The 57,671-nt window shown below is 29.2% G+C and carries 54 protein-coding genes and 3 tRNA genes (1 of these 57 running past the window's edge); 7 read left to right on the forward strand and 50 right to left on the reverse strand.

The window, feature by feature from the left end; genetic code table 11:
* The 6 genes from HMPREF9709_RS04770 to nagE all read right to left on the reverse strand — a co-directional run.
* A protein-coding gene (locus tag HMPREF9709_RS04770; RefSeq protein ID WP_005398382.1) for a DUF5673 domain-containing protein crosses the window boundary here: on the reverse strand, positions 1-334 show its 5' portion. Its footprint begins 167 nt before the window's first position; the window shows 334 of its 501 coding nt (coding positions 1-334); it begins with the start codon at positions 332-334; the stop codon falls past the left edge of the window.
* Between the two features lies 1 nt (position 335).
* Positions 336-2,201, reverse strand: a complete 1,866-nt coding sequence (gene ftsH, locus HMPREF9709_RS04775; protein ID WP_005398384.1) for an ATP-dependent zinc metalloprotease FtsH — start codon at positions 2,199-2,201, stop codon at positions 336-338.
* Complete coding sequence (tilS, locus tag HMPREF9709_RS04780) at positions 2,191-3,519, reverse strand: tRNA lysidine(34) synthetase TilS (protein WP_005398386.1); 1,329 nt, start codon at positions 3,517-3,519, stop codon at positions 2,191-2,193. Before tilS ends, ftsH begins: the two co-directional genes overlap by 11 nt.
* A 12-nt stretch (positions 3,520-3,531) precedes the next feature.
* On the reverse strand, positions 3,532-3,858 hold the full coding sequence (locus HMPREF9709_RS04785) for an FtsB family cell division protein (RefSeq protein WP_005398387.1): 327 nt from the start codon (positions 3,856-3,858) through the stop codon (positions 3,532-3,534).
* Position 3,859: 1 nt separating this feature from the next.
* Positions 3,860-4,105 (reverse strand): RNA-binding S4 domain-containing protein, encoded by a 246-nt coding sequence (locus HMPREF9709_RS04790; RefSeq protein WP_005398388.1) that lies wholly within the window; start codon positions 4,103-4,105, stop codon positions 3,860-3,862.
* Between the two features lie 188 nt (positions 4,106-4,293).
* Complete coding sequence (gene nagE, locus HMPREF9709_RS04795; protein WP_005398389.1) at positions 4,294-5,769, reverse strand: N-acetylglucosamine-specific PTS transporter subunit IIBC; 1,476 nt, start codon at positions 5,767-5,769, stop codon at positions 4,294-4,296.
* Positions 5,770-5,929: 160 nt separating this feature from the next.
* Here nagE and HMPREF9709_RS04800 point away from each other — a divergent pair, with 160 nt between their 5' ends.
* Positions 5,930-6,841: a DUF7916 family protein gene (locus tag HMPREF9709_RS04800; RefSeq protein WP_005398390.1), complete on the forward strand. Its 912-nt coding sequence runs from the start codon at positions 5,930-5,932 to the stop codon at positions 6,839-6,841.
* Positions 6,842-6,850: 9 nt separating this feature from the next.
* The gene (locus tag HMPREF9709_RS04805) at positions 6,851-7,318 is read left to right on the forward strand and encodes a PTS sugar transporter subunit IIA (protein ID WP_005398395.1); all 468 of its coding nucleotides are present in this window, start codon (positions 6,851-6,853) and stop codon (positions 7,316-7,318) included.
* A gap of 275 nt (positions 7,319-7,593) precedes the next feature.
* Here HMPREF9709_RS04805 and HMPREF9709_RS04810 read toward each other — a convergent pair whose 3' ends face one another.
* From HMPREF9709_RS04810 to HMPREF9709_RS04820, 3 genes are all read right to left on the reverse strand, one after another.
* Positions 7,594-8,151, reverse strand: a complete 558-nt coding sequence (locus HMPREF9709_RS04810; RefSeq protein WP_005398396.1) for a GNAT family N-acetyltransferase — start codon at positions 8,149-8,151, stop codon at positions 7,594-7,596.
* A gap of 96 nt (positions 8,152-8,247) precedes the next feature.
* Positions 8,248-9,120 (reverse strand): KPN_02809 family neutral zinc metallopeptidase, encoded by an 873-nt coding sequence (ypfJ, locus tag HMPREF9709_RS04815; protein WP_005398397.1) that lies wholly within the window; start codon positions 9,118-9,120, stop codon positions 8,248-8,250.
* Between the two features lie 84 nt (positions 9,121-9,204).
* Positions 9,205-10,557 carry a CCA tRNA nucleotidyltransferase gene (locus tag HMPREF9709_RS04820; protein ID WP_005398398.1) on the reverse strand — a complete coding sequence of 451 codons (1,353 nt, stop codon included), beginning with the start codon at positions 10,555-10,557 and terminating at the stop codon, positions 9,205-9,207.
* 144 nt (positions 10,558-10,701) lie between these two features.
* Between HMPREF9709_RS04820 and HMPREF9709_RS04825 the strand changes: the two genes are divergently transcribed.
* Positions 10,702-11,142, forward strand: a complete 441-nt coding sequence (locus tag HMPREF9709_RS04825; protein WP_005398399.1) for a PTS mannitol transporter subunit IIA — start codon at positions 10,702-10,704, stop codon at positions 11,140-11,142.
* Between the two features lie 79 nt (positions 11,143-11,221).
* On the opposite strand, the gene nagA is transcribed toward HMPREF9709_RS04825, so the two are convergent.
* The 4 genes from nagA to HMPREF9709_RS04845 form a co-directional block, all read right to left on the reverse strand.
* A complete protein-coding gene (gene nagA, locus HMPREF9709_RS04830; RefSeq protein WP_005398400.1) occupies positions 11,222-12,358 on the reverse strand; it encodes an N-acetylglucosamine-6-phosphate deacetylase in 1,137 nt (378 codons plus the stop codon).
* A 128-nt stretch (positions 12,359-12,486) separates the two neighbouring features.
* Positions 12,487-14,238, reverse strand: a complete 1,752-nt coding sequence (locus HMPREF9709_RS04835; protein WP_005398401.1) for a DUF2207 family protein — start codon at positions 14,236-14,238, stop codon at positions 12,487-12,489.
* The gene (locus HMPREF9709_RS04840; protein ID WP_005398402.1) at positions 14,232-14,819 is read right to left on the reverse strand and encodes a LemA family protein; all 588 of its coding nucleotides are present in this window, start codon (positions 14,817-14,819) and stop codon (positions 14,232-14,234) included. Before HMPREF9709_RS04840 ends, HMPREF9709_RS04835 begins: the two co-directional genes overlap by 7 nt.
* Positions 14,820-14,920: 101 nt before the next feature.
* Positions 14,921-16,321 (reverse strand): aldehyde dehydrogenase family protein, encoded by a 1,401-nt coding sequence (locus HMPREF9709_RS04845; RefSeq protein WP_005398403.1) that lies wholly within the window; start codon positions 16,319-16,321, stop codon positions 14,921-14,923.
* Between the two features lie 86 nt (positions 16,322-16,407).
* Between HMPREF9709_RS04845 and HMPREF9709_RS09595 the strand changes: the two genes are divergently transcribed.
* Positions 16,408-17,625 carry a polysaccharide deacetylase family protein gene (locus tag HMPREF9709_RS09595; RefSeq protein ID WP_005398404.1) on the forward strand — a complete coding sequence of 406 codons (1,218 nt, stop codon included), beginning with the start codon at positions 16,408-16,410 and terminating at the stop codon, positions 17,623-17,625.
* A gap of 72 nt (positions 17,626-17,697) precedes the next feature.
* Here HMPREF9709_RS09595 and HMPREF9709_RS04855 read toward each other — a convergent pair whose 3' ends face one another.
* The 4 genes from HMPREF9709_RS04855 to HMPREF9709_RS04870 form a co-directional block, all read right to left on the reverse strand.
* Complete coding sequence (locus HMPREF9709_RS04855) at positions 17,698-17,955, reverse strand: HPr family phosphocarrier protein (RefSeq protein WP_005398405.1); 258 nt, start codon at positions 17,953-17,955, stop codon at positions 17,698-17,700.
* Between the two features lie 135 nt (positions 17,956-18,090).
* A complete protein-coding gene (locus HMPREF9709_RS04860) occupies positions 18,091-19,344 on the reverse strand; it encodes a mechanosensitive ion channel (RefSeq protein WP_005398406.1) in 1,254 nt (417 codons plus the stop codon).
* Positions 19,345-19,384: 40 nt separating this feature from the next.
* Positions 19,385-19,654: a GNAT family N-acetyltransferase gene (locus HMPREF9709_RS04865; protein ID WP_005398407.1), complete on the reverse strand. Its 270-nt coding sequence runs from the start codon at positions 19,652-19,654 to the stop codon at positions 19,385-19,387.
* 15 nt (positions 19,655-19,669) lie between these two features.
* Positions 19,670-19,912: a pro-sigmaK processing inhibitor BofA family protein gene (locus tag HMPREF9709_RS04870; RefSeq protein WP_005398410.1), complete on the reverse strand. Its 243-nt coding sequence runs from the start codon at positions 19,910-19,912 to the stop codon at positions 19,670-19,672.
* Between the two features lie 120 nt (positions 19,913-20,032).
* Between HMPREF9709_RS04870 and HMPREF9709_RS04875 the strand changes: the two genes are divergently transcribed.
* Complete coding sequence (locus HMPREF9709_RS04875) at positions 20,033-21,724, forward strand: hypothetical protein (RefSeq protein WP_005398412.1); 1,692 nt, start codon at positions 20,033-20,035, stop codon at positions 21,722-21,724.
* A gap of 746 nt (positions 21,725-22,470) precedes the next feature.
* On the opposite strand, the gene atpC is transcribed toward HMPREF9709_RS04875, so the two are convergent.
* From atpC to HMPREF9709_RS04915, 8 genes are all read right to left on the reverse strand, one after another.
* The gene (atpC, locus tag HMPREF9709_RS04880) at positions 22,471-22,881 is read right to left on the reverse strand and encodes an ATP synthase F1 subunit epsilon (protein WP_005398414.1); all 411 of its coding nucleotides are present in this window, start codon (positions 22,879-22,881) and stop codon (positions 22,471-22,473) included.
* Positions 22,868-24,286, reverse strand: coding sequence for a F0F1 ATP synthase subunit beta (atpD, locus tag HMPREF9709_RS04885; protein WP_005398416.1), 1,419 nt, complete (start codon positions 24,284-24,286; stop codon positions 22,868-22,870). The genes atpC and atpD overlap by 14 nt, the downstream gene beginning before the upstream one ends.
* Complete coding sequence (gene atpG / locus HMPREF9709_RS04890) at positions 24,270-25,187, reverse strand: ATP synthase F1 subunit gamma (protein WP_005398417.1); 918 nt, start codon at positions 25,185-25,187, stop codon at positions 24,270-24,272. Before atpG ends, atpD begins: the two co-directional genes overlap by 17 nt.
* 6 nt (positions 25,188-25,193) lie before the next feature.
* Positions 25,194-26,924 (reverse strand): F0F1 ATP synthase subunit alpha, encoded by a 1,731-nt coding sequence (gene atpA, locus HMPREF9709_RS04895; protein ID WP_005398418.1) that lies wholly within the window; start codon positions 26,922-26,924, stop codon positions 25,194-25,196.
* Positions 26,917-27,393, reverse strand: a complete 477-nt coding sequence (locus HMPREF9709_RS04900) for a F0F1 ATP synthase subunit B (protein ID WP_005398419.1) — start codon at positions 27,391-27,393, stop codon at positions 26,917-26,919. The genes atpA and HMPREF9709_RS04900 overlap by 8 nt, the downstream gene beginning before the upstream one ends.
* Positions 27,394-27,411: 18 nt before the next feature.
* A complete protein-coding gene (atpE, locus tag HMPREF9709_RS09600; protein WP_005398420.1) occupies positions 27,412-27,777 on the reverse strand; it encodes an ATP synthase F0 subunit C in 366 nt (121 codons plus the stop codon).
* Positions 27,778-27,796: 19 nt separating this feature from the next.
* A complete protein-coding gene (locus HMPREF9709_RS04910; protein ID WP_005398423.1) occupies positions 27,797-28,594 on the reverse strand; it encodes a F0F1 ATP synthase subunit A in 798 nt (265 codons plus the stop codon).
* 363 nt (positions 28,595-28,957) lie between these two features.
* A complete protein-coding gene (locus tag HMPREF9709_RS04915) occupies positions 28,958-30,439 on the reverse strand; it encodes a DUF1846 domain-containing protein (RefSeq protein ID WP_005398425.1) in 1,482 nt (493 codons plus the stop codon).
* A 118-nt stretch (positions 30,440-30,557) separates the two neighbouring features.
* Between HMPREF9709_RS04915 and HMPREF9709_RS04920 the strand changes: the two genes are divergently transcribed.
* Positions 30,558-31,040 carry a methylglyoxal synthase gene (locus HMPREF9709_RS04920; protein ID WP_005398426.1) on the forward strand — a complete coding sequence of 161 codons (483 nt, stop codon included), beginning with the start codon at positions 30,558-30,560 and terminating at the stop codon, positions 31,038-31,040.
* Positions 31,041-31,322: 282 nt separating this feature from the next.
* On the opposite strand, the gene HMPREF9709_RS04925 is transcribed toward HMPREF9709_RS04920, so the two are convergent.
* From HMPREF9709_RS04925 to HMPREF9709_RS05005, 17 genes are all read right to left on the reverse strand, one after another.
* Positions 31,323-32,192 carry a MetQ/NlpA family ABC transporter substrate-binding protein gene (locus HMPREF9709_RS04925; protein WP_005398427.1) on the reverse strand — a complete coding sequence of 290 codons (870 nt, stop codon included), beginning with the start codon at positions 32,190-32,192 and terminating at the stop codon, positions 31,323-31,325.
* Entirely contained in the window at positions 32,193-32,864 is a 672-nt protein-coding gene (locus tag HMPREF9709_RS04930) for a methionine ABC transporter permease (protein ID WP_005398428.1), read from the reverse strand. It abuts the gene before it with no gap.
* A complete protein-coding gene (locus HMPREF9709_RS04935; protein WP_040463846.1) occupies positions 32,857-33,582 on the reverse strand; it encodes an ATP-binding cassette domain-containing protein in 726 nt (241 codons plus the stop codon). Before HMPREF9709_RS04935 ends, HMPREF9709_RS04930 begins: the two co-directional genes overlap by 8 nt.
* 3 nt (positions 33,583-33,585) lie before the next feature.
* On the reverse strand, positions 33,586-34,311 hold the full coding sequence (locus HMPREF9709_RS04940) for a TrmH family RNA methyltransferase (RefSeq protein WP_005398430.1): 726 nt from the start codon (positions 34,309-34,311) through the stop codon (positions 33,586-33,588).
* 115 nt (positions 34,312-34,426) lie between these two features.
* Positions 34,427-35,077 carry a potassium channel family protein gene (locus tag HMPREF9709_RS04945; RefSeq protein ID WP_005398431.1) on the reverse strand — a complete coding sequence of 217 codons (651 nt, stop codon included), beginning with the start codon at positions 35,075-35,077 and terminating at the stop codon, positions 34,427-34,429.
* An 8-nt stretch (positions 35,078-35,085) separates the two neighbouring features.
* Positions 35,086-36,441: a TrkH family potassium uptake protein gene (locus HMPREF9709_RS04950; RefSeq protein WP_005398432.1), complete on the reverse strand. Its 1,356-nt coding sequence runs from the start codon at positions 36,439-36,441 to the stop codon at positions 35,086-35,088.
* A 125-nt stretch (positions 36,442-36,566) separates the two neighbouring features.
* The gene (gene rplT / locus HMPREF9709_RS04955) at positions 36,567-36,917 is read right to left on the reverse strand and encodes a 50S ribosomal protein L20 (RefSeq protein ID WP_005398433.1); all 351 of its coding nucleotides are present in this window, start codon (positions 36,915-36,917) and stop codon (positions 36,567-36,569) included.
* A 13-nt stretch (positions 36,918-36,930) separates the two neighbouring features.
* The gene (rpmI, locus tag HMPREF9709_RS04960; protein WP_005398435.1) at positions 36,931-37,122 is read right to left on the reverse strand and encodes a 50S ribosomal protein L35; all 192 of its coding nucleotides are present in this window, start codon (positions 37,120-37,122) and stop codon (positions 36,931-36,933) included.
* Positions 37,123-37,143: 21 nt separating this feature from the next.
* Positions 37,144-37,698 (reverse strand): translation initiation factor IF-3, encoded by a 555-nt coding sequence (gene infC / locus HMPREF9709_RS04965; protein WP_083831373.1) that lies wholly within the window; start codon positions 37,696-37,698, stop codon positions 37,144-37,146.
* A gap of 141 nt (positions 37,699-37,839) precedes the next feature.
* Complete coding sequence (gene thrS / locus HMPREF9709_RS04970) at positions 37,840-39,747, reverse strand: threonine--tRNA ligase (protein WP_005398438.1); 1,908 nt, start codon at positions 39,745-39,747, stop codon at positions 37,840-37,842.
* Position 39,748: 1 nt separating this feature from the next.
* Positions 39,749-41,062 (reverse strand): histidine--tRNA ligase, encoded by a 1,314-nt coding sequence (hisS, locus tag HMPREF9709_RS04975; protein WP_005398440.1) that lies wholly within the window; start codon positions 41,060-41,062, stop codon positions 39,749-39,751.
* Between the two features lie 179 nt (positions 41,063-41,241).
* Positions 41,242-41,904: a hypothetical protein gene (locus HMPREF9709_RS04980; protein WP_005398441.1), complete on the reverse strand. Its 663-nt coding sequence runs from the start codon at positions 41,902-41,904 to the stop codon at positions 41,242-41,244.
* An 849-nt stretch (positions 41,905-42,753) separates the two neighbouring features.
* Positions 42,754-42,828, reverse strand: a tRNA-Gly gene (locus HMPREF9709_RS04985).
* Between the two features lie 54 nt (positions 42,829-42,882).
* Positions 42,883-42,958: transfer RNA gene (locus HMPREF9709_RS04990), tRNA-Lys, on the reverse strand.
* 167 nt (positions 42,959-43,125) lie between these two features.
* A complete protein-coding gene (locus HMPREF9709_RS04995; protein WP_005398443.1) occupies positions 43,126-44,280 on the reverse strand; it encodes a family 20 glycosylhydrolase in 1,155 nt (384 codons plus the stop codon).
* 9 nt (positions 44,281-44,289) lie between these two features.
* The gene (locus tag HMPREF9709_RS05000) at positions 44,290-46,329 is read right to left on the reverse strand and encodes an ABC transporter ATP-binding protein (protein ID WP_005398445.1); all 2,040 of its coding nucleotides are present in this window, start codon (positions 46,327-46,329) and stop codon (positions 44,290-44,292) included.
* Positions 46,313-48,076 (reverse strand): ABC transporter ATP-binding protein, encoded by a 1,764-nt coding sequence (locus HMPREF9709_RS05005; protein WP_005398447.1) that lies wholly within the window; start codon positions 48,074-48,076, stop codon positions 46,313-46,315. The genes HMPREF9709_RS05000 and HMPREF9709_RS05005 overlap by 17 nt, the downstream gene beginning before the upstream one ends.
* Positions 48,077-48,195: 119 nt before the next feature.
* Between HMPREF9709_RS05005 and HMPREF9709_RS05010 the strand changes: the two genes are divergently transcribed.
* Positions 48,196-48,269 (forward strand) — tRNA-Cys (locus tag HMPREF9709_RS05010).
* A gap of 321 nt (positions 48,270-48,590) precedes the next feature.
* On the opposite strand, the gene rlmB is transcribed toward HMPREF9709_RS05010, so the two are convergent.
* From rlmB to HMPREF9709_RS05050, 8 genes are all read right to left on the reverse strand, one after another.
* Positions 48,591-49,325, reverse strand: coding sequence for a 23S rRNA (guanosine(2251)-2'-O)-methyltransferase RlmB (gene rlmB, locus HMPREF9709_RS05015; protein ID WP_005398449.1), 735 nt, complete (start codon positions 49,323-49,325; stop codon positions 48,591-48,593).
* Positions 49,326-49,335: 10 nt separating this feature from the next.
* Positions 49,336-50,727, reverse strand: coding sequence for a cysteine--tRNA ligase (cysS, locus tag HMPREF9709_RS05020; protein WP_005398450.1), 1,392 nt, complete (start codon positions 50,725-50,727; stop codon positions 49,336-49,338).
* A 1-nt stretch (position 50,728) separates the two neighbouring features.
* Positions 50,729-52,207, reverse strand: coding sequence for a glutamate--tRNA ligase (gene gltX / locus HMPREF9709_RS05025; protein ID WP_005398451.1), 1,479 nt, complete (start codon positions 52,205-52,207; stop codon positions 50,729-50,731).
* A gap of 18 nt (positions 52,208-52,225) precedes the next feature.
* On the reverse strand, positions 52,226-53,428 hold the full coding sequence (locus HMPREF9709_RS05030; RefSeq protein WP_005398457.1) for a CdaR family protein: 1,203 nt from the start codon (positions 53,426-53,428) through the stop codon (positions 52,226-52,228).
* Complete coding sequence (gene cdaA, locus HMPREF9709_RS05035) at positions 53,397-54,257, reverse strand: diadenylate cyclase CdaA (protein ID WP_005398458.1); 861 nt, start codon at positions 54,255-54,257, stop codon at positions 53,397-53,399. Before cdaA ends, HMPREF9709_RS05030 begins: the two co-directional genes overlap by 32 nt.
* Positions 54,258-54,341: 84 nt before the next feature.
* Positions 54,342-55,376 carry a C39 family peptidase gene (locus HMPREF9709_RS09605; RefSeq protein ID WP_005398459.1) on the reverse strand — a complete coding sequence of 345 codons (1,035 nt, stop codon included), beginning with the start codon at positions 55,374-55,376 and terminating at the stop codon, positions 54,342-54,344.
* Positions 55,369-55,953: a DUF3783 domain-containing protein gene (locus HMPREF9709_RS05045; RefSeq protein WP_005398460.1), complete on the reverse strand. Its 585-nt coding sequence runs from the start codon at positions 55,951-55,953 to the stop codon at positions 55,369-55,371. Before HMPREF9709_RS05045 ends, HMPREF9709_RS09605 begins: the two co-directional genes overlap by 8 nt.
* A 57-nt stretch (positions 55,954-56,010) precedes the next feature.
* Positions 56,011-57,600 (reverse strand): ABC-F family ATP-binding cassette domain-containing protein, encoded by a 1,590-nt coding sequence (locus tag HMPREF9709_RS05050; RefSeq protein ID WP_005398461.1) that lies wholly within the window; start codon positions 57,598-57,600, stop codon positions 56,011-56,013.
* Positions 57,601-57,671 lie beyond the last annotated feature (71 nt).

Below are 57,671 nucleotides of genomic sequence, written 5' to 3' on the forward strand. Positions count from 1 at the left end.
ATTTTGAGTCAATAATCAATCCATTTTCAGCAAATGAATTTTTTACAGTGTATTCCAACAATAAAAAGACAATTAATGCAATCATTAGAGCTCCAGAAGCTATGTCACCGTAAATTACATTATAGATACCAAAGGCTAAAACTAAACCACCTAGTATCCATAATATCTTAGGCACAGCTCTTTTGAACTCAAATATTTTTCCTTTTAACTCTTTTTTCGCCATATGAGTTTTATATAATTTATAGATAAAGTAAACTATTAATCCACCATATAAAAAATATATTATTGTGTTCATACCAGTATTTGGTCTATTTGCTTGATTTGCCGCTAACATATTATTCCTCTTCTATAATTTTTTCATCAAAATCATGAATATTAAAATTTTCATCATACTTTCTTGCGATTGCAATATATTCATCCTTACGGATTGTCTCAGTTTCTAACAGTTTTTGAGCCAGTTCTTCCAAGAAATCTCTATTATTGATTATCAATTCTTTAGCTTTTTCGTATGAATTTTTTATAATATTAGTAACTTCTTCGTCAATCTTTATTGCAGTTTCTTCTGAATAATGGTCTCCACTAGAATAATTGGAGCCACCTAAAAATACATTTCCACTTGCATCATCATAAAGTACTGGACCTAAAATATCACTCATACCATAAACTTTAACCATTGCTCTTGCAATTTGTGTTGCTCTTTCAATATCATTTGAAGCACCTGTTGAAATATCGTCTAATACTATTTCTTCCGCTGCTCTACCACCTAAAAGTGCAACTATTCTATTTTTCATTTCGTTTTTCGTTCTAAATGATTTATCTTCATCTGGTAAATAAGCTGTAAAACCACCAGCAGAACCTCTTGGAACAATAGTAATCATATGCACTGGATCCAATTCTTTTAAGAATTGTGCTGTAACTGCATGTCCAGCTTCATGATATGCTGTTAATTTTCTTTCTTTTTCAATTACCACTCTAGATTTCTTTTCTGGACCAGCCATTACTCTAATCGCCGCTTCATCCATTAACTCTGGAGTAATTTCTTCTTTATTTTTTCTTGCAGCTAATAATGCCGCCTCATTTGTTAAGTTTTCTAATTCAGCAGGAGAAAATCCAGCTGTAGATTTTGCAACATCTTCTAAGTTAATCTTTGGAGAAAGTTTTTTATTTCTAGTATGCAGTTGTAGCATTTCATATCTTTCTCTTACATCTGGCATAGAAATTTGAATAGTTCTATCAAATCTACCCGGTCTTAAAAGAGCTGGGTCTAAGATATCTGGTCTATTTGTTGCAGCTATCATGATGATACCTTCGTTCTTTTCAAAACCATCCATTTCTACTAACAATTGGTTTAGAGTTTGTTCTCTTTCATCGTGACCACCACCTAAACCAGAACCTCTTTTTCTACCTACCGCATCAATCTCATCAATAAAAATGATACATGGCGCATTTTTCTTTGCTTCTAAAAACATATCTCTTACTCTAGAAGCACCAACACCGACAAACATTTCAACAAAATCAGAACCACTTATACTATAAAATGGCACTTTTGCTTCACCAGCAACCGCTTTTGAAATATATGTCTTACCTGTACCTGGTTGTCCAACTAAAAGCACACCTTTAGGAATTCTCGCTCCTTGCTTAACGTATTTAGCAGGATTTTTTAAGAAATCAACTAATTCGCTCATTTCTTCTTTTTCTTCTCTTAAACCTGCAACATCAGCAAAAGTAATCTTATTATTTGAGTCAAGATTCATCTTAGCTTTTGATTTACCAAATTTCATCGCTTGGCTATTTCCGCTAATATTTTTAGCTATTGTAAAATACCATATAAAAGCAAAACCTGCCAACATCAGAATCGATGGTAATAGTTCTAAAAATATACTTGGCGATTTTGCAGGCAATCCTCTATATACGATCTTACCTGATTCCACTTTATCTTTCAGATAATTGTCATATAAATTCTTTTGGAATTCTACAGGAAGTTCTGAGCTAAATGTTGTATTGTCTTTTAACACACCTTCTATTCTTGAACCTTGTGTAGTAATCGACTTAACATTGTTTTCTTTTATTTGCTCAACAACTTTATCAACTGACATAGAATTCGAATTCATAAAAATGTCGCCAAATTTAGTAAAAAGAAGAACCATCAGTATTATTGGTATAATCAATGATATAATATTCGTCTTTCTATTATTGTTCATTCTCACTCCTTAATTTAGGTATAAATTTTAAACTCGCTTTACCATTATACCCTATATTCTTTTTATATATATTTTCTATTAATAATATCTCATTATTGTATTCAACTATTGGAAGTATATCCCTATCTATTTTATCAATTTTCTTATCTATTAGATAATCTTTCAATTTAATCTCTCTATTATTTAAGCTAATGCGATCTCCATTTTTCCTTCGTCTGATTACAATCTCATCACCAAAATCTAAGGAAATATTTTTTTTATCATTGTCATCAATACATAAAATATATTGACCAAAATCATACTTACCTTTTAAAACTTTCATTTTCTTATCTTCAAAATAATCATCTTCATTATATTTTCTTATTATGAAATTATTAAATGAATTATAAAAAATTACACCATTTAATATTAAATCTACCCCTCTAGCAGATTTTAATATTTTTAGTATTTCGTTATATTGCATCTTAGTAAAATTATAATTAGAATGTATCCTATCTATTTCAATTCTTATCATTTCAATTATTGTAAATTCATCAAAAGACGAAAGTTTGTTTTTATCAAATATAGTCTTATAACCATCTTTATAAATTACAATATCATCAATTTTATCTTGCAGATTATTTTTTACAAAATCCATCTGCTTTGATGAAATATCTGAAAGTGAAAGTATAGATTCATAAAAATTAGGATTGTATTTTTTCTTTATTAAAGGTATAAGCTCATTTCTAATCGAATTTCTTGTATAGTCATTGGTAAAATTTGTTAAATCTTGTACATAGGAAATGTTGTTATTTTCAGCAAAACTTATAATTTCAGCTTTACTGATATTTAACATTGGCCTTACAATGTTATTTTCAACACTACTCATCCCTTTTAATCCTTCAATACCAGTACCTCGGATTATCCTCATCAATATTGTTTCAACTTGATCATCTAAATTATGGGCTAGAGCTATAAACCAATCTTTTTTATCTGGTTTAGATTCAATAATTTTATTAAAAAATTTATGTCTTAATATCCTACCAGCCTCTTCTGAAGAAATATTATTTAATTTAGCATATTCTTCCATCGAATTTTTCTCAACATGAAATATTATATCATTTTTAGCCGCAATTTTCCTAACAAATTTTTCATCTTCATCTGATTGACCATTTCTCGTTAAATGATTAAAATGCGCAATTTCTATATTGAAATGATAATGCTTTTGAAATGATTTTAATATCTCAAACATAACCATGGAATCAACACCACCACTTAATGCAATCAATACATTTTTATATTCAATTTTTTTTAAAACTTCTCTATCTATATCTAACATTGCATTTTTAAATTATTCATTTTGAGTTTCTTTATTTGTCTCATCATCAACATAGATTTTTTCACCTTTTTTTATCATTCCCAAATCTTCTCTAGCTTTCTTTTCTATGTATTCTAATGAATTTACTTCTTCAATTTCTTTTGTCAATCTATCAATTTCTTGTTGTAATTCTTTAGATTTATTTTTTAGTATAGAAGTATTTGATTTTAGATCTTTAATCATGTTTTTTTGATGAATATATTGAGTTAACATGATTATAAGTATTACCGTTGACACTACAAAAAAAATAAAAGGAATAAATCTCTTTTTATTTATTTTTGATTTTTTTATTTTTCTCATTTCAATCCTCGATTACTCTAAACATCTCTTCAGCATTAGATTTATTAGTGTTTTCTATTATCTTTAATACCTCAAATTTTACAGTATTATCACCAAACTCAATTTCTAAAATATCTCCAATCTTTACATCTGTACCCGGTTTTGCAACTTTTGAATTAACTTTTATCCTACCAGTTTCTGCTGCTGTCTTTGCAACAGATCTTCTTTTAATTATCCTAGAATTTTTTAGAAATTTATCTATTCTCATACATCCCCCTATCTCTAGTTTTACAAACCGTTTATCTATAAATTATAACATACTTATTAAAAAATTGTCTTTTAGAATTATAATCTAATTGTTTTACTTCTTAAACCTTCCAAAAAATTAGAGACTGTTGCAAAATGACATCTCAATCATTATACAACAGCCTCCTAAAAGGTTATTTTATATTAAATTTACACTAATTTTTTAAATTCGTCGTAAACTCTTTCAACTTGTGGTCCAACAATTACATGAACTTGGTTTTTACCAGGTTTCATAACTCCTGGAACACCTAAATTCTTAATTGCTGCTTCGTTTACTTTAGAATCATCTTTAACTGTTAATCTTAATCTTGTAGCACAGTTAGTATGAGTATCAATGTTTGATGCTCCACCTAAACCAGCTAAGATTTTTTCAGCTAAATCTCTATCTGATACATCAAAGCTTGTTTCAGTTGTTTCACCTGCAATAACAGCTTCTCTACCAGGTGTTTGTAAGTTAAATTTCTTAATTGCAAATTTGAAAATTACAAAGTATAATGCTGCGAATACTAAACCTTGAACAAGTAGCATTGGGATTTTATCTGCCATTGGGTTTTTAATTGATAATATCAAGTCAATTAAACCAGCAGAGAAACCAAATCCTGCATACATACCAAATTGTGCAGCTAAGAATACTGATACAGCTGTTAATACAGCGTGTACTAAGTATAATGCTGGAGCAACTAACATAAATGCAAATTCAATTGGTTCTGTTAAACCAGTTACAAATGATGCTAATGCACCTGCTAATAATAATGATTTAGCAAATTTCTTTCTTTCAGGTCTAGCTTCAGTAAACATAGCAATAGCAGCTGCTGGTAAACCAAACATCATGATTGGGAAGAAACCTGCTTGATACATACCTGGGTGATATGTGGCTGTAATTAGAGCTGCAGATTTTGCACCACCTAAAAAGTTAGGAATGTCATTTATTCCTACTAAATCAAACCAAAATACTTGGTTTAATGCATGGTGTAATCCTGTTGGGATTAATAATCTATTAAAGAATGCATAGATACCTGCACCTACTGGTCCCATTCCTAATAATGTTTGTCCAAATTTAACTAATGCAACGAAAACAATTGGCCATACAAAGAATAATATACCTGCAGCAATTAATGAAATAACTGATGCTAAAATTGGAACTAATCTTCTACCTGAGAAGAATGCTAAGAAATCTGGTAATTTGACTGTGTGGAATTTATTATATACTTCTCCACCAATAATACCTGAAATAATACCAACGAATACATTTCCTGGTCCCATTGTTTTGAATGCTTGTACTTCAAATGGATTTGCTTTAGCCCATGCTTCAGGATCTAATCCTTTAAGTTGAGCAACAGCTCCAGCACTTAAAACAGTAGTAATTGTTAAGAATGATACTACACCTGCTAATCCTGCTGCACCGTGATTATCCTTTGCTAAACCAAAGGCAACCCCAATTGCAAATAGGTATCCCATGTTATCTAAGATTGCACCACCAGCTTTAATCAAGAAAGCTGCTAATGGACTATTTCCACCCCAAGCTTCAGGGTCAATAGCATAACCTATACCTAAAAGTAAACCAGCAAGTGGCAATACTGCAACTACTTGCATAAATGATCTACCTAATTTTTGTAAATATTTCATTTTTCCTCCTTTATAACCTTTCTGTTTATATTATAACATCTTTATAGTATAATACAATATAAATAAGCGTGTTATTATCACAATGTTATCATTTTCATTATTGTATAATTTCCATATAATTTGTTATAATGAATTTAACAAATAATTGAAAGGAATTTTTATGGTTAAAAGATTACTAGATGCACAAGCCTCAGATCTAAGTGGACTGAGCGCAAAAGAAAAACTAGAAAGCATTAAACTCTCTGAAGGTAGAGTTCTAGTTACTGAAAATATTGGAGCATTTCCACCTATTCTTGGTGATGTGTCAAACGCTGAACTAGCTACAGCGATGGGTTCAGATATATTACTATTTAATTTATTTGATGTTGACAAAAATATTATAAATGGAATAGTTTCTGATCAACCATTAAAAAAAGTGAAGGAACTTACAAATAGATTAATTGGAGTAAATTTAGAACCAGCATTGGAAATTGAAGAAGATGATGATAATTTTTGGAAATTAACTAAAGGAAGATTAGCGACTTTAGAAAATGTTCAGAAATTAATTGATCAAGAAGTCGATATACTAGTTTTGACAGCTAACCCTGGGACAGGTATAACCAATACGGATTTATTCAATGCTATCAAAAAAATAAAAGAAAAATTTGGAAATAAAATCATTATTGCATCTGGTAAGATGCATAGTGCGGGTTCTTTAACTGAAAATGGTGAAAATTTATTATCAGAAGAAGTTGTTATAGATTTCATTAAAGCGGGTACAGATATTGTAATGATACCTGCGCCGGGCACAGTTCCAGGATTTGATTTGGAAAATGTAAAAAAATATGTTAATCTTATTCATGAATATGATAAGATATGTTTAACTGCTATAGGTACTTCACAAGAAGGAGCAGATAAAGATACAATCAGAACAATTGCATTAAATTCAAAAATGTCAGGTACTGATATGCATCATATTGGTGATAGTGGTCTATCTCCTGGCCTTGCAAGTCCAGAAAACATCATGACATATTCATTTGCAATTAAAGGGAAAAGACACACATTTAGAAGAATTGCAAGAAGAAATTATTAGGAGGAAATAATGGGATTATTTGGTAAAAAAATCAATTTGGTAGCACCAATGACAGGTGAAATAATTGATATAACTGAAGTGGAAGATATTACTTTCGCACAAAAATTTTTAGGTGACGGAGTTGCAATTAGACCAACTGAAGGATTAGTTGTAGCACCTGCTGATGGTGAAGTAATGCAAGTCTTCCATACAAAACACGCTATAGGATTAAACATCAAAGGCGTTGAACTTCTTATTCACATTGGTATGAACACTGTAGAATTAAAAGGTGAAGGATTTGAAGTTTTCGTAGAACAAGGACAAAAAGTTAAAGCTGGAGATAAATTGGTAAAAGTAGACTTAGATTTACTTAAAGAAAAAGGCTACCCAATTGAAACACCTGTAGTTGTGACAAATATGGATGATATCAAATCATTATCAAAACAATCTGGCAATGTAACTGCTGGTTCTGATGAAATCATGGAAATAAAAAAATAAAACTCTTATCAATATCTGCTGGAGCTAAATCTCCAGCAGATATTTTTTAATAATTGGTGAAAATTGGTACTTAAATTGAAATTTTAATATTTAGTTCCAAAAATTTTAAGTAGAAATGGTACTAAAATTGAAATTTTAAAATTTGGTACCAAAAATTTTAAGTAGAAATGGTACTAAAATTGAAATTTTAAAATTTGGTACCAAAATCTAATATAAAGCTAAAACACAACAATCCATTACTCAAAGACTCAAATTTACATTATTGCCATAATAATCTATTTTATCCAGTCTTCTTTTCTCAATATATTAATTACGCCATCATGAGTTATTCCAGATAAAGTAGTTATTTCTTGATCACTATAGTAAGTAAATCCACATTTTTCTTGTACTCTCTTTGATTGAGAATTAAATTTAAAATAACCACAAAATAAAATATCTAATTTTTCATCTTCAAACATATATCTTATTATCTCTTTTACAGCTTCGGGCATAATTCCTAATCCCCAATAGTCTTTAGAAAGTACATAGCCAATTTCTTTACATTTAAGGTTTTCAAATTCAGGCCATTTTTTTTCATTGTAATTATGTAAACCAATTGATCCAATAACTTTACCATTGTATTCAATTGCAAGTACATTTTTATTTTTTATGAAATGTTCTAAAATATTTCTAGATTCTTGAATATTTTTGTGTGGCAGCCATCCAGCCATTTGTCCAACACCATCTACTTTACTATATTCATAAAAATCTTCTAAATCTGTTAATTCCCATGGTCTTAATTTTAATCGTTCTGTATTAAATAATTTATTGCTAATATCTATGTTAATATTCATTATTGTCTCCGTTACTTTTTTTAGAATTATATAATAAGTCTAAAAAATTGTAAATAAAAAGCACTCTAGCTTACATACTAAAGTGCTCTAAAAATATTAATTTACTAAATCAAATGTATTACCGTGTTCTAGGTCACCGAATTGTACACCTCTTCTAAACCATTCACTTCTTTGTTTACTTGTACCATGTTGGAATGTATCCGGATTTGCTCTGCCACCTTGCATCTCTTGTAGTCTATCATCTCCTACTCCTGTTGCAGCTCTCAATCCTTCTTCGATATCCCCTTCTTCTAAATATCCTTTTTCTCTAACATAGTTAGCAAATACTCCAGCATAATAGTCAGCTTGTAATTCTAATCTTACCATTTGCTTATTAAATTCACGATCTGATACTCTTCCTCTTAAATTATGTACCTCTTGTAAAGTACCAATTAAATTTTGTACATGATGTCCGACTTCATGTGCCAAAACATATGCAAACGGAAAGTCTCCTGCTGCATCTAATGTTGTGGCGAGTTGATTTGCAAACGACACATCTATATATACCGTTTCATCGCCACCACAATAAAAAGGTCCCATATTATTTGAAGCAAATCCACAAGCTGTATTTACAGTGTCTTGATAAATTCTTAATTTTGGCTCTCTATATTCTTTTCCGTGTTCTTTAAAAACTTTATGCCAAACATCCTCTGTATCAGCTAAAACAACAGCTAAAAATTTTTCAATTTCAGCTTCTTGTTCATTTCTTGGTGTATACTCTTGTGTGTTTTCACTTTGTCTACCGGTATCTGTACCTGTCATACCTATAAATTCTAAAGGATTTTGCCCCATTAATAGAGATACTACAAGCAAGATAAGTATACCTGTACCACCTAAACCACCAATACCGGCAAGTGAAGGTCTACCACCTCTACCCGCACCGCTTGATTTACTTACATTATCACTTTCTCTTCTTCCCTGCCATTTCATATTATACCTTCCTAAAATGTAATTGTTTTTATTTATTACACTAAATACCCTATACCCATTTGCAAGCATTATTAAGCTATTATTTTATTTCTCATTTATTTGTTTTTTATGTATTGCTAAAATTTGTTTTAATGCATCTTCTTTATTGACACCAGACAATCTAAAACTAAGTGCGTAATCCATATATTTTGAAAATTGCTCATTTTGCTCAATACCAGCAGAAATTAAATCATAACCATTGACATAATCCCGAGTCATATATTCTTTATATATTTCATATCTTTCCTTTAAATATTTTTGTGGATATTCTGTTTCTTGAGATGTTATCCTACCATTATGGTCTGCTAATGCCAGATAAATTAAATCATTTGGATCGACTGAATCGTAGAAAAGTTTATTTGTTGCTTTTATTCTTGAATTTTGAAAAGCATACATATTTGGTTTCATGTGATGTTCGACCATATTTTTTACATAATAGATTAACTTTTTATTGTTTGTTAGTCGTTTAAGAAATTGTTCACTAATGGCAATACCTTCAATTTCATGCTTTAGTGATTTTATTTTTCCATTTTCTACAAATGTTGTAACTGCTTTACCTAAATCATGACAAAGTGCTGCAAACATGAAATACACCTCATAATTGACCAACTCTCTATATGTAGCTGCTTCGTCTAATACCATCATAGTATGTGTATAGACATTGCCCTCTTTATGATAAATAGGACTTTGTTCAATATTTTGTAAAGCCTTTAGTTCATTAAACCAAGATTGTAACTGCCCCATTTTATCTAAATAGTTAAAATATATGGACGGATTTTTTGACTTTAATAAAGCTTTTGAAGTCTCCTCAAAAACACGTTCTTTTGATAGATAACTTGTATTGATATTTTTGCAAAGTTTAATAGTTTCATCAGTAATTTTATAATTAAACCTCGATGCAAATTGACAAGCTCTAAAAACTCTAAGCGGATCTTCAATAAAACTTTCTTTATTGACAAATCTAATCAAGCCATTTTTTATATCATTTATACCATTAAAATTGTCAATAAGTTCTCCTGTTAATATATCTTGCATAATTGCATTGATAGTAAAATCCCTTCTTTTTGAGGCTTTTTTTACACCTAAGTATGGATCTACATTTACATCAAATCCTTTATGTCCTTCCCCTATCTTTCTTTCTTTTCTCGGTAAGGCAATATCTAAATTTTTGTGCTCAATATTATATATACCAAAACTTTTTCCAATGATATTAACATTACCAAAACTCTTCAAAATATTTTCTAAATCATTTTGTGAAATCCCGTGAACTTCAATATCTATGTCATAGTTTTCGACACCTCTTATTTTATCACGAACATAACCCCCGACAAAATATGCCGTTCCACCAATACTATTCACTTTTTTTGCTATATCTTTTGATAATCTTAAATTCTCCATAAATCCAACCTGCAATATTTACCCTATACTTATATATTGACACATTTATAAAGCTTTTACAAAATTTTAGATTATATTTTTATCTTAGTTAATAATTTGATATAATTAATGTTGGATACTAATTACATAACAATAGGAGGAATTATGTCAAAGATTTCAGTAGAAAAAGAAAATATATTTTTAAATTTAAGCAAAGTAACTAAAGAAGAAGCTATAAGAATGGCAGGAAATAAATTATTAGAAGCCGGTTATGTTGCAGATGGATATGTAGAATCTATGCTATATAGAGAAAATATAATGTCAACATACATGGGCAGCGGAGTAGCCTTACCTCATGGAGATAGAGAATCAGAACAATTAATAATCGAATCTGGTATTGTGTTTTTACAATTTAAAGAAGGTATTGACTTTGGTGATGGAAATATAGCTGAAATAGTGATTGCATCATCAGGAAAAGGTAATAATCACCTAAAGATTCTTGCATCATTAGCCACTCTATTAAAAAGAGATGAAATACTAAATACATTTACATCATCAAATAGTGTTGATGAAATATACGAAATATTAAGAAATAATATTAAATAAAGTATTAATTTTAAAATAAAAAAGTGTTAGAAAGTGATTATATAAATTAACTCACTTCTAACACTTTTATTATTTTCTATTATTTAGTAAATAACTTTTCACCATTTACATATGTGTTATATAGATTTACATCTTTATCAATTACGATAAAGTCTGCATCTCTTCCTACCGCTAGGATACCACATTCGTCTTCAAGACCAACTGATTTTGCTGGCACTTTAGTAGCCATATCTACTGCTTGTTTTAAATCTGCGATATTCCAATTTTTAACATTTTTTACACCATCAATTAAGTCTAAAATAGAACCAGCTAATGAACCACTTTCTAATCTAGCTGTACCATCTTTAACGATAACTTTAAATTCACCTAGATGTGATTCGCCTTCACCCATGCCACCGGCTCTCATACAGTCAGTAATTAATAAGACTTTATCGTGACCTTTTGTTTTTACTGCAATTTTAGCAGCAGTTGGATGGACATGGTGTCCGTCACAGATTAATTCAGCAAAGGCATCAGAAGCTAAAGCCGCACCGACCATTCCTGGTTCTCTATGGTGTAATCCTCTCATACCATTGTATAAGTGAATAAATATATTTGCTCCAGCATCCACAGCATTTAATGCTTCTTCTGAAGTTGCATTTGAATGTGCTAATGCTACATAAATTCCCATTTCTTTTGCTGCTTTAATAAATTCTTCAACACCATTTCTTTCAGGTGCAATAGCTATTTTCTTAATTATACCACCTGACAAATCTTGCCAAATCTTTAATTGTTCAATACTAGGATCAGACATATATGCAGGGTTTTGAGCTCCCTTAAATTCTTCTGTAAAATATGGTCCTTCCATAAATATACCTTTAATTTTAGCACCTTTTGCGTCTTTATATTCTTTTCCAATTAATTCAACAGCCTTATTCAATTGTTCAACAGAAGAAGTCAATGTAGTTGGTAAAAATGAAGTAACCCCCATTTCAAGCATACCAACAGACATAGTATTCAATTCACCTTCAATGGCATCTGTCACATCAGCATTTTTATATCCGTGAACATGAGTATCAACTAGTCCTGGAGCTATTATTTTATCTCCAAAATCTTCATATTCACCATCATATTCTGTTAAGAAATCTGTAATTTTTTTGTCTTCAACAACCATAAAAGCATTTTCTAAAATTTCATTTTCTAAAAAAATCTTACTTGCCTTAAAAACTTTTTTCATAATTTCTCCTTTGCTTTATTATCTTTTTGTCAATATAAGTATACTCCTAATTTAATTTAAAAACAAAAAATAGTAGAGATTTTTGAATTATCACTACTATTTTTACTATATTTATATCAAAATATTGATTATCGAGTTCCGCCGCCGGATCCTCCACCAAAGGAGCCGCCGCCACCTCCACCAAAGGATATACCACCTCCACCGGAAGATGAATAAGATGAACTAGAGTTTGCGTAATTGTAAGTATTTTGTACAGATCTTGCAAACAAATGTGTATACATTATTGTATTTGGTGTATATGGAAGATTTTCAACATATCCAGGATCTATAACCTTAAACTGATCATACACTTCTTCAGCTATACCCATATATGCTGCCCACTCCATGTATTCTTTCCAAAGTCCGGATTCAGACATACCTCTTTCATTTAATAATGAAAAGTCTTTTAGGTATTTCTTAAATCCAACAATATTTCTTTGAAGTTGTTTAGCATTATCATTTAAATCATATGTGATTTGCTTAAATATTCTACCTTTTTGTCCTTTAATTAAATAATTATTTTCTAAAAGATGTTTTCTAGATTTAGTAGAAATGTCTTTTACCCATTCATTAAAATCATCAATATTACGTGAAATATAGCTATTGAATTCTTTTTGAGATAATACACCATCTCCTTCTGATGCTTCAATCACCATATCCCATAAATCATTTTCTATAGATGAATCAAATGTCACATCTTCTTTTAATATTCGTAATGCTAATTGATCTTTCTTAAATATTAACCCAACTTGTTCTAAATCATTTTTTAATAAACCTTTATTTATCCATTTTATAATCAAAGCAGAAATGATATCAGATACTTCTGACTCTGTTATATAATCAACTTTTATAAAGTCATTATAAGGTACTTCTCTGTAGTATTCTACATCGTTAATGTTTGGCATTTTTATTTTTGACTTACTTCTTTTTGTATTAGCTATACCAAAAATAGTAAAAATTATCCCAACTATAACAGGTACAAATATTGGGAAAAAATCAGCTATAGTATCCCAAAATCCTCTATTATATTCTTTATTATAATCATTTGCAAAACCACTATCATTTGCAGCATCTTCTTTATAGATATATGAGACTTGTTTTGCTTTTTCGATCAAATCTTCAGAGCTGATACCAAATTTAGCATTAGTATTAAATACTTTTCCTTCGAAAATATTTAAAAATACTAAATAATCAGAAGTTTTAAAATTATCACCTGTAACCGCAATAAGTTCATTTGGTTTAATCTCAGTTTTTCCTCTATATCCAAATCCCCAAATTCTTGTTTGAGGATAGACAAATTCATAACCTTTATTATTCGTAATGGTAACTGTCGCTTTGTTTAATGGTTGAAGATTTTCATTGATAAATTTCCAATAAATTGCTTGATAATCATCACTCAGATTTCTAACAAAGTTTGAAACTTTATATTGCAAAGTAAATTCTCTTCTACCATATTCACCTATACCAAAACATAATTCAGTCGTATTATTTGTATAGTTTATACCATATTTGCCAGTTTTTTCTTCTAAACTAGCATTTACATTCCATGTACCTACATTTTCTAATTCTTTTCCATTTTCATCAAAAACTTTGTAATCATAAATTTCTGAATCTCCTAAATTACCAATGGAAACATAATGTTCTGTGCCTGTCTCAGCGTAAAAAATTCTATGATCTTTAATAATAACAGAACCATCATCTTGTATCTCTGCTTTTATATCAATTGTATCAATCGTATTTTCTGCATTTACATTTTTTGATAGAAAAATTGTAAATACAAATAAAAACGCTAAGAATGTAACTAAAACTTTTGTAAATCTATCTTTTAATTTAACTACCATTGTGGCATTTCAGCTTTTGAAGCTGTATTTTGGAAGTAGGATTCTTGTGTAAATCCAAACATACCAGCAACAATTGATGATGGAAATTGTTGAATTGTTCTATTTAGCTTTGTAACGCTGTCGTTATAAACCATTCTAGACATCCTTACATTATTTTCATATTGATTTATACTATCCATAGTCTTTGTATATAAATCACTTGCTTTTAATTCTGGGTAATTTTCAACAACAACATTTAATCTATTCATTGCTTGAGTAAACATTTCATCATCTTTTTCTACTTCTTTTGCAGATGAATTTTTTGTAATGCCACCTCTTGCCCTTGTAATTTCAGTCAATACTTGAGCTTCATGTTCTGAATATTTTTTTGTCGCATCTATCAAGCTCTTTAAAGCATCCCATCTTGATTCTACTTGAACTGCGATATTACTCATCGCATTTCTAACAAATTCTCTTAAATTTACTAGTCCATTATATGTTGAAATAAAATACATAATAATAAAGACTACTAATACAGCAACTGCTATTAAAATAATTGTGCCTGTGCCTAATCCTGCACCAAGGATTAATAAATCATTCATATAAACCTCCTAATGTTTATGTTAATATTATACCAGTTTTTTCTATTATCTAATCATAATATTGAGAAAAATATTACATTTTACATAGATTTAACATTAAACTAGTTAAAAATTGTTTTAATCTCTGTATATTCGTCAAGTCCGTATTTACCACCTTCTCTACCAATACCAGATTGCTTATATCCTCCAAATGGAGCAAAATGTCCTCTTGAACCGTCATTTACTTGCAATTGGCCTGTCCTTATTTCTCTTGCGACTCTTAAAGCCTCATCATCTGGACCAAACACCATACCATGTAATCCATATTTACTATCATTTGCAATCTCAATCGCTTCTTCTACAGTATCATAGAAAATTATACATTCAACAGGTCCAAAAATTTCTTCTTGTGCAATTTTTGAATTATTGTCAACATCAGTAAATACAACAGGTGGAATATAATATCCATCATCCTCAATCCATTCCCCTTCATATAGAAGATTTGATTCTTTTTTGCCTAGTTCAATATATCTCATCACTTTATCAAAAGCATCTTTAGATTGAACAGGACCATAATCATTTTCAGGATTATCCGGATTACCATGTTTATATTCTTTAGTAACTTTTATAACTATTTCTTCAATTTTTTCTCTATCTTTTCTAGGTGCTAATAATCTTGTTTTAGAAGAACATGCTTGTCCAGCATTTGGATAAACTGCACTTAAAGTTTTTTTAATTGCTTTTTCATAATCATATCCTTCAAGTAAAATTGAAGCAGACTTTCCTCCTAACTCAAGGGCTAGTCTTTTAACTGAATCAAGTGCCAATTTTGATACTTCAATTCCTCCTTTTGTTGATCCTGTAAATGAAACCATATCCACATCTTTATGACTAGCAAGCACATTTCCAACTTCTGCTCCTCTTCCTGTGATTAAATTAAAAACACCTGCAGGAAGATTAGCATATTTAGCCGCCCTTGCATAATAGAAAGAAGAAAAAGGTGTTTTTTGTGAAGGTTTCAAGACTATTGTATTTCCCATTAACAATGCAGGGATAACTTTCTTTTCAATTTGTCCGAACGGGAAATTCCATGGAGTTAAACAAGCCACAACACCAACAGGCTCATGATATACTTTGTATTCTCCATTATCTTCTATCATTTCCTTATCTTTTGTTAATCTAACATAGTTTTTAGCATCTTCAATATAATCAATAACATGTACTTGTTTAGTAATTTTTCTTATTGATCCTAATTCTTGAACTACAATATCTGCTATCTCATCAACATTTTTTTCAAAATATTCTATCATTTTATTAATATATTCTATTCTTTTATCAATAGGAGTATTTTTCCAATCTACAAAAGCATCTTTTGCAGCTTTCACCGCAAGATTCACATCTTCTTCATTTGCAGCAGTTACTTTACCAAAAATAGTTTTATTAGCCGGATTTTCAACTTCTATTACATTTTTAGAACTAGAATCTACCCATTTACCATTAACGAAAATACTTAAATTTTCCATATATTCCCCCTTAATATATTTAAAAAAAGTGATTTTTCTTTAATATAATGATATCATATGTACAAATATAAACGTTAGGAGTATATATGAAAAAAGTAAAAATAATTTCAATTATTACATTATTTTTAATTTTGTTAAATGCTTGTTCTCCAAAAAATGATAATGAAGAAACAAATGACAATGTAATTTTAGATGATACTATAAAAGAACTTCAAACTATTAAAGAAACAGAACAAGAAAGTAAAGAAGATTCTACTAAAGAAATTGAAACTGAGACCGAATCAGAAAAAGAAATAATTAATGAAGATATTAAATTAGGCAAGAAGATTTCAGTAAATAAAGATTTTAATATCTATGGCACTGCATCTGATGCAAAAAATAAAACAAAACCAACTCACCTCTACAAAAAGGGAGAATATTATATTTTCAAAATTGTAAAAGATGCAATTAATCTTTCAAGAGATTCGAAAATCCCAGGTGGTTGGGCTAACTATGAAGATCTAAATATTGATGTAAATAGTATACCTAAAGAGGATTTCGCCGATAACAAAAGTGCAAATAAAGAAACTGATAAAGAAACAAATAATAAAGATAAGAATGTTTCAACATCAAAAAATGACATAATTAAAGCATTAGAAAACTCAAATCTTTCTACTAAGCCTAATGAATGGAGCTATGCCTATCCTGCTAATTTAGATTTGTTACAAAAATACAATGGTTACAATAAAATTGGAGGTAGTGGTAAGACTTTATATTTAACATTTGATAATGGATATGAATATAAAAATAATACTTCAAGAATCTTAGATATATTAAATAAAAACGGGGTTAAAGCTACATTTTTTGCAACAGGAGCATTTATAAAGGAAAATCCCAGTGTAGCAAATAGAATCGCCAATGAAGGGCATAATTTAGCAAATCATACAGAAAAACATCTAAATCAAGCTAAAACAGCTGCAAGTGATGTATATGATGATATCACTACTTGGGAAACAACAGCCAAGAAGATTATTAAATCAAATAAATTTGCCAAATTAATGAGACCACCTGAAGGTGCATACTCAGAAACTAGCTTATTTTTAGCAAATAAATTAGGCTATAAGACAATTTTTTGGAACTTTGCTTATGGAGATTGGGATACAAGTAATCAACCTAATCCTTCAACTTCTCTAAAAAAATTACTAAATCATAATGAAGATGGTAGTATCATTTTACTGCATGCTGTATCAGATACAAATGTTGAAATTTTAGAGCAATATATAAAAGAGTCTCAAAAACAAGGTTACACTTTTAAATTATTATAATATTTAAAATAAAAAATCCTCAATGTCTATTTTCTTAGATGTTGAGGATTTTAATATTTTGTACTTTCATATCTATAACTTATTTTCTATCAAATTTATTAATCCGTTTACTGCTTCTTCTTCATCTTCACCGGTTGCTTTAATGGTAATTTCTTGACCTTGACCGGCACTCATGCTTAAAATACTCATAATAGATTTACCATTATAGGTTTTTTCATCTTTAATAACAGCAATATTTGAAGAATATTTTATAGCTTCTTGAATAAATAAGGAAGCAGGTCTAGCATGTAAACCTATTTCATTTTTTATAGTAACTTTTGCTTCGTACATCAATTATCCTCCTGTCTAAAGTAATCTATCAAAAGAATTATAACATAAAAAAAATAATTTTTCCACAAAAATTGAAAAGGTTTACACATATTTAACAATAGAGTAAGGAAAATACCCTACTCTATTGCAAAAATTTTATAATTTATTTGTATTGTTCATATTGCTATTTACATCATTTTCTGGATTTATATTTGTTTTTGTATTATCTTTAAATGTTTCTGGCTTACTCATTTTTGAATCAACTTCTTCTAATTTCTTCTTAGCAAAATCTTTACCGCCTAATCCAAATGCTAATGCAAATGCTACTGCGATACCAGCTAATACAATTACAAATCCTTGTTCAACTATATTTGCTGCGATACCTAATTGAGAAAGTACCATAACAATTGATAATCCAAAAATTAATACTTTAACTAATAAGCTAACAGTATTGTTTACTTTGTTTTTTTGTAGTAGTGATTCTATCCAATTTGCAAGTAAAACTGCTCCTAGTAGAATAACTACTGCACTTAATATATTTGGTATATATGCAACAACCATCATACCAATCTTAGTCAATACTGTTAAGTCTAGTATTTTTATTGCTTCTAGTGTAAAGAATACAATAATGATGTATTTTACTATTTCTGAAATTATTGATGATATCTTTAAATCACCTTTAATATTTAATTGTTTTGGTAAATTGTCAACATTTGTACTTACTAAAATTCCATTTAGTAGTGAAGTGATCATATTCGCAAGGAATATTCCTAAGTAAACTAATATACCTGCTATTAATATTTTTGGTATATATGAAATCACACTATTTAACATTGCTGTTGCTGGTGCTGATATTGATTGTAATCCTAAAATATCTAATGCAGCAATTACAATTGGCACTAAAATTAGAATATATGCAATTGAAGATAAAATGTTTGAAAGTTTTGCATTTTGATCTTTAACTGGTACATATCTTTGTTGGAAATTATTTATTCCAACTCTTTCTAATAATGTTTCTAATATTTCTTTAGCAATATTTGCAACAAAGAATCCAATATATAATAGGGTGCCTGCAGCTAAAATTAAAGGAATATAATTTACAAATTGTGTAACAAATCCTGTAATAGGTTCTGACACACCTGATATATTTAATCTATTTAATGCAGATGGTAAAAATAGTAAAAATACTAAGAGAAAAGCACTCTTACTCAACAAGTCGATTATACCTGAACCATCTCCTTTTTTATCAAAATGATCAATTTTTGTTTTCACAGGTTCTTTCTTTAACAATTTATTTACTAAATTTTTTACTATTGTTGCTACAACAAAAGCTAAAACTAGTAATAAAATTGCAACAAGCAAATCTGGCAATGAATTCATAAACGAATCTAGAATATTAACAGCTAACATATCTCCTCCTATATAAATAGCTCAAATTTCATTTATTGACTTATTTCAATAAATCGGAATATTCTTTATGGTCTTCAAAATATTTAACGGCATATGAACATACTGGGATAATTTTATAGTTATTTTCCTCTGCAAGTTCAACGACTTTTTCAGTCAGTTGTTTAGCTACACCTTTACCTCTCAATTTAGGATCTACAAAAGTACTATCAATACTTAAAGTATTTTCATCCCTAAATGAGTATTTTATATACGCGTCTGGGTTATTTTCATTTCCCATATAAAAAAGATTTTCCTTTTTTAATATTTCCATATTCTCTCCTTCTTATTACACTAATAAAAGTAAAATTATACCCGGAATACCGAATACTCCTGCTATTAGTGAATTTATAACGTTCATTTCAATATTTAATCCTATGCCCTGTCCTAAAGTATTTACTAAAAATAATAAAACTAAACCAATAACGCCATTCCAGAAAAACTTCCAAATCACAGCGACGGATACTTTTAATATTTTAAGCACCAATACTACTAGGAAAACAGCAATAATGCCGAAAATAATATTTTCCATAAATTATCCTCCTGTAAACCTTATTACCCTAGCTGTTATTTATCAAACATAATATCAATTCAATTTATAAATCCATTTAATGAGATTATGTGATATAATTTATTAATCATGGAGGTTAATATGAGTACATTTGACGGAGAATTTAATAACAGACCTAAATCTAATTATGATCCTAATTTTGATTTTAAGGATTTCTTTAATGACATAGACAATAAGGTAAAATCAAGATTTAAAAAGTTTAGAAGTACGCAAAAAAAGGCAGCTATATTTTTAGCCATTGCATTTGCAGTTATATATTACTATTTTTTATTACCGCCACTTAACATTCGTTCAGTAGAAACGTGGCTTTATGTAATAATGATATTAGGCATTTTAGTAATCATAGGCGGAAGATCCATTAAATCATACAAAATACTTAGAAAAGTATTTGTAGGTTTAATAGTTTTATTAATTTTACTTAAGATTCCAGGACTAAAAATATTTAGCTCAAAATCTTATGCGAATATTATAAAAGTTACGAACTCAGATTTTAAAAGTGATATCAAAGAACTACCAGTAAATGAAATCCCAACATTAGATAGAGATTCAAGCATCAAGCTGGGGTCTAGAAAAATGGGAGAATTACTTGATTTAGTATCTCAATTTGATATTGATGAAGAAACCTATACACAAATCAATTATCAAGGTAAGCCTGTGAGAGTCACTCCCTTAAAATACAACAATTTTATAAAATATCTTTTTAATATGAGTGAAGGTATTCCAGGATTTCTAAAGATTGATATTGTTGATGGAGATGCTGAATTACAAAAACTTGATAAAAAAATAAAAATTTCAAAAGAAGACTATTTCTTTAGAGATGTTAGAAGATTTGTAAGATTAAGATATCCATTTGAAATATTTAAGGAAATAAATTTCGAAATAGATGATAATGGTGTGCCATATTGGGTTATACCAACATACTCACCAAAAATATTTATGTTTGATGCCTTAGATGTAAATGGAGCTATACTTGTAAATGCCTCTACAGGTGAACATACTAGATATGACTTAAAAGATATACCAGAATGGTTAGATAGAATATTTTACGCATCTGATATAATCGAACAACTTGATTGGCACGGAATGTATCAAAATGGCTTTATTAACTCACTTTTTGCACAAAAGAATGTTTTAAAGACAACTGAAGGCTACAACTATCTAGCTTTGAACGATGATGTCTATCTATATACTGGGTTTACTTCTGTTGCAGGAGATGAATCAAATGTAGGATTTATCCTTTCAAATCTTAGGACTAAAGAAACAAAATTCTATCCAGTTTCTTCAGCAAAAGAAATCTCAGCAATGGAATCCGCAAAAGGTGCAGTACAAGAAAAAAATTATAATGCGACATTCCCATTATTACTAAACATTAAAGGTGAACCAACTTATTTCTTATCACTAAAAGATAACGCAGGTTTAATAAAGAATTATGCATTTATAGATGCTAAAAACTACCAACGCGTTTCCATTGGTAGCAGTGTACAACAAGCTATGACAAATCATTTAGCAAACATGGCTTCAACAACTGAACAAGATAAAGAAAAGCCTAAAGAAGAACTTATTAATAAAAAAGGTAAAATTAGTGATATAAAAGAAGTTGTAATAGATGGAAATACACATTATTACTTTATGCTTGAAAAAGATGACAATGTTTATGTTACAAACATTTCATTATCAGAAAATCTACCATTTGTAAAAACAGGTCAAGAAATAGAATTTGTTTATAATAATGATAATGTAAAAGAAGTTGTACAGATAATGAACATTAAATAGTTGATTAAATATATAAATGTGCTGAGGATGCTATTTTTAATAGTATCCTCAGCTTTTTGTATATATTAGTATGTTTAATGAAAAAGGCTGATGAGTAAGAGGGATGGGAAAATGAAGAAGTATATTGGATGATAGATTTGAATTTATTTGGTTTTCCTGATTATTTTGGGATTTGTGATTTAATCAGGAAAGGTTTTTGTTGGTTTTTCCTGATTGTTTTGGGATTTACGATTTAGTCAGGAAAAACATTCAATTATTTTTCCTGTTTAATTTGCTTTTTACGATTTAATCAGGAAAATCACTTGATATTTTTACCTGTTTATTTTTGAATTTTCGTTTTAATCAGGAAATACATAAACAAAATGTACCTGATTATTTTAAGATTCTCGTTTTAATCAGGAAATTTGCTTAAAAATTTTTCCTGTTTATTTTCAGTTTTGCGATTTAGTCAGGAAATTCCATTAATATTAAATTTTTACATGTGTATTTTTAAATACTTGATTTACACATGTAAGATTTTGGGACCTATACATGTGTAAATACAAAATCCCATTTTACACATGTAAGTTTTTCAAGCATTTTACATGTCTAATCGCCATTTCTCTATTCACACATGTAAACCATGCGTTTATTGTTTTGTTTTACTTATTTTCAAACATATCTGTCAAATCACCCACAATAGTAATTGATTAAATAAAAAAAGGTTATTGAAAGCGACTTTTAGCCTATTTTCAATAACCTTTTTTCTATATCCTATTATTTTTTGGATTCTTCAATTTATTCATTGCACGAGATAAATTTGCTTCAGCTGTATGGAATTCCATTTTGCTATTTTTTTCTCTTATTTTTCTTAAAGCTTCCTCTTCTTCTCGTTTAATTGCATTTAAATCTACTTCATCTGGATATTCACATCTTAATACTAATACTAAAACAGTATTTTCTTCGATTTTTATCATACCTCTTGTAACGACAGCTTCGTGTTCTACGCCGTCTGCATCTCTAAATCTTAGCATACCTGGTTCAATTGCAGATATTGTATTTCTATGATCTGCTAAAATACCATAATATCCATCTTTTGTTGGGATAGAAATATGTTCACACTCCCCATCATAAAAGATGTGATCTGAAGCATAAATTTTTAGATTAAATGTTTTCATTTGCTGTTCCTTGAAGTTGTTTTGCTTTTTCTACTACTTCATCAATTGTACCAACATTAAAGAATGCTGCTTCAGGGTATTTGTCCATTTCACCATTTAATATTGCTTTGAATCCTCTTATTGTATCAGAAAGTTTTACATATTTACCTTCCATACCGGTAAATTTCTTAGCAACATGAGTAGGTTGTGATAAAAATCTTTGTATTTTTCTTGCTCTATATACGATATCTCTATCTTCTTCACTTAATTCATCCATACCTAAGATAGCAATGATATCTTGTAATTCATTGTATTTTTGTAGCGCTTCTTGTACACGTCTTGCTACCATATAGTGTTCTTCACCAACAATTTCTGGTTCTAGTATTCTTGAGGATGAAGCTAAAGGATCTACCGCAGGATAAAGACCTTGTTCTGCAACTTTTCTTGATAGTACTGTTGTAGCATCAAGGTGTGAGAATGTAGTAGCTGGAGCTGGGTCAGTTAAGTCGTCCGCAGGTACATATACCGCTTGTACAGATGTTACAGATCCTTTTTTAGTTGAAGTGATTCTTTCTTGTAATTGTCCCATTTCATCAGCTAATGTTGGTTGATATCCTACAGCTGAAGGCATACGTCCTAAAAGTGTAGAAACTTCTGAACCCGCTTGTACAAATCTAAATATATTATCGATAAATAAAAGTACGTCTTTTCCTTCTTCATCTCTGAAATATTCTGCCATAGTTAGTCCTGAAAGTGCAACTCTCATTCTAACACCAGGGGATTCGTTCATTTGTCCAAAAACTAGAGCAGTTTTTCCAATAACACCGGATTCGTTCATTTCTGTCCAAAGGTCATTACCTTCTCTTGATCTTTCACCTACACCAGTAAAAATAGAATAACCACCATGCTCTTGAGCTACGTTGTTAATCAATTCTTGGATAAGTACTGTTTTACCTACACCAGCACCACCAAACAATCCAATCTTACCACCTTTTGGATAAGGTTCTAATAAATCTATAACTTTAATACCTGTTTCCAAAATTTCTACCGCAGGACTTTGTTCTGCAAAAGAAGGAGCGTCTCTATGTATTTCCCATTTCTTTGTAGATGAATCAATTTCACCTTTTTTATCGATTGGTTCACCTAATACATTAAACATTCTTCCTAAAGTATTTGTACCAACTGGTACTCTAATACCCATCCCATCTCTTTCAACATTCATTTCACGATTTAAACCGTCACTATCAGATAACATAATACATCTAACTGTATTATCACCAATATGTTGAGCAACTTCCATCACTTTTTCTTTGTCAAAGTTTGTTATTCTTAAGGCTTCATTAATTTTTGGTAAATCTTCCCCTTTATCAAACTGAACATCAATAACTGGACCAGATATTGCAACTATTTTACCTTGTTGTTTCATTATTTTTTGCCTTCTTTCTCTTTCGTTTCATAACCTTAGCACCAGAACTAACCTCAATAATTTCTTGAGTAATTGATGATTGTCTAACTCTATTATATTCTAAAGACAATGTTTCTAATATTTTATCAGCATTTTGATTGGCCGAATTCATGGCATTCATTCTATAGTTTAACTCACTACAATAACTATCAACTAAAGCACTATAGATAAATCCGACAATATAGTTTTCTGCTAAATCATCTAAAAGTTCTCCAACATCACTTGTGAAGTTAAATTCATTGTGAACATCTTCCTCGGCTTCTTTTTTTGCAGAGTCAAAATAGTCTCTATGAAATGGTAATAATCTTGTAAGTTTAGCTTCTGTTGTGACTTTACCATCAAAATCTGTATATACTATAAATAGTTTTTTAATAACTCCACTATTATATTCATCAATCAATATTTTAGCTATTTGTCTAGCTTCTTCTAGTGTAGGAGTCTGTGCACTATAGTTAAAATCATCTACAATTTTTACACCATGTCTTTTTAAATGATGTCTTCCATATTCTCCTACTACATAAAGTTTTGCTGTTTCTTTAGCTATTTCCATCGTTTTCTTTATAACATTACTGTTATATGGTCCAGCTAAACCTTTATCAGCGGTGATAACTAAAAATCCATTATCACCATCGACAAAATTATCCATATTGATTGGATATAAATATTTATGTTCAAGATCTTTAATTGTTCTAAAAATTCTTTTAATTTCTGTTCTAAGTGCGTAAAAATAAGGTCGTGTTTCATCTAATGCTAATTTAGCTTTTTTGATTTTAGTAGAAGATATTAAGTACATAGCGTTTGTAATTTTTCTTGTATCATTAATACTTTTAATTCTTGATTTAATCTCTTTTGTACTTGACATTTCGACCTACTTTCTAGCTTCTAAATATTCTCCTGCAGAAAGAATTATTTGTTCTTTCACATTATCTGATAAAACATTTTTAAGTTCTATTTCTTCAATAATCGCTGGCTTGTGATTTTTTATATATGAAATTATGCCATACATAGTTGACTTAACATCTTTTTCTTCAACGTTTAAAAGCATTTTATTTAATGCAACAACTAAAGTTATAACTTGTTCAGATTGAGATAATGGACTGTATTGATTTTGTTTCAATAACTGCATTAATCCCTTACCAAATTTCAATTGATTTTTTGTTGTTTCATCTAGATCACTTGAAAATTGTGTAAAGATTTCCATTTCTCTATATTGAGCTAACTCAAGTCTAAGTGTAGATGCAGCTTTTTTAACTGCTTTAGTTTGAGCTGCCCCACCAACTCTAGAAACTGATAAACCTACGTTAACCGCTGGTCTTTGTCCTGAGAAGAACAAATCACTTTCTAAGAATATTTGTCCATCAGTAATTGAGATAACATTAGTTGGAATGTATGAAGAAATATCTCCAGCTTGTGTTTCAACAATAGGAAGCGCTGTTATACTACCGCCACCTCTCTCATCAGATAGTTGTGCAGATCTTTCTAACAATCTTGAATGTAAATAGAAAACATCCCCTGGATAAGCTTCACGTCCTGGTGATCTTCCTAATAATAAGGAGATAGTTCTATAAGCTATAGCATGTTTTGATAAATCATCATAAACAATTAAAACATCTTTTCCATGATCCATAAAGTATTCTGCGATTGCAGTACCAGAATATGGAGCAATATATTGCATAGATGATGATTGACTTGCTGTAGCAGCTACAATAATTGTATAATCCAATGCACCACGTTTTTTCAAGTTTTCTGTAATTTGTGCGATAGAACTTGCTTTTTGTCCGATAGCAACATAAATACAAATTACATTTTTACCTTTTTGATTTACAATTGTATCCATTGCAATAGCAGTCTTACCTGTTTGTCTATCACCTATAATTAATTCTCTTTGACCACGACCAATTGGGAACATACTATCAATTGATAGTAATCCTGTTTCTAATGGTCTATCAACAGACTTTCTGTCAAGTATTTCTGGAGCAGGTTTTTCAATAGGATAATATTCATCTGATTTTAAGTCACCAAGACCATCAATAGATTCTCCTAAAGCATTAACTACTCTACCTAACATCATATTACCTACAGGTATACCTGCAGTCTTACCAGTTCTATATACTTTAGTACCTTCTAAAATTTCATCATCTTTACCAAAGATCATACATCCAATGTCTTCACTTTGAATGTCTTGTACTAAAGCTTTTTGTCCATTTTCAAAATAAACTATTTCACCATAGTTTACGCTTTTTAATCCGCTAACAATGGCAATCCCGTCCCCTGTTTCTTCTACATATCCTATTTCCATAGAATTTACTTCAGGGTTCCAATTTTTAACATTTTCTTTAATTAATGAAACATAATTATCTGAATCAATTGAAACTTTTTCTAGGCTTGATCTTAATTGATTAATTTTACCAATCATTGACCAATCATATACGTCAGCCCCTACTTGTAAAATAAATCCATGACTTATTTCATCATCTTTTTCCCAAATAAGTTCTATATTTTCACCGTATTTTTTATTTAAAAAAGTTAAAATCTTATCCTTTTGTACACTTGATGGTTGCTGATCACTTCTAAGTGTTGCGATAATTTTATCATTCATTTGATTCCTCTTTTGTATGGTTTATGAAATCATCGTAAACATCACAATTAGTGAAACTTAATTTTGCAGCAGCTTCAATCGCAACCTCTCTAATATCAGCTTTTGCATTTCTAATAAGAATTTCTTTTTCTCTTTGTGCTTGAACTCTTGATTCTTCAAGGATTCTTTGTTTTTCTTCATTTGCATGTTGTATTTCACTATTAGCTTGTAATTGAGCTTCTTTAATTGCTTTATTTTTAATTTCTTCTGCTTCTAAATAGATACTTTCCATCTTTTTATCATGTTCTGCAACAAGTAATTTTGATTTTTCTAAATTATTTAATGTTTCTTCTTCAATTTCTTTATATTCATTTTCTCTATTTTCAATAAAATCGTTAATTGGTTTATAAAGTAATTCATTTAACAATAGAGCTAATAATGCAAAGTTGAAAATATGAAACATTATTGATTGCCAGTTAATTCCTAGCATATTTCACCTCCAACTTTCCTATAGTACAAATATTACTAAAATAGATACGATTAATGCGTAAATTACAACTGTTTCAATAAATACAACCCCAATCATCATTGCTGATCTTATCTTTCCTTCAGCTTCTGGTTGTCTTGAAATACCGTCTACAGTTTTAGCAACTGCCATACCCATACCTAATGCACCACCAAGTCCTGCAAGTCCGATTGCTATACCTGATGCTAAAGCTTTTGAACCTTTTGAATTATCTTGTTCTTCAACAGTTTCTACTGCTTGTTCTGTTTGTGTGTTATTTGATGCATTTGCTAAAGAAGCAAATACTGTGAAACTTGATACTAATAATAATGCTAATACGATAGCTGAAATTTTAACTGATTTTTTCATTTTCTACTCCTAATTTTTTCTATGCCTCATGTGCATGACTTTTTTCTGAAACTTCTCCATAATAAATTGAAACAAGTAATGTTAAAACATATGCTTGTATAAATGCGTGTAATAGTGTAAATAGTACTGCTACTACAACTGGTAAACCTATACTCAATATTAGAGAATGGTATACTAAATCCATTACTAATAAACCACTTACTAATGCCCCAAATAATCTAAAACTCATAGATATTGGTAATGAAAATTCTTTTAATGTCTTGAAAATACCTTTTACACCATTTGACATGATACCACCAGACATAATAAATAGAAATGACATACCACCCATAGCTATCGCAGCACTTAAGTCGGATAGTGGCGCTGGTAATGTTATTGAATTTCCGTTCATTGATATATATTGCATACCAACAAGTTCAAATAATGTACTTATCGCAATGTATATACCTGCTGTAAATATATAAGGTACAAGCACGGAATAATTATGTGGACTATTAGCTATTGCTAATTTCTTAAATGTAGAAACTAATGATTCTAATAATAATTGAGTTCTACCAGGTACTCTTGTGAATTTTGGGATAACAAAAAATCTGATAATAATTGCAATTAATACCAAAAATCCTGAAACCACGAATGCTGACATTACAGATGGATTAACCGCCATACCAAATACAGATATTTTTTCTGTTTCGTGTATAACAGCTTCTTTCATAGCATCTTTAAGACTATGACTTTCACCTGAAGGCCCAATCACAAAAGCCAATGCTAATGAGACAATCGCGATAAAAATTAATATGTATCTAATTTTTTTCTTCATTGTACTTCCTTTCGTTTTGGTTTTTGAACGAAAAAAAACGACTCAAACATAATTGCGGCGTTTGTGTCGATTTACATTCATATAAATATTACTCCTAAAAATCTAAAGTTTCAATATTTTTCCAATTGAAATAGTTTTCAGTAATATAAAATAAAAAATTTTTTTAATAAACTATTTTCCAATAGAAATCTACCATTTAGATAGATAGAAACTTCCTTGTTTCCAATAGAAATCTACCATTTAGATAGATAGAAACTTCGTTGTTTAATTGAACACAATATTTATTTTTGTGAAATTGATTAAGCTAAAAAATAAATTTATCCTTTATTTTTATATTACTGATTTTATACCCTATTTTTTAGATTAATAATTTTTATATAATCCTTCTGATTTGAATTTTGGTGTAGCCGTAAAATTCAATCCAAGTCTTCTTAAAACAGATTTGTCATTTGAATCAAGCATAACTGTAGAATGTGCTTCTAATCCTTTTAATTTTTTAAGCTGTTGCATAGCTAAATGAGAAACTGGGTTAGTAGTTGCAGACATCGCTAACGCAATTAATACTTCTTCTAAATAAAGCTTAGTGCTATCTTCTTTTAACATTTTCTCTTTTAACTCTGTAATCGGCTCTAAAATATGAGGAGAAATCAATGGTATCTCATCATTTATTTTGGCTAAGCTCTTTAGAGTGTTTAATAAGCAAGCAGAAGGAGCATCTAATATATCCGTTCTTCTTCCTGTGATAATTTCACCAGATTGTAATTGGATGGCGAAAGCAGGCTCATTTGCTTCTTCTGATTTTTGATTTGCTGCAAGTACTACTTGTCTATCTTCTGGTGAGATTTGTAATTGTGACATCAACATTTCAATTTTTTCTATTATAAAGAATTCTTTTTTTCCTAATTTATAGTCACAAACAGCATCGTAATATCTTCTGATTACTTCTGCTTTACTCGCTTCTATTACCCCTTTTTCATCAGATATGCAATATCCAACCATGTTTACTCCCATATCTGTTGGTGATTTATATGGGCATTCTCCCATTATCTTAGTTAGCATTGATTGTAAAATTGGAAATGCTTCTACATCTCTATTATAGTTTACAGTTGTTACGCCATATGCTTCTAAATGGAATGGATCAATCATATTTACATCATTTAGATCGGCTGTTGCAGATTCATAAGCCATATTTACTGGATGTTTTAGCGGAAGATTCCATACTGGGAATGTTTCAAATTTTGCATATCCTGCTTTTACGCCTCTTTTGTATTCGTGATACATTTGAGACATACATGTAGATAGCTTTCCACTTCCTGGACCAGGAGCTGTCAAAACAACTAATGGTTTAGATGTTTCAATAAATTCATTTTTACCAAATCCATCATCACTTACAATATGTGATGTATTGCTTGGATAACCATTTATGGTATAAGAAATATATGTATTTATGCCCATTTTTCTTAAATATTCTTTAAATTTAACGGCACTTGGCTGTTTATCAAACTGATTTATAACTACTGAAGATACGTAAAGTCCAACACTATTAAAACTATCAATTAATCTAAGAGTTTCACTATCATATCCGATTTCTAAATCCCCTCTTACTTTATTACTTTCAATATCAATAGCATTAACAACAATAATCACTTCTACTTTATCTTTCAATTCTAATAACATCTTCAATTTAGAGTCTGATTCAAATCCTGGCAAAACTCTCGCTGCATGTGCATCATCAAAAAGCTTACCTCCAAATTCAAGATATAATTTATTATCGAATTGATTAATTCTTTCTAAAATCTTTTCAGATTGCATCTTAATATATTTCTCGTTATCAAATGAATGCATATTTTACTCCTTTCCATGTTTTCATTCGATATTGATTATATCAAATTATAAAGTTTTTTGTCTAAAAAGTTTGGAAAATAATTATTATAGTGTAATATATTTTTATAGAGGAGGATTTATGGACAAATCAATTTATATGGAAAGAAAGGTACCAAAGAGGAAAAGAATCGCGTTAGTTGCACACGATGATACTAAAAATAAACTTTTTTCATGGATGGAAAATAATTTAGATATTTTACGTCAACATGAACTTTGTGGAACGGGTACAACTTCAACAATTATTAGGGAGAAATTTGGACTAGATATAAAATCATTCTATAGTGGTCCCTTAGGTGGAGACCAACAAATAGGAAATGCTATAACTTTAGGAGAAATAGATGTTTTAATATTTTTCTGGGACCCTATGTCAGCTCAACCTCATGATCCAGATGTAAAAGCGTTACTAAGAATCGCTGTTCTTTATAATATCGCTGTTGCAATGTCTCCAGTAGATGCAGACTTTTTAGTAAATTCACCAAAAATGAATAAAGAATTTGTGAAAAATGTTCCAAATTCTAAAATGAATGTTGAGGATAGACTTGACGATTTAAATATATTCTAGTATAATATTTGTACCAAAAAATAGCTTTTTTGGTAGGCTATATTAATTTACTTGATGCCGAAAGTAAAAGTGAAAACTAATCGTGAATATTTAAGGACAACAATTTCGATATACCACAGAGAAGGTTTATTTATTTAATATTCAAACATCAAAAGTAAAAATAACTCGTGATATAGCCATATATAGAGTATCATAAGGAGAACTAGATGATAGACTCTAATTACAAATAATGACCAAACCTGAAGTTACAGTGTTTGGTCATTATTTTTTTTTATTTTGTTGTTAGAATGCTACTCTTGCATGTCCTTTTAATTTTTCGTCAATAAATTTCTTTATTTTTTCACCTGTCATTAATTCTTTTAATTTTTGTAATTTTTCAGAATCTTTATTATCTTCTCTCGCTGCTACAGTAATAGCAAATACTTGATCTGATTCTCCTTCTAATAATAAACCATCAACTTCTGGTTTTAACCCTAAAGCTTCGATATATGTTGGATAATTAAATGTTAAATCTGATTCTTGATACGCTTCATTTAAGTTTAATAATCCCCATTCTTTAATTTGTAAATTCTTAGAATTTTTTGTTATATCTTTTATATCTACTTCATAGCTGTTTGGGTCTTTTAATTCGATTAATCCACCTTTTGCAAGTAATCTCAATGCTCTAGCCTTATTTGTAGGATCATTTGGAATAGCTACCACTGCTTTTTCAGGTAGTTCTTCTAGCTTTTTATAGTCTTTAGAATAAAATGCAACTAAAGCATTATAAACAGGAGTTAACTTCACTAAATTAGCATTATTTCCTTTATTATATTGTTGCATAAATGGTTCATGTTGAAAGAAATTTGCATCTACTTCTTTATTTTGTAAAGCTACATTAGCTTGTACATTATCACTTACTTCCATGATTTCAAGCTTATATCCTGCTTTACTTAGATCATCTTCAATAAGTTTTAACATATCAATCATAGGGTTTGTATGTGAAGCTATTTTAATTGTTTCTTGTGATTTATTTGCTTCAGCTTTTGATTCTACTTCTGTTTTTGGTGTTTCTGTATTTTTTTCACCTTTTGTATCTGCATTATTGGTTGTACCACATCCTACTAATACTAAAGTTAAAACTGTCATAAGTACTGTAAAAATTTTCTTCATTTATCTCCCCTTAAATTTATTTAATTTTTTTGCTATGAAATAGCCAATACTTTGAATAATAAAAACATACAAAATAAATATTAAAATAACTAAATACATTAATTGATAATTATATTCTTGGTATCCATATCTAAATGCATAATCTCCAAGACCACCAGCTCCAATAACTCCCATAACAGTAGAATATGAAAGTATACTAATGACTGTAGATGTAAATGATAAAACTAAATCATTTGTAATTGAAGGAAATAAGAAATATCTAATGATTTGAAACTTATTTGCTCCCATACTAATTGCTCTATCAATAATATTTTGATTTATATTAATATATGCCTGTTCTACAAATCTCGTATATATACTTACAGTTACCAAAGTTAATGGAATTATTGATGATATAACACCATAAGAAGTCTTCCATATCGCCCTATTTACAGGTATCAATATAAATATAAATAGTAGGAATGGTATTGATCTCAATGTATTTAATAGAAAACTAAAAATCTGATATAATACTTTATTTTTTATAAGAAAATCCCTATTTAATGCATATAATAGCGTACCTAACGGTATGGAGATTATTAATGATAAAACAATTGAAATTATCATCATTAGATTTGTTTCAACAAATGCTTTTAAAATAGCATCTTTATTTTGAATAAATGTCTCAATCACGTAAATACCTCGCTATATATTCATAATAATCTTCTTCATCATCTTTTTGTGACTTATTTGGAATTATAATATCTTTTATTGTGTTATCTTCTAAAAATAATATTTTATTGCAGAAGTTTTTTAACACACTTAAATTATGCGAAATTATCATTATAGAAACTTCATATCTTTCTCTAATTTTTTCTAAAAGCGTTAAAATCTCCCTCTCTGCTTCAGTGTCTAGCGCAGAAGTTATTTCATCACATAAAAGTATTTTAGGTTTTTGTAAAATAGCAATTGCAATGGCTACCTTTTGCTTTTGCCCTCCACTTAATTCATAGGTATAACTATTTTTAAGCCTTGATAAATTCATAAAATCTAAAATCTCATCAATTTCATCTTCATCTATTTTCTTATTGTTCAATTTGTAAACTAAAGAAAGATGATAATAAACCGTTTTATTCTCAAGTAAATTCGCATCTTGAAATATATAGACAATTTCTTTTCTAATATTTCTAAGTTCTTTATCATTCATAGTGATAATATCATTTCCATCATATAAGATTTGACCACTATCAGGTTCTACAAGTCTATTCACCATTTTTAAAATAGTACTTTTACCCGTTCCATTTTTACCTATTAAACCTAAAACATCTTTTTTTTCCATAAAAAAAGAGATATCATCTATTCTAAAATTAGAATTAGTATACTCTTTTCTGACATTCTTAAATTCTAAAATATTCTACCCCTTTCTAAAATGTGACATAAGAATTGATCCACTCACTCCGGCATTTAAGGATTCTATTTTACCAAGCATCGGAATTTTTATCGTTAAATGATTGTAAGTCTTTACCTCATCAGAAATTCCATTTCCTTCATTACCAACTACGATTGCTACTCTTTCTACATTGTTCATTTCTCTAAAATCCACGCCATCCATATCAGCAATTAATATTTTGTGATTGTTCAATTTTGATAAATCTTCATATTTCGCTTCAATTAGATGTAATCTAAAAATTGAACCCATTGTCGATCTCAACACTTTTTCATTATAGAAATCAACAGAATCAATGGACATTATGGTATTAAATCCAAAAGCTTCCGCAGAACGAATCAGTGTACCTAAATTACCAGGATCTTGAATTTTATCTAAAATAAGGATATTAGTATCTTCTAAAAAATCTTTATCATCTTTTTTTTCCAAAATCGCCATATACCCATCTGGTGTAACTAAAGATGAAATTGAATTAAAAATATCTGTATCAATAATATTAGCATCTTTGTAATTATTAGAAATATCTTCTCTAATTAATATTTCTTTGATATTTTGATCATTTTGAATTGCTTCATCTATCATCTTTTTTGTCTCGATAACATAAAGACCGTATTTATCCCTATTTTTCTTTGTCGATAGTTTTCTAACCAATTTTATTAAATTATTATTTGTACTCTTTATTAAATTTTTCATAGTATACTCTTTTTCTTCACATGTGAAAACGTTATGAACGTTACGAACTAATTATAACCTAATTATAGCAATAAAAAAGTGATTATAAGCACAAAGCTATTAATCACTTTTCAAACTATTCTATTTCCTCTAATTTTGCCAAATCAGATGTAGATCCAAGCACAATTAAGCTATCATTTTTCTTAATATCTACGGATGGTTGAGGGTTACCAATAAACTCTAATTCCCCTCTATTTATACCTAAGATATTTAATCCAAATCTCTTTCTAACATCTACTTGTGCAATTGTTGAACCTATCCATGATTGTGGCGCTTTTATTTCAATAATTTCATAATTTGAAGATAAAGTAATAATATCAATTACATTTCTTGAAGATAAGTTATGTGCCAATTTTCTGCCCATATCTTTTTCAGGTACAACAACTTTATCTACGCCTATTTGTTCTAAAATTTTTGCGTGCTTATCATGTCTCGCTTTTGCGATAATATTTTTTGCTTGTAATTCTTTACATAAAAGAGCCGTCATAATTGATGTTTGGAAATCAGTAATTGCAATTATAACTGTATCTACTTCTTTTACTCCAGCTGCTCTTAGTACATCTTCATGAGTTGTATCTCCGATTATACCATGTGTTGATTTTCCATCAAAATTATTGACATTATCTTCATCGAAATCTACTACTACAACTTCATGACCTAATTCATAAAGGGTTTCTGCAACTGCAGATCCAAACCTTCCTAGTCCTAATACTGCGAATTGTTTCATATATACTCCTATCCTATTAATATTTCTTCTTCTCGTAATTTATATGTTTTTGGATTTGCTTTATTTGTAAATGCGATAAATAGTGACAGTGGTCCCACTTTACCAAATAGCATAGTTGCCATAATTACAATTTTTGCAAAATTAGACATAAATGGTGTAATACCTCTTGTCAAACCTACTGTACCATAAGCAGAAAAAACTTCAAATAATATATCTATTAATTTTAGTGATTTATCAGACAGGGTTATCAATAATACTGCTGTAAAAATCCATGCCAATGATACTGTAAATAATGAAATGATTTTACCAACTAAATCAGAAGATATAGATCTTTTCATTAATGAAATTTCTTTCTCTTGTTTAATATTTGCTTTAGTAACTAAAAATAAACTCAAAAAGCTTGTTGTCTTAAAACCACCAGCTGTACCTGCAGGCGATCCCCCAATAAACATTAAAACTAACATTAGTAAAATTGAGGATGTAGTATATGCTGCTTGATTAGTACTTGCAAATCCAGCGGTCCTTAATGTAGTGGATTGGAAAAATCCAGTAAGTATTTTTTCAAAAAATCCGTATTGACCTAGTGTTTCCGGATTATTCCATTCTACTATAATAAAGAATATAGCAGGTAAAACTAATAGTGCTGTTGTCATCATCAGTACAAGCTTTGAATGTAGTGAATATTCCTTAAATTTAAATTTCTTTTCTAAAAATTCAGCAATCACTTTATGTCCTATACCACCAATTATGATAAGTAATGATATAACTAATGATATATTTACATTTAATGCATATGGCATCAGTGAACTATCACCTAATACATCAAATCCCGCATTACAAAATGCAGATATGGCATGAAATATACTATACCAAAAACCCTTAAAAAATCCAAATTGTGGGATAAATGTAAACATTAAAAACACTGCGCCTATAAATTCTATTGCGAATGTAGTTATTAAAATAAATTTTACAAGTTTAATAATCCCAGCTATTGTAAACATACCTTTTTCTTCGGATAGATATATTCTATCCTTAATGGACATTTTTTTATTGAATAATAGTGACACAATTGATGCAGCCGTCATTACACCAAGACCACCCAATTGGATCAAGATTAAAATTACTATTTTACCAAATAGTGACCAATGTGCAGCCGTCACTACTGTTACCAATCCCGTTACACAAGTAGCTGAAACTACCGTGAATGATGAATCAAGTAAACTTGTCCATTGACCAGAGTTTGAAGAAATTGGTAATAGCAATAACAACGTCCCAATTGCTATAACAATAATGTACATAAACAAAATCAATCTAGCCGGATTATTCTGGATTACTTTGTTTTTTATCTTATTATAATTTTCCATAATTACTCCATATTCATTTTAAAATTATACCGTACATACATTGTATAATTTTTTATGAAAAATGACAAAAAAAAAACTACAACATTATTAAAAAAATATTGTAGTCCATCTTTTATATTATTGAATTATGCATTTTTTGCTGTTTCAACTAATTTTGCAAATGCTTCTGGATCATTGATTGCTATTTCAGATAACATTTTTCTATTGATATCAATATTAGCTTTCTTTAATCCGCCCATGAATTTTGAATAACTTAAACCATTTGCTCTTGATGCAGCGTTAATTCTTGCAATCCATAATTGTCTAAATTCTCTTTTTCTTTGTTTTCTACCAATATATGCATATTGTAGAGATTTCATAACAGCTTCTTTAGCTGTTCTAAATAATCTTGATTTACCGCCAAAGTATCCCTTAGCTTGTCTTAAATATTTTTTATGATTTTTCTTTGCATTAACTGCACGTTTTACTCTTGCCATCTCTAATTACCTCCTAAGGAACCATTTGTCCAATTCTTTTCATATCTGATGTACTAACTAAAGTTGATTGTCTTAAGTTTCTGATTCTTTTTGGTGATTTTTTAGCTGTGATATGACTCTTATATGCTTTAAATCTCTTTAATTTACCAGATCCAGTTCTCTTAAATCTCTTAGCTGCACCTCTATGTGTTTTCATTTTAGGCATAATCATTTCCTCCTATTAAAATTATTCTGTCTTTGGTTCTATGAACATTACTAAGCTTCTACCTTCCATTTTAGGTTTTGAAGCGATTTGGGCTACATCTTTTACTAAGTTAAAGAATTTTTCTAAGACATCTTTACCTAGGTCTTTATGAGCCATTTCTCTTCCCCTAAATCTTATACTAATCTTTACTTTATCTTTATTGTTAATAAATTTAATCGCATTACGAGCTTTTGTTTCTAAGTCATGAGTATCAATTGTTGGTGATAATCTCACTTCTTTCACACTAACTGTTTTAGCGTTTTTTCTTGCCTCTTTTTGCTTTTTAATTTGATCATATTTATATTTACTATAATCCATAATTCTGCAAACAGGCGGATTTGCATTTGGTGATAATAATACCAAATCTAAACCCTCTTCATCGGCTCTTTTTTGTGCATCTGCTGAAGTAAACATCCCAATTTGTTCCCCATCGCTACCAATTAGCCTCACTTTTGGAAAACGAATTTGATTGTTTATTTGAAGTTCTTTAATAACATACCTCCTAAAGTACTGTTTATTAGTTAATAATAAAAAAATAGTAACGCAAAATACCTACGCTACTATCTTAATAAATCATAATTAAGTTTAACCTAGAGCGCTTTGCGTTAGGTGAGAGTAGGTACCTCTTCTTTATACTTGAATATAATATATCAAATGTTGACAAATGTCAAATTTTTTTTATCGTCTTTCTTTAATATCTTTTTCAATTGTTTCAATAAATTCATCAATATCGATATCAATTGTTTGTTTTTCGCCATATTTTCTTACTGATACTGTATTGTTTTTAATTTCATTATCACCAATTACTAATTGATATGGCACTTTAGATGTTTGTGAATCTCTGATCTTTTTACCCATTGATTCATTTCTGTCATCTAATTTTACTCTTAATCCCAATTGGCTACATCTTTCATATAATTTTCTTGTAAATTCTAAATGATGTTCTAAACTTACAGGAATTATTGTGGCATGTACAGGTGCTAACCATAATGGGAAGTTTCCACCATAATGTTCGATTAAGATTCCCATAAATCTTTCTAAAGAACCATAGATTGCTCTATGAATCATAACTGGTCTTTCTTTTTCACCACTTTCATTTATATATGTGATGTCAAATCTTTCAGGCATTTGGAAGTCTAATTGAACAGTTCCACATTGCCATGCTCTTTTCATTGAGTCTAATAATTGAATATCAATCTTTGGACCATAAAATGCTCCATCTCCCTCATTGATTTTATATGGAATGCCTAGTTCTTCAACAGTCTCAATCAATGCCTTTTCAGCTTGATCCCAATCTTCTTGCGCTCCCATTGAATCTTCTGGTCTTGTTGAAATCATTACTTTATATTCGAAACCAAACTTAGAATAAATTTCTCCAGCAAGCTTCATGATACCTTTTATTTCATCTTTAATCTGATGTCTTAAGCAGAATATATGTGCATCATCTTGTGTGAATGCTCTTACTCTAAACAATCCATGTAAAGCACCTGAAAGCTCATGTCTATGAACCAAACCTAATTCAGCTAATCTGATTGGTAAATCTCTATATGAATGTGGTTTAGACTTAAATACAAGTATTGAACCTGGACAGTTCATTGGTTTTACAGCATATTCTTCTTCATCAATTTCTGTAAAATACATATTATCTTTATAATGGTCCCAGTGTCCAGATGTCAACCAAAGTTGCTTATTTAATATCATTGGAGTTTCAATTTGACCATATCCGTCTCTTTCTAATAATTCACCAAGATATTTTTTCAAGTTATTTTTAATTACCATACCATTTGGTAAGAAGAATGGGAAACCTGGACCTTCTTCTGCAAGCATAAATAAGTCCATTTCCTTACCTAAAATTCTATGATCTCTTTTCTTTGCTTCCTCAATCATATTTAGATATTCATCTAATTCTGCTTGTTTCTTAAATGAAATACCATAAATTCTTTGAAGCATTTTATTTTTTTCATTTCCACGCCAATAAGCACCAGCAATAGAAAGTAATTTTACTGCTTTAATATCTTTTGTATTTAATAAATGTGGTCCTTTACATAAATCAACAAAATCCCCCAATTTATATATTGATAATTCCGCATCTTCTGGTAAATCGTTGATTAATTCTACTTTATATTTATCTCCATGATCACCAAATAATTTTAACGCATCTTCTCTAGAGATATCTTCTCTTATAAGCTCATGTTTTTCTCTAGCAATATTTAACATTTCTTTTTCAATCTTTGTTAAATCTTCTGGTGTAAATTGATGATCACTATCAATATCATAATAAAAACCATTATCAATTGCTGGTCCAATCGCAAACAATGTGCCTGGATATAGCTTTTGAATTGCTGCTGCCATCAAGTGTGAAGTTGTGTGCCAAAATATTTTTTTAGCTTCATCTGAATCATATTTAACAAAATTAACAGTACTATCTTCTGTAATCTTTTCTTGAAGACCCATTATTTTTTCATCATTTACAACCGCGCCTTCTACAGCTCTTGCTAAACCTTCTGATATTGATTTTGCAATATCTAATAGGGAAACCCCACTTTCAAATTCTTTAATATTTCCATCTGGAAATGTAATTTTCATTTTATCCTCCGATATATTCAAGTAATTTATTTAATTCAATTTCTACTTGATTTCCATTATTAAAATCTTTAACACTTATAGTTTTATTATTTTTTTCTTGTTCTCCAATAATTAAAGCCGTCTTTACACCAATTTTATCCGCATAATTAAATTTCTTTTTAGCTTTTCCTTGTTCAAGATAAATCTGTGATTTAATATTATTTTCTCTCAAATAGTTTACTATTTCTATAGAATAATCTAAGACTGTCTCATCCATAGGTAAAACTAGTATATTATTGTTTTCTTCTTTTTCAAGTCTAATTAAACCAGCTTCATTTAATTGATAATACAATCTTGTCAAGCCAATTGATAATCCAATACCAGGATATTTTTTCTTAGTAAAATTATTTGCTAAATCCTCGTATCTTCCACCACTACATACAGATCCTATTGATTCATAACCTTTTAAGAATGTCTCAATAACGGTACCCGTGTAATAATCTAATCCCCTAGTTATCGTTAAATCAATTTTAATAGCATCTTCGGGGATAGCAAATTTCTTCATATAATTAAATAACTCTATTAACTCTGCCCTACCTTCAATAAACTTATCATTATTAATCTCTAATCCATTTAAAAATTCAATTGTTTCTAAATTAGTTTCTTTATTTTCAATAAAATTGAATATTTCTTCTATCTTATCTTCTACAATATTAAGCTTTAATAGTTCGTTTTTTGTGTTTTCTTTACCAATCTTTTCAAGTTTGTCTATTGTTCTCAATACACTTTCAAAATCACTTACTGAAATTGATTCTAAAAATCCACTCAATAATTTCCTATTATTAATTCTAAATAGAATCAATTCTTCATATCCTAAGTCCTTGAAAATATTGTAGATAACAGATGGTATCTCACCATCATTGATTATTGATAATTTCTCATTACCAATTATATCTATATCGCATTGATAAAACTCCCTATATCTTCCTTTTTGGTTTCTCTCTCCGCGATATACTTTCCCTATTTGGTATCTTCTAAAAGGAAACGAAAGATTATGAGCATACATTGAAACATATCTAGCCAAGCTTACCGTTAAATCAAATCTCAACGCCTGAGGCGTTGATTCCTTATCAATTTTATAAATCTGTTTGGTTGTTTCACCGCCACCCTTAGACAATAGTATTTCTTCTTTTTCAATTAATGGCGTATCAATATTTACAAAACCATATTTTTGAAAATTAGATTCAATAATATTTTTAATGGTATCAAATTGTTTTTGCTCTTCAGGTAATAATTCCATAAATCCTGGAAGTATTGAAGGGTTAATAATACTCATACACTCTCCTTTTTTTTACTATTCTTTTATTATATTCTAATTAGAAATATATTTAAAGTATCAATGTATAAAAGAAATATTTCTATCACTAAAAACCTAAATCACTATAATATATAACCCCAAAAAATTGACTTAAAGTTTCAACTTCTTGGGGTCATAAAATTATAAAAGTTTAAATATTATTGTGCTAATTTTTGATTTACAAGTCTAGATATATGTTCAACATCTATTCCATGAAGATTTAATATATCTAATCTTTCTTGTCCGTAACCTAAATCACCTTTAATAATCATATCAACTAATTCTGAATCAGAAGCATTTCTAATTTGTTCATCCGTAGCTATAGCAGCATATGGATTTTGCTTTGTCCTGTTTCCTCTTCTGTCCACATTACCGGAATAATTTCCTCTTTTTACCTTATCACCAGTATTTGTATTAGTTGTTTCCTCTTGAGTATCTGGCGCTACCTCTTCCTGTGTGTCTGGCTCTGGCTGAGTTTCTTTTTCGCTTTCAGTCTCAAGAACTGTTTCCTTTTCTGATTCTGTTTCTTTCTCAGACTCAGATTCTTTCTTTGTTTCTGTCTCTTTTAATGTTTCCTTTTCACTCTCTGTTTCTTTTTCGGATTCTGACTCAGCGATCGTATTTAACTCCCTCTTATCTTCATCACTACTTTCTATAACTGCCTTTTTATTAGCATCCGTCTTGTTATTCTTTCCAATATTCAAAACAGTAGCTGCAACATAAACTATTAATGTAAACACTAAAAGAATAATTAACGCAATCATAATATAATTAATTAAACTATCATTTTTTCTTTTTTTTGGTCTCTTTTTATTATCCATTTCGACCCTCCATCTTTTAATCTACTTATATGTTATTACAAAACACTAAATTTCTCAATATTTTATATAATTAATTTAATAATTTTAAAAAATATGATAAATATGTAACATATATTAAAGTAGTGTTGTAATGTTTGGTTATATAGATAGCATCTTCACTTTTTATGTGTTTTATTGGCTTTTTTATTATTTTTTATTGAGTTTTATTGATTTTTCCTGATTATTTTAGGATTTGTGATTTTGTCAGGAATGATTTTTGGTGGGTTTTCCTGATTATTTTAGGTTTTGTTATTTAATCAGGAAAGTTTTTTGATAGGTTTTCCTGATTCATTTGAGTTTTACGATTTTATCAGGAAAGATTTTTGGTGAGTTTTCCTGATTAATATGAGATTTTCAATTTTGTCAGGAATGATTTTTGGTGAGTTTTCCTGTCTATTTTTGATTTCTTGATTTAATCAGGAAATTTGCTTAAAATTTTTTCCTGTCTATTTTGCAATTTTCGATTTTGTCAGGAAATTTTCGGATTATATCCCTTACATGTGTATTTTGCATTTTCTATTTTACACATGTATGATTTTTGAACATTTTACATGTCTAATCGCCCTTTTCCCATTTAAACATGTAAGTTTTTTAGACCTCTACATGTGTATTTTGCATTTTCCATTTTAAACATGTAATTCTCGAAAATTTTATACATGTTTAATCAACATTTTCCTATTCACACATGTAAATTAATTATTTTTACTATTTTAGCCCCAATAAACTTCTATAAACCTGTTTACTCCATTAAAGCTATAAATGGATCAATGCAACAAAGCAATAAAAAAGAGATAGCTTAACTATCTCTGTTGGAGCGGAAAACGAGATTCGAACTCGCGACCCTCGCCTTGGCAAGGCGATGCTCTACCTCTGAGCCATTTCCGCAAAATGTATATTTTTTTTTAGTATAAACAAAATGTATTAATTTGTCAAATTTTTTGGTGCTCGATCAGGGACTCGAACCCTGGGCCCACGGATTAAGAGTCCGCTGCTCTACCAACTGAGCTAATCGAGCTTATGAAAAACATTATACTCCTATCTTTTTTCATTGTCAATAAAATATTTTAATTTTTTATTGTATTATTAATCAGCTGCTGATTTTATCAATAAGATATAGAAAATTTATTTTATTAGATAAATAGCAGCTGTTAATATCATAAAATTGTTAAGATAAGTATATAGCTATATCTCACAATATAATTCTTCAAAAGTAATATTTTCATTAATTTTATAATCTAAAGTTTTTAAGGCAAAGGCAAATAATTCTTTTTTTACATCTTCAAATATGATGTTTTCGTCTACAATTTCTGGATTGTCACACCAAATTGATATTGCAGCACCTTTAATTTGAGGATGTTTATCATCTATGTCATTATTGAAAAATTTACCTGGCGTCCATTGATTATAGATATTTTTATATTGGTTTTTCTTATCAAATGAATTCATTTTTCTGCCGTCTTCTGGCATCTCTTCTCTTAATACATAGTAAAAGTAGGAAGAGTTTAAATTGTAAATTTTATGCCCTTTATCGAGGATTGTATTTAATTTGGAAATTGAGGGATTCCAAGGCATTTGACACCAAAAATCCACTTCAATTTCTTTAAACATTTTTATTTTTTGTTTAATTTCTTCATTATGTTCTCCATAGTAAAGACCATCATTCCAAACACGTGGAGTGAACCCATTATCATAGACAAGTTTTGCAATTTCATTGATGTAATTAACAAAACTATCTTTCCACGAATATTGCTCACCTAAAGTATTTTTTGCGTAATTATTTAAGACAGGCATATAATTTTGGATGAATTCTCCTTTTTCAAATTCCATAAATTCATCGCCACCAATATGGAAATTTTTGGCACCAGCAAATAATTCACAATATTCTTCATAAAGCTTTTTAATAAATGCTAAAGTTTTAGAAGAAGTAATTGATAAGGCTTCTTTACTTGGATTACCATTTATATCTTTTTGTCCATAATGAGGAAATTTGGATAATATTTGTCTTGTATGTCCAGGTGTATCTAAAGATGGCATCACCTCAATATTTCTTTCATTTGCATATTGAATGATTTCTTTTATTTCATTTTTTGTAAGGTGTTTTTTTGATACAATCTCAGGAAAATTGCTTAATTCTATTCTAAAACCTTTATTTTCACTAAAATGTAATGTTAGTGTATTTAGTTTTAAAAAGTTCATATAGTCAATTAATTTTAAAATCCATTGTTTTGTAAAATATTTCCTACCAATATCTAAATGCACTCTTCTTTCTTGCAGTGTATTATTTTTATCGATAATGAAATTATGTTTTTCCTTTAGTACTTCAATAATATTATCCATTTATTCCCCTTATAAGCTAAATTGTGAGTTATATAAATCGGCATAGAATCCGTTTTTTGCTAATAATTCTTCGTGTGTACCTTGTTCAATGATATTTCCTTCATTCATTACTAAAATTAAATCGGCATTGATTATTGTTGATAATCTATGAGCGATAATAAATGAAGTTTTTCCAACCATTAATTTATCCATCGCTTCTTGAATGGTTTCTTCTGTTCTTGTATCTACATTTGATGTTGCTTCATCTAATATTAAGAATGGAGCATCTTTTAACATTCCTCTTGCAATTGTAAGAAGCTGTCTTTGACCTGCACTCACTGATTCATTGTCTTTTATTACAGTATCTATATTGTTTGGAAGTGTTTTGATAAAGTGATCTAAGCCAATAAATTTAATTAAAATGTTTAGCTCTTCATAAGTGACATCTTCCATATTATACGTAATATTTTCTCTTATAGTACCATTAAATAGCCAAGTATCTTGTAATATCATTGTAAACAAATCATGAATGTTTTCTCTAGAAATGTCATTAATTGAGTGTCCGTCAATCAAAATATCACCTTCACTAATTTCATAAAACTTCATTAGTAGATTAACCATAGTAGATTTTCCTGCACCTGTAGGGCCAACTATAGCTATTTTTTGACCAGGAAGTGCTGTAGCTGAAAATCCTTTAATCGTTGGTTTATCATTGCTTGGATATTTAAATACAACATTCTTAAATTCAATTTTACCTTCAACTTCATTAAGATCTAATCTCAAATTAATATATTTTTCGTCTTTAAGTTCTTCTTCAGCTAAAAAGCTAAACACTCTTTCACCTGCTGCCGCAGATGATTGTAATGAAGTAACAGATTGAGCAAGTTGTGTAAGTGGATTAGTAAATAATCTTACATAAGTCATAAAAGCTATAATTACACCAAAAGTTATTATATTTTCTGAAGTAAGTACAGACCCAACTATTGAAACAGCAAGATATCCTAGATTACCAACAAACATCATGATTGGATGCATCAAACTTGATAAAAACTTACTTTTAATATTTGCGTTATACAAATTTTCATTTAATTCAGTAAATTTAGTGTAGCTTTGTTTTGTAGCATTATATGATTTAATGATATTAATGCCTGAAAACACCTCTTCAATATGTCCATTTAATGAACCAATTGATTCTTGTCTCAATTTAAAATATTTTTGTGAATTAGCCATTATTACACCAATTAGAATAAATCCAATTAAACTTGAGCCAATTGCCACAAGTGCTAAAGTCCAATTTGTAATAAACATCATTAATGTTGAACCTAATAATAAGGTTGTGGCTGAAGCTAATGTACCCAATGATTGATTTAAACTCATTGAAATAGTATCAACATCATTTGTCATACGAGATATGATATCTCCTACTTGATTTGTGTCAAAGTAATTTAGAGGTAATGCATTAATCTTATCTCCGATTTTCTTTCTTAAATCAAAAGCATAATCATTTGCAACATTCGCTAAAATATACGCTTGAATGTATGATAAAATTGATGACACTACATAAAGTACTAAAATTAAAATAGCAATTTCCTTTATCTTTTCTAAATTTGTCTTTGGTTCAATTATTTCAGAAATAGATTGAGGAATGTTTCTAAATGTATCTAAAATTTCTTCTTGTTGTTCCTTTGAAAGTTGCTTTTTAGAACTAAAATTTGGTCCTAATGTTTGTATACTTTTCATGAATTTTACTTGATCTTCATAAGTGATTTTTTTATTATCAAATACTAAATCTTGATTTGGTCTTGTTTGAACATTTACAGAAATTTCTTTTATTAAATTTTGCATTTTTGTATCATCTAATTTAATCGAACTTGAAATATGATCTGTTAATTCAGACATTTTCTTAGGTGTATAGATTAATAATGCAGATGAAATAAATGCTAGTAAAATCACACTAAATAATGCAATTCTATAACTCTTCATATTATTAAATAATATTTTTAATGATTTAAAAATATTTGTTTTTTTCTTTTTATTATCTAGTGGAGTATTTTTATTTGATTGACTCATTTAATTCCTCCTCTGAAAGTTGAGATAGTGCAATTTCTCTATACAATTGATTATTTAACCACAATTCTTTATGGGTGCCCATTCCCACAATTCTTCCTTTTTCTAATAGAATGATTTTATCTGAATTCATGATTGATCCAACTCTTGATGCAACAACTATTGATGTTGATTCTTTTAAGTTTTCTTCCAACTCTTTTCTTAATACTGACTCAGTTTTAAAATCTAATGCAGAGAATGTATCATCAAAGATAAAAATTTCTGGTTTTCTAGCGATTGCTCTAGCAATTGATAATCTTTGTTTTTGACCACCAGAAATATTTGTACCACCTCTAGAAATCATAGAATCATATTGATTATCCATTTTACTAATGAATTCATCCGCTTGTGAAATCTTCGCAGCTCTCACAACATCTTCTTCATCTATGTCTTCTTTCGCTTCACCAAAGGCAATATTATCCTTTATAGGCATATTAAACATAACTGCTCTTTGAGAAACATATCCGATCTTGTTATATAGATTTGCAAAAGTATAATCTTTTACATTTACACCATCAACCAATATTTCACCTTCAGTCACTTCATAAAATCTTGGTATTAAATTTACAAGTGTTGACTTACCTGATCCCGTCATACCTATAATCGCAATATTTTCACCTTGTTTAACACTAAAAGATATATCTTCAAGAATGTATTCCTCTGCATCGGGATACTTGAATGATACATCTCTAAACTCAATTTCTCCATGTTTTTCAGTTTCAGAATCAAATGAACCTTCTAATAAGGTTTCTTTTGTATTTAAAACTTCATTTATACGATCAGATGAAACCTGAGCTCTAGAATAATTAACAAGTAAAAACGCCATCATTAAAAATGAAAATATAACTTGCATAGCATATGAAGAAAATACAATCATATTTCCAAAGATATTGATTTTATCAACAAATGCTGCATTTGCAATCATGTTTGCACCAATTAAGTAAATCACTAGAGTCAAACCATATAATACAATATTCATAATTGGCATTAATGTACCAAATGATTTTTGTGTAAATTTGTGTAATGAAGTTAACTTTTCATTTACATCTTTTATCTTCACTTCTTGATATTTTTCGGCATTAAATGCTCTAACCACTCTAATTCCTGTCAAGTTTTCCCTAGTAACATTATTTAATTTATCAGTTAACTTTTGAATTATCTTAAATTTAGGAATTACAATAATAGAAAGTAAAGTAATAACTGTCAGTAGTATACCCACAGCTATTGCAGTTGCAAGGGACCATTCAAATCCTTTATCTAATATTTTTGATATCGCCAATACTGCCATAATAGGAGATCTCATAAATATCATAAGCCCCATTCCAAGAAACATTTCAATTTGTGAAATATCATTTGTTGTTCTTGTAATTAAACTTGATGTAGAAAATCTTTCTATATTTTCAAATGACATTGCTTGTATCTTATTAAATAAATCTCTTGTCAAATTAAATGAAAATTTTGATGTTACATAAGCAATAAAGTAACTTGAAACAAAAGCAATAAATACAGATCCCAATGCACATAAAAGCATATACAATCCATTTTGCCAGATATCTCCCAAATTAGTTCCCGGAGTTTGAACTAACTTTGTTACCTCGAACATATAGTCTGGCATTTTTAACTCAAGCATAACTTGAGCAAAAACTAATATAAAAACAATAAATAACAATAACCATTGTTTTTTCTCCAGCTTTTTTATTAATCTTAACATTTTATTCTCCTTCTCATAATTTTGTATCAGTATATTATATACCACTTTTTTCAAAATTAATATAGTTTTTACTTGATATTTTTATATTAATTATATATAATTAATTGGTAACGAATTTTGGCGGCATAGCCAAGTGGTAAGGCACAGGTCTGCAACACCTTCACCACCGGTTCAAATCCGGTTGCCGCCTCCAATATATAGATTAGAAACGTGTAGAAATACACGTTTTTTTTAATGTTTGGACTTAATTTGGTCTTGCTTTGATACAAGTTTGATACAAATTATTTTTTTTAGTATTTCTCAAAATACTGTGACAAGATTAAATTAGCAAAATTTAATCTTATTAAAATGAGGCTATTGCAATTTCTTTGCAATAGCCTCTGCTTATACATATTATTCAACACACTTAGGAAATTTTCCTATTGTGTGTTGTGTTTTTATTTTGGATTCAACACAATTAAGGATTTTAAAGAGAAGGTGTTGTTACCCCGCGTTTCTTAATTATTTTAGCTACTTATTTTCTCCTAGAATTTAATACCCCATAGATTAAAATCGCAGCGGAGGTTGAAGCATTTAGTGATTCTGTTTTACCATACATTGGAATTTTGATTAAATCATCACATTTTGTTTTGGTTAGACGTGAGATGCCTTTACCTTCATTTCCTATGACAATACCTACAGGTCCGGAATAGTCAATTTCTGTGTAAAGTTTATCTGTATGGCCATCTGCCCCGTAAATCCAATAACCATTTTCTTTTAATTCCTCGATAGTATTGTTTATATTTGTTACCATTGCAACTCTCATATATGAAGTTGCTCCTGAGGAAGTTTTATGCACCGTGTGATTTACCTGTGCAGCTCTATGTTTTGGTATAATGACACCTGTAGCACCCGCCGCTTCCGCAGTTCTAATAATTGCTCCTAAATTATGCGGGTCTGTTATTTCATCAAGAATGATGATTAATGGATCTCGGTCAGATTCTTTCCCATAGTTTATAATCTCGTCTAATTGGTAATATTTATAATCCTTTGTTTGAAGATAGACACCTTGATGATTAGAAAAATCTGACATTTTATCTAATCTATTTTTATCAATCTGTCTAATTTGAACACCTTTTTTATTAGCTAAATTTATTATTTTATCAATTGTATTATGCTTTAATCCTTTTTGTACATAAAGGATTTCTGCACCATTCATATTTTCTAGGTATTCTATTACTGAATTTCTACCTGGTATAAAATCTGACATATTTTCTCCATTATATTCTTTCCCAAACGACTCCCGTTGAAGTGTCTTTTAATCTGATTCCTTTTTCTAAAAGTGAATCTCTAATTTCATCAGCTTTCTTAAAATCTTTATTTTTCCTAGCTACTTGTCTTTCTTCAATTAATTTATTAATTTCATCATCTAAAATTTCTTTATTAAATTTAATTCCAAGAACTTTTAAGAGGTCTTCAAATACTTCTTTTATTTTTTCTAATGAATCTCTTGATGAATTTTCATCAAAATTGGTGTTAATGTATTTCGCAAAGTCAAATAATGTAGAAAGTGCATTCGCAGTGTTAAAATCATCATCCATAGATCTTTCAAATCTTTCTACAAATGTATTTATTTCTTTTTCTATATCCTCTGTAATATGTTCTTCATTAGAAGTGTAATCAATATATCTAGACAAATCTTCATAAGTATTTTTTAATCTAATATACCCATTTTTGATTGCTTCTAAATTTTCTTTAGAAAAATCTATTTGAGAACGATAATGTCCTGAAAGTAACCACATCCTAACTATGATTAAATCAAAATCTTTTTCAATATCATGAATTGTAAAGAAGTTACCTATTGATTTGGACATTTTCGTTTTGTCCACTGTAATCATCGCATTATGCATCCAGTAATTGGCAAATGGCTTACCATGTAATGTTTCAGATTGTGCAATCTCATTTTCATGATGTGGAAATTCTAAATCTTCACCACCACCATGAATATCAATTGTTTCTCCCAAAACTTCCTTCGCCATTACAGAACATTCAATATGCCAACCTGGTCTACCTTTCCCCCAAGGACTATCCCAAGCAGGCTCTTTTTCTGTTTTTTGTTTTTTCCAAAGAGCAAAATCCATAGGATTTCTTTTTTCTTTATCAACTTCAACTCTAGAACCATGTTCTAAAGCTTCAATATTCTTCTTAGAAAGTTTCCCATAATCTTTTGCTTTTGAAACATTGAAATAAACAGTTGAACCAGAATCATATGCGGCATCCATTTCTTGTAAATCAGAAATAAATGTAATCATTTCATCTATATAATTTGTTGCTTGCGGTTTAATTATTTTTTCAATATTTACATTAAGATCTTTAGCATTTTGTAAGAATGCTTTAATATATGTTTTTGTGATTTGTTGAAAATCCAAATCTTCTTCAAAGGCCCTATTGATTATCTTGTCATCAATATCTGTAAGATTCATTACAAAATCCACATCATATCCTTTATATTCTAAATAGTTTCTCACGGTATCAAAAAACACTAAAGGTCTTGCATTTCCAATATGAATGTAGTTATAGACCGTCGGACCACACACATACATCTTTACTTTATTTTCTTCAATAGTCTTAAAATCTTCTTTTTGTCTAGTTAATGTATTGTAAATCTTCATATTAATAATTTTCTAAAACATAGTTAATTCTATTAATAATACCCTCTTTACCTAATATCATAAATATATGAATCATTTCTGGGCCATGTTCAGAACCTGAAAGTGCAGATCTTACTGGGAAAAATAGAGATTTTCCTTTAATACCTGTTTCTTTTTGAATTCTCTTCATAATAGTCTTAGCTAGTTCTTCATTCATCCCTTCATTTTCAACAATTTCTTTTAATTTTGTCAATACTTTTTTACTATCTTCTGAATTTAAGTTTTCTTTTACATCTTCATAAAATTCTGGTGTGTCGAATTTAGCAAAAATAAAATCTGTTTGTTCGACAATTTCAGAAAATTTATTTAATGATTTTTTAAATGTCGCAGAAATTTCGTCCATTTTTTCATCAGAAATATCTTCATTGATATATCCAGCTTCAATTAAATAAGGTTTAATTTGTTCTGATAATTCTCTATCAATTAATTCTTTTACATAGTGGCTATTTACCCAATCAAGCTTAGCTTCATCAAATACACCGCCAGATTTAGAAACTCTTTCAAAACTAAATTGTTCGATTAATTCATCATGAGAAAGTATTTCTTGATTTGTTTCTGGAGACCAACCAACTAAAGCAATATAGTTGATTAATGCATCTTTTAAATAACCTTTTTTCTTAAAGTCTTCAACTGCAACATCAGCATTCCTCTTAGATAATTTCTTTTTATCTTTTCCAAGAACTGTTGGTAGATGCACATAAGTTGGAGCTTCCCATCCAAATGCTTCATATAGATAAACATGCTTTGGTGTAGAAGATACCCATTCATCCCCACGAATTACATGAGTAATTTTCATATGATGGTCATCAACAACTACAGCAAAATGATATGTTGGGAATCCATCTGATTTAATTAAAACTTGATCATCCATATCATTTGTATTGATACTTAAATTACCCTTGATAGCATCAGTAAATTGAATGTCTTTATTTGCAGGTAATTTTAATCTAACAACATGTTCTTCACCAGCATCTACTCTTTTTTGAGCTTCTTCTTTTGAAATACCTCTACATAATCCATCGTAACGAGGCATCTTACCATCAGCTTTTTGTTGTTCTCTTAATTTATCTAATCTTTCTGCACTACAGAAACAATAATAAGCCTTATCTTCATCTATTAATTTATGAATATGTTCATCATAAATACCTGCTTTTACTCTATCTGATTGTATATATGGGCCGTATTCACCTTTTTCAAATGTCTTACCATTTTCATCTAAAAATACACCTTCATCATAGTCTAAGTCTGCCCAATTCAAAACTTCAATTAAATTTTCTAACGCCCCTTCTACAAATCTAGTTCTATCAGTATCCTCAATTCTTAAAATGAACTTTCCACCTTGATTTCTTGCGAATAAGTAGTTATATAGGGCTGTTCTTAAACCACCAATATGAACATATCCTGTTGGACTAGGTGCAAATCTTACTCTTACTTCTGACATTTCTCCTCCATTACATATCTACCTTGTCAAAATAATTCTTATAGGTTCGATATTTTTTACTTTTACATTTTCCAAATTATTATCTTTCACTTTTACTTCAGGCACAATCGCATGATAGCCCTCAGATTTATTACTTGCATCAACTATTAATGATATATCTTTTGCATTTATTTTTTCAAGTTCATTTGCAAATCCGAAGAATGTTATCTTAATCGAATTATTACTAAATTCAGCATTATAAGAACTTGACTTCTTCAACTTGAAGTTTTCCTTTGGAACTTCTACAATCTTTTCAGTTTTCTCTTCCACTTCAAAATCCACAAAGAAATCTTGATCTTGATTTACTAAAACTATATCACTAGGTAAACTTAAAGTGGCTTCTTTTCTAGTACTTTCCTTTAAGTTAGCAATATTTATCTCTTGAGTTTTAATTTTGCTTATTTGATCAATCTTATCTTTTGGTCCTTTAACTTGTACCTTACTCTTATTTAGAATTGAAGAACTTAATCTATAATTTTCGTTTAATTCTCCATTTGTTACTAATTCTAAATCTACTTCTTTTTGTTTTGAAATACCTACGCTGATATTAACAAATTGCTGACCATAAGTAATATTATCTATTTGATCACCTTTTTGATTTACAGCAATTATTTCACTATTAATTGTTGTATCTTTTTCTAAGTTTTTGAAATCAACATATGTAACTAAATTAGCTATTTTTTCAATATTTGTTCTAGATCCTCTGACAGTCACTTTTTCTGGAGTAACCGAAGTAGAATCAAGTACATAATTTTCTTGTAAATCTCCTGTAGATTGAACTTTTATCGCAAAATCCTTACTAATTATTTTCTCAATATTTACATCAATTGAATCTACAGACTCTTGTAAACTCACACCTTCCGGTAAATTATATTGTACTTTTAACTTATGTGTACCCTCTTCCACATTTTCAAAATCCACACTCGCCCTTACATGAGAAGGTGTGATGCTGATAATTTCATTTCTCTTACCAGACACTGTAATATCAACCGATTTTTGATACCCCTCACTTACTATCAATCCTTTATTATCTAATGCTGAAGTATTATCTAAGACAATCGGTATTGAACTTAATCTTGTAGAAACAGTTGGGTTTTCATTAGCAATGATAAATGACCATAGGAATATTGCTACAATAAGTGAAAGCAATTTAATCTTCCAATTTCGCTGAATTATTCTCATCACTTCCTCCTTCCTCATCTGTCACTTTCTTAAAGATTGAATTATCTGATTCATAAAACAATTTCTTTAAGGTATTTCTAAGTGTCTCACTATCAATATGTCTAGATAATTCTGAATTATATACAGTGGTAATTACACCTGTTTCTTCAGAAACAACGATAATAAAAGCATCCGATTTTTCACTCATACCTAATGCCGCTCTATGTCTTGTCCCCAATTCTTTAGATATTGTATTATTACTGGATAAAGGTAGAAAACATCCTGCAGCGGTTATTTTTTCATCTTTGATAATTAACGCGCCATCATGTAAAGGTGAATTTGGGAAAAATATATTAATTAATAATTCACTTGAAATTTCAGCATCCAATATTGTACCAGTTTCAACAATATCAGCTAAACCTACTTTATTTTCAATCACAATTAAAGCACCAATCTTTTGTCTAGATAATGATGCTACGGCATTAACTATTTCATCAGTTTTCCTCTCAAATTGTTGTGGCTTTATCTTACCAAATGGTGTAAACCATCTATTTGAACGTCCAAGCTTTTCAAAAGCTCTTCTAAGCTCTGGCTGAAAGACCACAATAATTAACACTAAACCGGCAGTGAATATATTTGAAATCAACCAGTTTACTGTATACAAGTTTAGAGCAATACTAATTCTCGAAAATATAAGTATGATGAATAATCCTTTCAGTAATTGGGCAGCACGAGTTTCTTTTACTAACATAATTACTTTATAAATTAAAAAAGTCATGACTAATATATCGATTATATCTGTTATTTTTAATGTTAAAAACGCTATTTTTAGCTCATTTAAGAATTGCAAAACTCCACCACCTTTCAAATAAATATTTTATCATATTTCTAGTTAATAAAAAAGGCAGAAATCTGCCTTTTTATAATCAAATATTTATTTTGAAATTGAATATAAAACTTTAGTTTGAGCTAACACACGATCAAAACTCCAAGTTTTATTTGTATTATTATATGAATTTACATCATAGATTACTAGTTTATTTTCTTCATTATAATCGGTAAGTATAATATAATGTCCACCTGTCTGTGAAAAATCATTATATCCATTAGGCACGACTAAGGCAACTATCACATTTCCATCATCAAGGTTTTTCTTTATACTATCTTCATTTGACTTTATCTCTTTGCTCTTTAATCCTAATTTTTGAGCCCCAGAGTTAAATAATTCATATTTTCCGCCTTGCTTGTCATACCATCCATTTTCAAAAGCAAATTTTGCCATTTCGTAAGGATTTTTGGAAATATCACCAGTTAATCCTGAATAAACCATAGACAGGGATGTTGGTCCACACCCAGATATTGCAATATATTGGTCATCTACTTTTTCATAACCCCATCTCTCATCCCATTGATTTAGATATGGCAGTTTCACTTTTCTATCAAATAATTTTGAATTTTCAAAATCAATAGAAATATCTTTGCTAATATTTTTTTCTTTAGCCTCTTGATAACGAATCACTGTAGTTTCAGATTCCGGATAAAGCTCGATTTTTCGTTTCAAAATATCTGGTAATGAAGCAATTTTTTTATCTAAATCTGCTTTTGAAATTTTTTCATTAGCATATTTATTTTCTATCTTGCCTGTTTTAGCATTATCATCGCCATTGTTTAATACATCTACAGAAATATCTCCTTCTGATTGTGTGTCTTTAACCAGCTCCTTCACTGTATCCTTTTTAATTTCTTTATCTGACTCTTTATTGCTTTCTTTATTTGATTCATTTACAATTTCTTTATTTGTATCAATCGCATTATCATTTGAAAATATCTTTGAAATGATTATTCTACCACCAATAAATACTAATAATATTAAAACAAAAATTCCTATTATTTTAATAGTTACCAATCTATTTTGTTTTCTTTTTTGTAATATTTTTTTTCTTTGTTCTTCAGTTAATCTTCTACCCATCAATTTCTCCCAGACTATTGACTTTCATAGCTAGTTTATTATGAATGTTTTTCATTTCATCAAAATCAAATTCTCTAGGATTTAAATAATGTTTTGCTTGCTCCATAATGTTTAGCAGTTCTTCGTCATGTGATTCATTATCTACTATTTTTTGAGCCTTTATCATAGCTCTTTTCAAATTAGTAAACATCATCATAACTACATGTTCTTCTTTATTTTCAGACAATAGTCTTCTTAATTTCCATTTTAAATTTGTTGGTGTTAATATTGCTTTATTTGGGAAATACAATCCTTTTGATTTTAATTCTCCAATGAAATCATAAAGTCCTTCATTTAGGATATTTACAAACAACAGAAACTCAATATCTACCGGTTTTGTATTTTCTACTATACAATTTTCTGTGTTGTCATAAATAATTTCCTCAATTGTGCAATAAGTTTCATTTTCTTTAACTTGCTTAATTGAATATCCAAATTTTTGACTTACTTCCTCAATTAAAGATAATTTATTATTATCTATACCATAAACGATAATAATTTTATCTTTAAATTCAATAAAATCACCAAATTTACTCATCTTACTTCCTTTTCTAAAAATAATTAAATTTATTAATCATAAATATATTTAATTATATTACTTAACATATTTTTCAATATATTCGTCATATGTTGTTTTTTCATCTCTATATGTTCCATCATCAAATATTTCTACGATTCTATTGGCAATAGAATTTACAAATTGATGGTCATGAGAGGTAAATAATACATTTCCTTTATAGTTAATTAAGCCATTATTCACAGCTTCAATACTTTCCAAATCTAAGTGATTTGTAGGCTGATCAAGAATAATTAAATTAGATGGTTCTATCATCATTTTTGAGAACATCATCCTAACTTTTTCTCCCCCAGACAAAACTGAAGAATCCTTATAAACTTCATCTCCAGAGAAAAGCATCTTTCCTAAAAATCCTCTAATAAACGATTCTGACTGATCTTTTGAATATTGTCTTAACCAATCCACTAGATTATAATTTCCTTTTTCAAAATACTTAGCATTATCTTTTGGGAAATATTCTCTAGAAATAGTCTGGCCCCACTTAAATGTCTTTTCTTCATTTTCATCGTTATTTGCAATTAAGTCAAAAAATTTACTAATTGCAATTTCATTACCTATAAAAGCAATTTTATCATTTTTCTCTACTCTCATGGATAAATTTTTTATTAATGTATTATCACCTTCAATAATACTTAAATTTTCTATATTTAAGATTTCATTTCCTGGTTCTCTTGAAAGTGTAAAGCCAACAAATGGATATCTTCTAGTTGAAGGTTGAATGTCATCAAGAGTAATTTTTTCTAATAATTTTTTTCTTGATGTCGCTTGTTTGGATTTAGATTTATTTGCAGAGAATCTTTGAATAAATTCTTTTAATTCTTTTACTTTTTCTTCTTTTTTCTTATTCTCATCTTTTGCCATTTTCAAAGCTAATTGAGAAGATTCATACCAAAAATCATAATTACCTGTATACATTCTGATTTTTCCAAAATCTATATCAACCATAACTGTACACACTTCATTTAAGAAATATCTATCATGGGAAACAACTATAACTATTCCCTCATAATTAATTAAAAACTCTTGTAACCACAGTATCGCTCTTAAATCAATACCATTAGTAGGTTCGTCAAGTAATAAAACATCCGGTTTACCAAACAATGCTTGAGCAAGTAAAACCTTAATCTTATCTGACTCTTTTAATTCACTCATTTTTTGATAGTGTTTTGAAACGTCAATACCCAATCCTTGTAGTAAAGTTGAAGCTTCTGACTCAGATTCATATCCACCAAGCTCAGCATACTCTGCTTCAAGTTCTGCTGCTCTCATGCCATCTTCATCTGAAAAATCTTCTTTCATGTAAATAGCTTCTTTTTCTTTTCCGATTTTGTACATTTCTTCATGTCCCATCAACACAGTGTCTAAAACTTCATAATCTTCAAACGCATAGTGATCTTGACTTAATTTACTTAATTTTGTACCTTTTTGGAATGTAATATTTCCTTTAGTTGGCTCTTTTTCACCAGATAGAACTTTTAAGAAGGTCGATTTACCAGCACCATTTGCGCCAATAATGCCATAGCAATTACCTGGCGTAAATATCAAATCAACATCTTCAAATAACTTTTTATCTGGAAATATTAAACTTAAATCATTAACTGTAATCATTTATTATCTCCTCATATCATAATAACTCTTTTTTTATATATAATTTGTCACGATAATTATATATGTCAAGA

The organism is Helcococcus kunzii ATCC 51366, from assembly GCF_000245755.1.
GTDB lineage: Bacteria > Bacillota > Clostridia > Tissierellales > Peptoniphilaceae > Helcococcus > Helcococcus kunzii.

Bases quoted from the DNA above. Each gene is read 5' to 3' on its own strand.
- ftsH (WP_005398384.1), bottom strand. From the start codon at position 2,201: ATGAACAATAATAGAAAGACGAATATTATATCATTGATTATACCAATA.
- tilS (WP_005398386.1), bottom strand. From the start codon at position 3,519: ATGTTAGATATAGATAGAGAAGTTTTAAAAAAAATTGAATATAAAAAT.
- HMPREF9709_RS04785 (WP_005398387.1), bottom strand. From the start codon at position 3,858: ATGAGAAAAATAAAAAAATCAAAAATAAATAAAAAGAGATTTATTCCT.
- HMPREF9709_RS04790 (WP_005398388.1), bottom strand. From the start codon at position 4,105: ATGAGAATAGATAAATTTCTAAAAAATTCTAGGATAATTAAAAGAAGA.
- nagE (WP_005398389.1), bottom strand. From the start codon at position 5,769: ATGAAATATTTACAAAAATTAGGTAGATCATTTATGCAAGTAGTTGCA.
- HMPREF9709_RS04800 (WP_005398390.1), top strand. From the start codon at position 5,930: ATGGTTAAAAGATTACTAGATGCACAAGCCTCAGATCTAAGTGGACTG.
- HMPREF9709_RS04805 (WP_005398395.1), top strand. From the start codon at position 6,851: ATGGGATTATTTGGTAAAAAAATCAATTTGGTAGCACCAATGACAGGT.
- HMPREF9709_RS04810 (WP_005398396.1), bottom strand. From the start codon at position 8,151: ATGAATATTAACATAGATATTAGCAATAAATTATTTAATACAGAACGA.
- ypfJ (WP_005398397.1), bottom strand. From the start codon at position 9,120: ATGAAATGGCAGGGAAGAAGAGAAAGTGATAATGTAAGTAAATCAAGC.
- HMPREF9709_RS04820 (WP_005398398.1), bottom strand. From the start codon at position 10,557: ATGGAGAATTTAAGATTATCAAAAGATATAGCAAAAAAAGTGAATAGT.
- HMPREF9709_RS04825 (WP_005398399.1), top strand. From the start codon at position 10,702: ATGTCAAAGATTTCAGTAGAAAAAGAAAATATATTTTTAAATTTAAGC.
- nagA (WP_005398400.1), bottom strand. From the start codon at position 12,358: ATGAAAAAAGTTTTTAAGGCAAGTAAGATTTTTTTAGAAAATGAAATT.
- HMPREF9709_RS04835 (WP_005398401.1), bottom strand. From the start codon at position 14,238: ATGGTAGTTAAATTAAAAGATAGATTTACAAAAGTTTTAGTTACATTC.
- HMPREF9709_RS04840 (WP_005398402.1), bottom strand. From the start codon at position 14,819: ATGAATGATTTATTAATCCTTGGTGCAGGATTAGGCACAGGCACAATT.
- HMPREF9709_RS04845 (WP_005398403.1), bottom strand. From the start codon at position 16,321: ATGGAAAATTTAAGTATTTTCGTTAATGGTAAATGGGTAGATTCTAGT.
- HMPREF9709_RS09595 (WP_005398404.1), top strand. From the start codon at position 16,408: ATGAAAAAAGTAAAAATAATTTCAATTATTACATTATTTTTAATTTTG.
- HMPREF9709_RS04855 (WP_005398405.1), bottom strand. From the start codon at position 17,955: ATGTACGAAGCAAAAGTTACTATAAAAAATGAAATAGGTTTACATGCT.
- HMPREF9709_RS04860 (WP_005398406.1), bottom strand. From the start codon at position 19,344: ATGTTAGCTGTTAATATTCTAGATTCGTTTATGAATTCATTGCCAGAT.
- HMPREF9709_RS04865 (WP_005398407.1), bottom strand. From the start codon at position 19,654: ATGGAAATATTAAAAAAGGAAAATCTTTTTTATATGGGAAATGAAAAT.
- HMPREF9709_RS04870 (WP_005398410.1), bottom strand. From the start codon at position 19,912: ATGGAAAATATTATTTTCGGCATTATTGCTGTTTTCCTAGTAGTATTG.
- HMPREF9709_RS04875 (WP_005398412.1), top strand. From the start codon at position 20,033: ATGAGTACATTTGACGGAGAATTTAATAACAGACCTAAATCTAATTAT.
- atpC (WP_005398414.1), bottom strand. From the start codon at position 22,881: ATGAAAACATTTAATCTAAAAATTTATGCTTCAGATCACATCTTTTAT.
- atpD (WP_005398416.1), bottom strand. From the start codon at position 24,286: ATGAAACAACAAGGTAAAATAGTTGCAATATCTGGTCCAGTTATTGAT.
- atpG (WP_005398417.1), bottom strand. From the start codon at position 25,187: ATGTCAAGTACAAAAGAGATTAAATCAAGAATTAAAAGTATTAATGAT.
- atpA (WP_005398418.1), bottom strand. From the start codon at position 26,924: ATGAATGATAAAATTATCGCAACACTTAGAAGTGATCAGCAACCATCA.
- HMPREF9709_RS04900 (WP_005398419.1), bottom strand. From the start codon at position 27,393: ATGCTAGGAATTAACTGGCAATCAATAATGTTTCATATTTTCAACTTT.
- atpE (WP_005398420.1), bottom strand. From the start codon at position 27,777: ATGAAAAAATCAGTTAAAATTTCAGCTATCGTATTAGCATTATTATTA.
- HMPREF9709_RS04910 (WP_005398423.1), bottom strand. From the start codon at position 28,594: ATGAAGAAAAAAATTAGATACATATTAATTTTTATCGCGATTGTCTCA.
- HMPREF9709_RS04915 (WP_005398425.1), bottom strand. From the start codon at position 30,439: ATGCATTCATTTGATAACGAGAAATATATTAAGATGCAATCTGAAAAG.
- HMPREF9709_RS04920 (WP_005398426.1), top strand. From the start codon at position 30,558: ATGGACAAATCAATTTATATGGAAAGAAAGGTACCAAAGAGGAAAAGA.
- HMPREF9709_RS04925 (WP_005398427.1), bottom strand. From the start codon at position 32,192: ATGAAGAAAATTTTTACAGTACTTATGACAGTTTTAACTTTAGTATTA.
- HMPREF9709_RS04940 (WP_005398430.1), bottom strand. From the start codon at position 34,311: ATGAAAAATTTAATAAAGAGTACAAATAATAATTTAATAAAATTGGTT.
- HMPREF9709_RS04945 (WP_005398431.1), bottom strand. From the start codon at position 35,077: ATGAAACAATTCGCAGTATTAGGACTAGGAAGGTTTGGATCTGCAGTT.
- HMPREF9709_RS04950 (WP_005398432.1), bottom strand. From the start codon at position 36,441: ATGGAAAATTATAATAAGATAAAAAACAAAGTAATCCAGAATAATCCG.
- rplT (WP_005398433.1), bottom strand. From the start codon at position 36,917: ATGGCAAGAGTAAAACGTGCAGTTAATGCAAAGAAAAATCATAAAAAA.
- rpmI (WP_005398435.1), bottom strand. From the start codon at position 37,122: ATGCCTAAAATGAAAACACATAGAGGTGCAGCTAAGAGATTTAAGAGA.
- thrS (WP_005398438.1), bottom strand. From the start codon at position 39,747: ATGAAAATTACATTTCCAGATGGAAATATTAAAGAATTTGAAAGTGGG.
- hisS (WP_005398440.1), bottom strand. From the start codon at position 41,062: ATGAGTATTATTAACCCTTCAATACTTCCAGGATTTATGGAATTATTA.
- HMPREF9709_RS04980 (WP_005398441.1), bottom strand. From the start codon at position 41,904: ATGGATAATAAAAAGAGACCAAAAAAAAGAAAAAATGATAGTTTAATT.
- HMPREF9709_RS04995 (WP_005398443.1), bottom strand. From the start codon at position 44,280: ATGGATAATATTATTGAAGTACTAAAGGAAAAACATAATTTCATTATC.
- HMPREF9709_RS05000 (WP_005398445.1), bottom strand. From the start codon at position 46,329: ATGAGTCAATCAAATAAAAATACTCCACTAGATAATAAAAAGAAAAAA.
- HMPREF9709_RS05005 (WP_005398447.1), bottom strand. From the start codon at position 48,076: ATGTTAAGATTAATAAAAAAGCTGGAGAAAAAACAATGGTTATTGTTA.
- rlmB (WP_005398449.1), bottom strand. From the start codon at position 49,325: ATGTCAGATTTTATACCAGGTAGAAATTCAGTAATAGAATACCTAGAA.
- cysS (WP_005398450.1), bottom strand. From the start codon at position 50,727: ATGAAGATTTACAATACATTAACTAGACAAAAAGAAGATTTTAAGACT.
- gltX (WP_005398451.1), bottom strand. From the start codon at position 52,207: ATGTCAGAAGTAAGAGTAAGATTTGCACCTAGTCCAACAGGATATGTT.
- HMPREF9709_RS05030 (WP_005398457.1), bottom strand. From the start codon at position 53,428: ATGAGAATAATTCAGCGAAATTGGAAGATTAAATTGCTTTCACTTATT.
- HMPREF9709_RS09605 (WP_005398459.1), bottom strand. From the start codon at position 55,376: ATGGGTAGAAGATTAACTGAAGAACAAAGAAAAAAAATATTACAAAAA.
- HMPREF9709_RS05045 (WP_005398460.1), bottom strand. From the start codon at position 55,953: ATGAGTAAATTTGGTGATTTTATTGAATTTAAAGATAAAATTATTATC.
- HMPREF9709_RS05050 (WP_005398461.1), bottom strand. From the start codon at position 57,600: ATGATTACAGTTAATGATTTAAGTTTAATATTTCCAGATAAAAAGTTA.